This window comes from Anaerococcus sp. mt242 (assembly GCF_016798225.1).
Classification (GTDB): domain Bacteria; phylum Bacillota; class Clostridia; order Tissierellales; family Peptoniphilaceae; genus Anaerococcus.
This window is the reverse complement of the sequence record NZ_JAEUYX010000011.1, coordinates 1-46147: the sequence shown is the minus strand read 5'-3', so window position 1 is coordinate 46147 and position 46147 is coordinate 1. Positions and strand designations below refer to the sequence as shown.

The 46147-nt window shown below is 32.9% G+C and carries 43 protein-coding genes; 29 read left to right on the top strand and 14 right to left on the bottom strand.

Going from position 1 to position 46147, the window contains the following annotated elements; translation table 11 throughout:
• The first annotated feature begins 147 nt into the window (after positions 1-147).
• Positions 148-666: an NUDIX hydrolase gene (locus JNO63_RS05905; RefSeq protein ID WP_203127578.1), complete on the top strand. Its 519-nt coding sequence runs from the start codon at positions 148-150 to the stop codon at positions 664-666.
• A gap of 24 nt (positions 667-690) precedes the next feature.
• A complete protein-coding gene (locus JNO63_RS05900; RefSeq protein ID WP_203127577.1) occupies positions 691-1014 on the top strand; it encodes a hypothetical protein in 324 nt (107 codons plus the stop codon).
• Positions 1015-1045: 31 nt separating this feature from the next.
• Here JNO63_RS05900 and JNO63_RS05895 read toward each other — a convergent pair whose 3' ends face one another.
• Positions 1046-1261, bottom strand: coding sequence for a DUF1858 domain-containing protein (locus tag JNO63_RS05895; protein WP_203127576.1), 216 nt, complete (start codon positions 1259-1261; stop codon positions 1046-1048).
• Between the two features lie 125 nt (positions 1262-1386).
• On the opposite strand from JNO63_RS05895, the gene JNO63_RS05890 reads away from it, so the two are divergent.
• From JNO63_RS05890 to JNO63_RS05875, 4 genes are all read left to right on the top strand, one after another.
• Positions 1387-1734 (top strand): hypothetical protein, encoded by a 348-nt coding sequence (locus JNO63_RS05890; RefSeq protein ID WP_203127575.1) that lies wholly within the window; start codon positions 1387-1389, stop codon positions 1732-1734.
• Positions 1735-1788: 54 nt separating this feature from the next.
• A complete protein-coding gene (htpG, locus tag JNO63_RS05885; protein WP_203127574.1) occupies positions 1789-3630 on the top strand; it encodes a molecular chaperone HtpG in 1842 nt (613 codons plus the stop codon).
• Between the two features lie 8 nt (positions 3631-3638).
• Positions 3639-5021 carry an aminopeptidase gene (locus tag JNO63_RS05880; protein ID WP_203127573.1) on the top strand — a complete coding sequence of 461 codons (1383 nt, stop codon included), beginning with the start codon at positions 3639-3641 and terminating at the stop codon, positions 5019-5021.
• A 96-nt stretch (positions 5022-5117) separates the two neighbouring features.
• A complete protein-coding gene (locus JNO63_RS05875; protein ID WP_203127572.1) occupies positions 5118-5357 on the top strand; it encodes a Veg family protein in 240 nt (79 codons plus the stop codon).
• A 35-nt stretch (positions 5358-5392) separates the two neighbouring features.
• Here JNO63_RS05875 and JNO63_RS05870 read toward each other — a convergent pair whose 3' ends face one another.
• From JNO63_RS05870 to JNO63_RS05860, 3 genes are read right to left on the bottom strand one after another with little or no spacing between them, the layout of a single operon-like run.
• The gene (locus tag JNO63_RS05870) at positions 5393-5590 is read right to left on the bottom strand and encodes a hypothetical protein (protein WP_203127571.1); all 198 of its coding nucleotides are present in this window, start codon (positions 5588-5590) and stop codon (positions 5393-5395) included.
• Between the two features lie 9 nt (positions 5591-5599).
• Positions 5600-6940 (bottom strand): MATE family efflux transporter, encoded by a 1341-nt coding sequence (locus tag JNO63_RS05865; RefSeq protein ID WP_203127570.1) that lies wholly within the window; start codon positions 6938-6940, stop codon positions 5600-5602.
• Positions 6930-7709, bottom strand: coding sequence for a bifunctional hydroxymethylpyrimidine kinase/phosphomethylpyrimidine kinase (locus tag JNO63_RS05860; protein WP_203127569.1), 780 nt, complete (start codon positions 7707-7709; stop codon positions 6930-6932). The genes JNO63_RS05865 and JNO63_RS05860 overlap by 11 nt, the downstream gene beginning before the upstream one ends.
• Positions 7710-7790: 81 nt before the next feature.
• On the opposite strand from JNO63_RS05860, the gene JNO63_RS05855 reads away from it, so the two are divergent.
• From JNO63_RS05855 to JNO63_RS05810, 10 genes are all read left to right on the top strand, one after another.
• Positions 7791-9383, top strand: a complete 1593-nt coding sequence (locus JNO63_RS05855; protein ID WP_203127568.1) for a phospholipase D-like domain-containing protein — start codon at positions 7791-7793, stop codon at positions 9381-9383.
• 89 nt (positions 9384-9472) lie between these two features.
• Positions 9473-10978, top strand: coding sequence for a PTS transporter subunit EIIC (locus tag JNO63_RS05850; protein WP_203127567.1), 1506 nt, complete (start codon positions 9473-9475; stop codon positions 10976-10978).
• Between the two features lie 121 nt (positions 10979-11099).
• On the top strand, positions 11100-11471 hold the full coding sequence (locus tag JNO63_RS05845; RefSeq protein ID WP_203127566.1) for a GntR family transcriptional regulator: 372 nt from the start codon (positions 11100-11102) through the stop codon (positions 11469-11471).
• Positions 11461-12324, top strand: a complete 864-nt coding sequence (locus tag JNO63_RS05840) for an ATP-binding cassette domain-containing protein (RefSeq protein ID WP_203127565.1) — start codon at positions 11461-11463, stop codon at positions 12322-12324. Before JNO63_RS05845 ends, JNO63_RS05840 begins: the two co-directional genes overlap by 11 nt.
• Positions 12324-13559, top strand: a complete 1236-nt coding sequence (locus JNO63_RS05835; RefSeq protein WP_203127564.1) for a hypothetical protein — start codon at positions 12324-12326, stop codon at positions 13557-13559. Before JNO63_RS05840 ends, JNO63_RS05835 begins: the two co-directional genes overlap by 1 nt.
• Before the next feature lie 16 nt (positions 13560-13575).
• A complete protein-coding gene (locus tag JNO63_RS05830; RefSeq protein WP_203127563.1) occupies positions 13576-14013 on the top strand; it encodes a deoxycytidylate deaminase in 438 nt (145 codons plus the stop codon).
• 19 nt (positions 14014-14032) lie between these two features.
• Complete coding sequence (udp, locus tag JNO63_RS05825) at positions 14033-14806, top strand: uridine phosphorylase (RefSeq protein WP_203127562.1); 774 nt, start codon at positions 14033-14035, stop codon at positions 14804-14806.
• Between the two features lie 523 nt (positions 14807-15329).
• The gene (locus tag JNO63_RS05820; protein ID WP_203127561.1) at positions 15330-15713 is read left to right on the top strand and encodes a GntR family transcriptional regulator; all 384 of its coding nucleotides are present in this window, start codon (positions 15330-15332) and stop codon (positions 15711-15713) included.
• The gene (locus JNO63_RS05815; protein WP_203127560.1) at positions 15706-16542 is read left to right on the top strand and encodes an ABC transporter ATP-binding protein; all 837 of its coding nucleotides are present in this window, start codon (positions 15706-15708) and stop codon (positions 16540-16542) included. Before JNO63_RS05820 ends, JNO63_RS05815 begins: the two co-directional genes overlap by 8 nt.
• Positions 16542-17192 (top strand): ABC-2 transporter permease, encoded by a 651-nt coding sequence (locus tag JNO63_RS05810; protein ID WP_203127559.1) that lies wholly within the window; start codon positions 16542-16544, stop codon positions 17190-17192. The genes JNO63_RS05815 and JNO63_RS05810 overlap by 1 nt, the downstream gene beginning before the upstream one ends.
• Before the next feature lie 46 nt (positions 17193-17238).
• Here the strand turns inward: JNO63_RS05810 and JNO63_RS05805 are convergent, their stop codons facing one another.
• Genes JNO63_RS05805 through JNO63_RS05795 form a run of 3 tightly spaced genes read right to left on the bottom strand, consistent with a single transcriptional unit; the run spans position 17239 to position 20594 of the window.
• Positions 17239-18171 (bottom strand): 1-phosphofructokinase family hexose kinase, encoded by a 933-nt coding sequence (locus JNO63_RS05805; RefSeq protein WP_203127558.1) that lies wholly within the window; start codon positions 18169-18171, stop codon positions 17239-17241.
• Positions 18172-18180: 9 nt separating this feature from the next.
• Positions 18181-19560, bottom strand: a complete 1380-nt coding sequence (locus tag JNO63_RS05800; protein WP_203127557.1) for a UDP-N-acetylmuramoyl-tripeptide--D-alanyl-D-alanine ligase — start codon at positions 19558-19560, stop codon at positions 18181-18183.
• Complete coding sequence (locus JNO63_RS05795) at positions 19557-20594, bottom strand: D-alanine--D-alanine ligase family protein (RefSeq protein ID WP_203127556.1); 1038 nt, start codon at positions 20592-20594, stop codon at positions 19557-19559. Before JNO63_RS05795 ends, JNO63_RS05800 begins: the two co-directional genes overlap by 4 nt.
• 444 nt (positions 20595-21038) lie before the next feature.
• Between JNO63_RS05795 and JNO63_RS05790 the strand changes: the two genes are divergently transcribed.
• The 3 genes from JNO63_RS05790 (at position 21039) to JNO63_RS05780 (ending at position 23382) form a co-directional block, all read left to right on the top strand.
• Entirely contained in the window at positions 21039-21884 is an 846-nt protein-coding gene (locus JNO63_RS05790) for an SH3 domain-containing protein (RefSeq protein WP_203127555.1), read from the top strand.
• Between the two features lie 135 nt (positions 21885-22019).
• Complete coding sequence (locus JNO63_RS05785) at positions 22020-22799, top strand: hypothetical protein (RefSeq protein ID WP_203127554.1); 780 nt, start codon at positions 22020-22022, stop codon at positions 22797-22799.
• A 64-nt stretch (positions 22800-22863) separates the two neighbouring features.
• Complete coding sequence (locus JNO63_RS05780; protein ID WP_203127553.1) at positions 22864-23382, top strand: peptidylprolyl isomerase; 519 nt, start codon at positions 22864-22866, stop codon at positions 23380-23382.
• 36 nt (positions 23383-23418) lie between these two features.
• On the opposite strand, the gene JNO63_RS05775 is transcribed toward JNO63_RS05780, so the two are convergent.
• Genes JNO63_RS05775 through JNO63_RS05760 form a run of 4 tightly spaced genes read right to left on the bottom strand, consistent with a single transcriptional unit; the run spans position 23419 to position 26805 of the window.
• The gene (locus JNO63_RS05775) at positions 23419-23667 is read right to left on the bottom strand and encodes a hypothetical protein (protein WP_203127552.1); all 249 of its coding nucleotides are present in this window, start codon (positions 23665-23667) and stop codon (positions 23419-23421) included.
• A gap of 25 nt (positions 23668-23692) precedes the next feature.
• Complete coding sequence (locus JNO63_RS05770; RefSeq protein WP_203127551.1) at positions 23693-23947, bottom strand: hypothetical protein; 255 nt, start codon at positions 23945-23947, stop codon at positions 23693-23695.
• Positions 23948-23956: 9 nt separating this feature from the next.
• Positions 23957-25855, bottom strand: a complete 1899-nt coding sequence (locus JNO63_RS05765; RefSeq protein ID WP_203127550.1) for a fructose-1,6-bisphosphatase — start codon at positions 25853-25855, stop codon at positions 23957-23959.
• Positions 25856-25869: 14 nt separating this feature from the next.
• A complete protein-coding gene (locus JNO63_RS05760) occupies positions 25870-26805 on the bottom strand; it encodes a hypothetical protein (protein WP_203127549.1) in 936 nt (311 codons plus the stop codon).
• 109 nt (positions 26806-26914) lie between these two features.
• Between JNO63_RS05760 and JNO63_RS05755 the strand changes: the two genes are divergently transcribed.
• The 3 genes from JNO63_RS05755 (at position 26915) to rpoC (ending at position 34948) form a co-directional block, all read left to right on the top strand.
• Positions 26915-27421 (top strand): nitroreductase family protein, encoded by a 507-nt coding sequence (locus JNO63_RS05755; RefSeq protein ID WP_203127548.1) that lies wholly within the window; start codon positions 26915-26917, stop codon positions 27419-27421.
• A 163-nt stretch (positions 27422-27584) separates the two neighbouring features.
• Positions 27585-31376: a DNA-directed RNA polymerase subunit beta gene (rpoB, locus tag JNO63_RS05750; protein ID WP_203127547.1), complete on the top strand. Its 3792-nt coding sequence runs from the start codon at positions 27585-27587 to the stop codon at positions 31374-31376.
• 8 nt (positions 31377-31384) lie between these two features.
• The gene (rpoC, locus tag JNO63_RS05745) at positions 31385-34948 is read left to right on the top strand and encodes a DNA-directed RNA polymerase subunit beta' (protein ID WP_203127546.1); all 3564 of its coding nucleotides are present in this window, start codon (positions 31385-31387) and stop codon (positions 34946-34948) included.
• Positions 34949-35000: 52 nt separating this feature from the next.
• Here rpoC and JNO63_RS05740 read toward each other — a convergent pair whose 3' ends face one another.
• The 3 genes from JNO63_RS05740 to JNO63_RS05730 form a co-directional block, all read right to left on the bottom strand.
• Positions 35001-36002 (bottom strand): MsnO8 family LLM class oxidoreductase, encoded by a 1002-nt coding sequence (locus JNO63_RS05740; protein ID WP_203127545.1) that lies wholly within the window; start codon positions 36000-36002, stop codon positions 35001-35003.
• 119 nt (positions 36003-36121) lie between these two features.
• Positions 36122-36619, bottom strand: a complete 498-nt coding sequence (gene tpx, locus JNO63_RS05735; RefSeq protein ID WP_203127544.1) for a thiol peroxidase — start codon at positions 36617-36619, stop codon at positions 36122-36124.
• A 54-nt stretch (positions 36620-36673) separates the two neighbouring features.
• Complete coding sequence (locus tag JNO63_RS05730) at positions 36674-38125, bottom strand: FAD/NAD(P)-binding protein (RefSeq protein WP_203127543.1); 1452 nt, start codon at positions 38123-38125, stop codon at positions 36674-36676.
• 222 nt (positions 38126-38347) lie between these two features.
• Here JNO63_RS05730 and JNO63_RS05725 point away from each other — a divergent pair, with 222 nt between their 5' ends.
• The 7 genes from JNO63_RS05725 to fusA all read left to right on the top strand — a co-directional run bounded on the left by JNO63_RS05725 (position 38348) and on the right by fusA (position 46076).
• Positions 38348-39985 carry an alpha-glucoside-specific PTS transporter subunit IIBC gene (locus JNO63_RS05725; RefSeq protein WP_203127542.1) on the top strand — a complete coding sequence of 546 codons (1638 nt, stop codon included), beginning with the start codon at positions 38348-38350 and terminating at the stop codon, positions 39983-39985.
• A gap of 24 nt (positions 39986-40009) precedes the next feature.
• Entirely contained in the window at positions 40010-41338 is a 1329-nt protein-coding gene (locus JNO63_RS05720) for a 6-phospho-alpha-glucosidase (RefSeq protein WP_203127541.1), read from the top strand.
• Between the two features lie 68 nt (positions 41339-41406).
• The gene (locus JNO63_RS05715) at positions 41407-42096 is read left to right on the top strand and encodes a MurR/RpiR family transcriptional regulator (RefSeq protein WP_203127540.1); all 690 of its coding nucleotides are present in this window, start codon (positions 41407-41409) and stop codon (positions 42094-42096) included.
• Positions 42083-42838: a MurR/RpiR family transcriptional regulator gene (locus tag JNO63_RS05710; RefSeq protein WP_203127539.1), complete on the top strand. Its 756-nt coding sequence runs from the start codon at positions 42083-42085 to the stop codon at positions 42836-42838. Before JNO63_RS05715 ends, JNO63_RS05710 begins: the two co-directional genes overlap by 14 nt.
• A 124-nt stretch (positions 42839-42962) precedes the next feature.
• A complete protein-coding gene (gene rpsL / locus JNO63_RS05705) occupies positions 42963-43376 on the top strand; it encodes a 30S ribosomal protein S12 (protein WP_203127538.1) in 414 nt (137 codons plus the stop codon).
• 144 nt (positions 43377-43520) lie between these two features.
• Complete coding sequence (rpsG, locus tag JNO63_RS05700) at positions 43521-43991, top strand: 30S ribosomal protein S7 (RefSeq protein WP_203127537.1); 471 nt, start codon at positions 43521-43523, stop codon at positions 43989-43991.
• Between the two features lie 12 nt (positions 43992-44003).
• Complete coding sequence (fusA, locus tag JNO63_RS05695; protein ID WP_203127536.1) at positions 44004-46076, top strand: elongation factor G; 2073 nt, start codon at positions 44004-44006, stop codon at positions 46074-46076.
• Positions 46077-46147 lie beyond the last annotated feature (71 nt).

Here is a 46147-nt window from a genome sequence, read left to right as displayed (position 1 = left end):
TTATATTTGAATTCTGTTCTATATTTTGCCATAAAAAACTGACCTCCTTAAGTTGATTAGGTCCAACTTTAAGGGGTCAGTTCAATTAGCTAGGATTTTTTTCTTTAAATATAATTTGGGGTATGAATTTATAAGGAGTGTGAGCTTATGGATGAAATAATGGATTTATATGATGAAAATAGGCAAAAAACAACAAAAACTTATATAAGAGGATCAGCCCAACCCAAGGGTTTTTATAGGATGGTTGTCCATGTGTGTATTTTTAATAGCAATGGCGAACTTTTAATCCAACAACGTACCTTTAATAAAAAAATGCCTGGCCTTTGGGATGTAAGCTGTGGTGGAGCGGTGTCCACGACGGAATCATCAGCTATCGGAGCTCAAAGAGAATTATTTGAAGAACTTGGAATAAAGATTGATTTTACAAATATAAGACCAAGTCTAACTGCAAATTTCCCCCTAGGATTTGATGATTTTTATATCCTGCATGCCGATATAAATTTAGATGATCTGGTATTACAAAAAGAAGAAGTAGCAGATGCCAGATGGGAGAAACTTGAGGGAGTCCTCGCTTTAAGAAAAGCCAATAAATTTGTAGGCTATAAGGAATCTTTTATAAGATTTTTGTTTGAATTAAGCAATGATAATAGATATGTGGAGATATAATTAGAATAAATAAGAGATGATTATATGAAAAAAACTAGTTTTAATAAGGCTTATCGGTTGCTTAAAATAGCATTTTATTTATTAACAGTTATTGCAATAATAAATTTTAAAAATTTACCTGACCTCATACTAATCCATTGGAATGGCAGTGGAGCAGTCAATAATAGTGTAGAAAAGGGGCACTTTCTACTTAGTATCTGGATAATTTATTCAGCTACACTTTTAATAGATAAAATTGAATATAAAAGAGCAGATTATAAAGATAATAAAACCAGCAATATTATTATCATAGTTGTCTTAACTTTATTTCTTTTAATTTTTGCTTACTTATTACTAACAAATATATAAACAAAAAACTCGAAGCTTTTAGCCTCGAGTTTTATTTATTTAATTCCTCAAGTAGGTAATCTGGATCCATGCCGTGTACCATGCATGCTTCATCAAGTGTTTCATATAATGATGAAGGACATGATATACAACCCATACCTGCCATAAGGAGTGTATTTATAGTTTCTGGTTTTGCTTGAATAATCTCACCGATTAGCATATCGCGAGTGATTTCAACTTTGCCAGTTGTTTGTTTTGTATCTTCCATTTTTCTGCCCCCTTTTTATAATATAATGGTACCTTTAAAACTAGTATTAGCAAGTGATTTACTAGGGATTATGTTTCCTATCGATAATAAGTATAATAATAGAAAATCAAAGAAAGGTCAATATTATGGATCAAAAAAAGATATTAACAGATGAAATATTAAAATTAAGAGAAGAATTAAAAGAAAAAAATGAAATGATAAATAACCTAGGAAAAAATGTATCATTTTTCCAATTATTTGTCATACCATTAATAGCATCAGCTCTTGCTACTCTCATTGTCAAACAATTTTCTATAACTACTAATCAGAGTGTAGGATTTTTTATAGTTATATTTATTTTAAGTTTAATTTTTGTAACAATGATAAATAAAAACAAATTAGCTAGGAGAAAAGATGAGCTGATAAAAGAAAGACTTGCCATCCAAAAACAACTTGTGGCTAAGGGAAAAGAACTAAGTCAAATTGAAAAATAAAGTCTATTTAGTATAATATTAGCAGTTAGACACTTAGAGTGCTAAGGAGGGAATATGAAACAAGAATTTAAAGCTGAAGCTAAAAAAGTCATGGATTTAATGATTAATTCTATCTACACAAACAAGGAAATATTCCTAAGAGAATTAATCTCCAATGCATCCGATGCTTTGGACAAATTATATTATAAAGACTTAAAATCAGACAATGACACACAAAAAGATGATTATTATATAGAGATTATAGTGGATAAAGATGATCGTACTTTAACCATAAAAGATACCGGAATTGGTATGGATAAAGAGGATTTAATCGAAAATCTGGGAACAATTGCTAAATCTGGCACAGAATCATTTAAAAATACTGTCGAAAATTCTGATATCAAAGACCTAATCGGTCAATTTGGTGTAGGATTTTATTCTGCATTCATGGTGGCTGATAAGGTAGTTGTAAAAACTAAAAAATATGGTCAAGATACTGGATATCTCTGGGAAAGTGAAAATGCAGATGGTTTTGAAATATCAGAAACTCATAAAGATGACCAAGGCACAGAAATTACACTTTTCCTAAAAGAAAATACAGAAGATGAAAACTACGATGACTATTTAGATCAATTTAGAATCAGAAATTTAGTAAGCAAATATTCAAATTACATCCGTTATCCAATTAAAATGGAAGTTACAAAAACTAGACTTTCCGAAGATAGCACAGATGAGGATCCAAAGTATGAAGATTATAAAGAGCTTGAAGTTCTAAATTCTGAAACACCTATTTGGAAGAAAAATAAAAGTGAATTATCTGATGAAGACTACATTGGATTTTACCAAGACCAACACTTTGGATTTGATGAACCACTTTCATGGATTCACTTTGCTGCCGAAGGAACAGTTCAGTTTAAGGCCCTAATTTACATTCCGAAAAAAGCTCCATTTGATTATTACTCAAAAGATTATCAAAAAGGCCTTCAATTATACACTCACGGTGTAAAAATTATGGACCGCAGCGAAGATTTATTAGATGATTCCTATTCATTTGCAAAAGGTGTTGTAGAAAGTGATGATCTTACCCTAAATATTTCCAGAGAAACCTTACAACAAGACAGGCAATTAAGGGTGATTTCAAAACAAATTAACAAAAAAATCCGTAAGCACTTGCTTGATTTACAAAAAAATGAGCCAGAAAAATACGCTGACTTTTTCAAAGAATTTGGAAATAATATAAAAGTGGCAATTTATGAATCCTTTGGATCAAATAAGGAAGATTTACAAGACCTATTGCTATTTTATTCTAAAAATGAAGATAAATTAATCTCACTTAGAGAATATAAAGAAAAAGCAAAATCAACAGATGAAAATATTCTTTATGCAACAGGAGATTCTATAGAAAAAATCAAAAATTCACCAGCCCTAGCCCTAGTTAATGATGATCAGGATGTATTATTACTAGATGAGCCAATAGATGAATTTTTAGTAAAAATGCTAGAAGAATATGATGGACTTAAATTTAAATCTCTTGCTGAAGAAGATGAAGAGCAAACAAGTGATGAAGGTCAAAAAGAGTTAATCGAAAAACTTTTAGAAAATCTGCCTGAAGATGTTGTGGACATTAAATTTAGCGAAAAAATGGGAGACATTCCTGCGATGATAAAACAAAGGGGAGATATTTCGATAGAAATGGAAAAGGCCCTTAAAAATAATCCAACAGGTCCAGCTGTAAAGGCAGAAAAAGTGCTAGAAATAAATAAAAATTCTAAGGCTTATGAGCTTTTAGAAAATGCAAAAGATGATGAAAATAAGAATGAAATTGTAAATCTACTTCTAGATCAAGCAAAATTAATAGAAGGCCTAGAAATTGAAGATCCAGTAGCCTATACAAAAAATATTTGGAAATTTATTTAAGGAAAATTATGGAATATAAGAGAAAAAATGTTTGGTTAAACATTGATCAAAATCAAAAAAATGAACTCGAAGAAATCTCAAAAGACTATATAGATTTCTTAAATGTAGCAAAAACTGAAAGACTTGCTACAAATGAGATTATAAAACGTGCTGAGGCTAAAGATTTTGTAAGTCTTGATAAAAAAATCAGTGAAAATTCTTTAAAAGCAGGCGATAAAGTTTATGTTGTAAATAAAAACAAGGCAGTTGCTTTGTTTGTAATTGGCAATGAAGACTTGGAGAAAGGGATGAATATTGTTGGTGCACATACTGATTCACCAAGGCTAGATTTAAAACCTGTCCCTCTTTCAGAAGATAATAATATTGCATATTTTAAAACTCACTATTATGGAGGGGTTAAAAAATACCAATGGACAACTATTCCTTTAGCCCTACATGGAGTGATTTTTAACAAAAACGGCGAAAAAATTGAAGTCTCTATTGGAGAAAACGACGATGAACCAGTATTTACAATATCAGAGCTATTAATCCACCTTTCTAAAAAATTAATGCAAAAATCAGCTAGCGAAGTTATTGAAGGGGAACAATTAAAGGTAATAGTTGGCTCAATCCCACTTGCTGATGAAGATGATAATCCGGTTAAGAAAAATATTTTAAAAATCCTAAACGAAAAATATGGTATCGAAGAAGAAGACTTCATCACCGCAGAATTTGAAGTTGTTCCTGCAATAAAAGCACGTAATGCAGGTCTTGATAACTCTATGATAATAGGCCACGGCCAAGATGATAGAGTTTGTGCTTACTCAACATTAAACGCAATACTTGATATAAAAAATCCATCAAAAACTGCGGTAGCCTTATTTGTAGATAAGGAAGAAATTGGATCACGTGGTGCAACTGCTATGACTTCACAATTTTTTGAAAATGTAGTGCTAGAGCTATTAAATATCCAAGGCAAGGCAAATCTTATTAGTCTTAAAAAATCTCTTGCAAATTCAAAAGTTCTATCAGCAGATGTAACACTCGCTTACGATCCAAATTTCAAAGATGTATCAGAAATAGATAACTCAGCACAATTTGGATGCGGGGTGGCCCTTACCAAATACACCGGTAGCGGTGGAAAGGGTGGATCAAATGATGCAAATGCAGAGTATCTATCAGAAGTAAGAATGGCTTTTGAAAAAGAAAATGTAATCTACCAAACAGGCGAGCTTGGCGCGGTAGATGCAGGAGGTGGGGGCACAATTGCCTTTATTCTTGCAGAATACGGAATGGATGTAGTCGATTGTGGAACTCCAGTTATTTCTATGCACGCACCAACAGAACTTGTAAGCAAGGCTGATTTATATGAGACAGTACTAGCTTACAAAGCTTTTTATAAAAATATTTGACACACCATTAGACATTTAGTATAATATTACGCTTCCTTGACTTAAGTGCTTTATGGTCGTATAATCTATATTAGCATTTAATGAGAGGATGATTTAATGGAGCAAAGATCAGTAAATGACATCAGACAGGAAGTCAAGAGAAATATCGGCAAAGAGGTAATTCTTAAAGCTGATATGGGACGTAAACGTATAAAAACAAAAACGGGTGTCATTGTAAATGCATTTCCTAGCGTCTTTACTGTAAAAGTAAATAACGACTTTGATGTGGAACGTACAGTGTCATATTCATATTCGGATATATTAACATCAACTGTGGAGCTTATCTCTGCAGAGTAAATAAAAAACTGATTGGTAAACACCAATCAGTTTTTTTAATTATTTTCTTCAGTTTTTTCGCTAGTGTCTTCATCACTTTCTTCATCATCTTGATTTTCATTTTTATCTTTATCCACCTCTATAATAGTTGTGGTGGTTTCTGTGGGTTTTACTTCCTCAACCTTTTTTTCGCATCCTGTAAATATTGCAGATATTAGAACAATAGATGCTAAAAATTTATAAACTCTTCTCATAATTTCCCTCTAAATTTTTAAATCAACCCATTTTCCTTTTTTAAACCTATGTCTTAATCCAATAAATCTACTTGCTTGATCAGTTAGAATTGCTATCCAAATACCATCTAGTCCTAGTTTTAGCATATTTACCATAACTAGAGTTGCAACTGATCTTACGATTGTTACAGATATAATTGCCACAAATAGGGTATATTTAACATCTCCAGCAGATCTTAAAGATCCACCATAGATTACCTGAAGTATTTGAAAGATTACTATAAATCCAATATATCTTATTACTATATCACTTTTTTCGATTATACTTGGGTCATTGAAAAATAGGCTAAATATCGCTCTACCAAATATCATAAATACTATAGAAATGATAATTCCCATAATAAATCCTATTTGCTGGCAGGCCTTACCGTAAGCAATAGCTTCATTCTTGCGTCCAGCACCCAGATTATTTCCAGTTAGGGTAATAACTGCAACACTCATACCATCTCCTAAAGAAAAAGAAAGTGAAAGCAAGTTCATACCAACATTATGTACGGCAAAATAATCTGTACCAAGCCTTGCAGCTGTAAGGGCTGTTATGAAAAATCCTATCCTCATGGACATAATCTCAATAAAAATATTGACTCCAAGATTTGAAATTTCTTTTGCAATGGTTTTGCTAATCCTTATACCACCATAGGCCATTTCTTTTAGATTTAGGTAGGAATTTTTCTTTCTAAGTGAATAAAAGCACATAATTGTTGAAACTGCCGCACCTATTACTGTCGCAATAGCTGCACCCTTTGTTCCAAGAGCAGGAAAACCCAAATTGCCCTCAATTAGTAAGTAATTGAAAAATATATTTACAATTGATGAAACAAGATTGGTTATAAAGGCAATTCTGGTATTACCAGCACCTCTATGAGCCGCATTAATAGTCATTGACAAGGCATTAAAGACTATTCCAAGCATAATTACATTAAAATATTCTTTGGCCATAGTGTGAGTGCTTTCATCACTTCCAGCAAAAACTAAGATTGGATCTGCAAATCTTATCATAATAATTGTTGTAATAACAACAAAAATCATAGATATTAAAATTGAAGTTGCTAAGGTCTGGTTGGCCTTTGTTCTATTATCCTCACCCTGTCGTCTTGCAACTAGGGCTGATACTGCGCTTGATATTGCAAAAAAAGATGTAATAGCCAAAAACTTCGGCTGGGTAGTAAGTCCTATTGCAGCAATTGCCTCAGGTCCCAAAGAAGAAATCATAAATGTATCTATCATACCAGCAAGTGCTATAAAAAAGGACTCGAAGACCGCAGGCCAAGCTATTGAAAGTGCTCTTTTGTAATATTTACTATCTAGCAAAATTGCCTCCATTATCTAAAATATACAAGTATTCTTCAATATATATTTCAATGTCATCTGGATGATCGCTTTTTTGCTTAGACAATATTTCATAAATTTTATCTGATGCAAGCTTATTTGATAAATTAAAATCACTTGTTTTTAGATAATAATTTATAAAGAGTGCATCCAATAAGTCACCAGTTCCAGCAAAATTATGGTCAATTCTTTTGTAGTAAATTTTTTTAATATCATTGCCAATAGCTAGATTATAGTATCCATTTTCATCATTAAGACTAGTAATTATATAATTTTTGCTAATTGACTTTAATTCATTAAAATTATCTAACGCTAAAAAATTTGCCTCAGTAATATTTGGCATGGTGATATCAGCAATATCTAAAAATTCCTTATAGATATTTATTTTTTCCTCATCAACCCCCTTATAGAGACTGCCATTATCTCCCATTATAGGATCCAAAATTATTAAAGGTTTTTTTTCTAGAGATTCTAAGTATGAAAAAATAATATTTTTCTGCTTCATATCATTGATATAGCCTAAAAATATTAAATCAAAATCAAAGCCAAGTTCCTGCCAGACTTTTAAACTATTTTTTATATAATCAGTGGTGTCAAAAATAGTAACTTTCCCCTTGGAAAAATTATTTGAAATTAAAGCTGAAGGTAGAAAAAAAACATCATGGCCACTGTAAGAAAGCACAGGTTCCATCATATTTCCAGCGATTTTCCCTCGTGATACAAAATCGCTTATCAAAAGAATTTTACTCATTATTTACTCCTTATTAATATGATATTAATTATAGACCTTTTGTCAATTAACTAAAAGATTAAAATTTGCTATAATAATCTTATGAAAGAAGATCGATTTAATATTATAGAAAAAGTAAATAAAAATAAGTATGTCAAAAAAACAAAAAAGTCATTAGTATCTCTAATTTTTTCAAGAGCCGGTGTATTTTTTGTCCTGATTATGTTGCAATTTGGAGCAATGGTTTATCTTTATAAACATTTAAATATAGACCCTACCGTTTTAATTGGGGGAGATACTGTATTAAGTACTATAGTTATGCTTGTAATTTTAAATATGGATTCTATAAATGAATCTTACAAGTTATCATGGTTTATGCTAATAGCAATATTTCCTTCTTTTGCAACCATGGTATTTTTGCTGGCATACTTAAGTATTGGTTATAAAAAAGAGCAGAGAAAAATCATGGAGATTGAGAAGATTTCTAGGAAATATCATAATCGCGATATTGACATGATCGATAGCCTAAAAGAAACTGACCGTGAGCTATACAATATGCAAAATTATTTTTATGATCTAGGTGGATTTGTCCTTTACGAAAACACAGCTACCAAATATTATCCCGTAGGTGAGGATATTTTTGCTGATATCCTAAAAGCTATAAAAAATGCCAAGGAATTTATATTTATTGAAATTTTTATAATTGACTATGGCTACATGTGGGGAACTATTTTGGAAGAACTTGTAAAAAAAGTAGAAGAAGGTGTAGAAGTAAGGCTACTAATAGATGGGACAAATCTTTTAACTAGAGTAAAAAATGATTTTCCAAATGAAATGGAATCTATGGGGATTAATTGCCGAGTATTCTCTCCACTTATGCCAGTTATGTCAACTTATTATAATAACCGTGACCATAGGAAAATTTTTGTAATAGACAATGAATATGCCTTCACTGGCGGTATAAATTTAGCTGATGAATACATTAATGTTTTTGAAAGATTTGGCCATTGGAAAGATTGCGGGATTCGCTTAAAAGGCCAAGCTTGCGAATCATTTACAGTAATGTTTTTACAAATGTGGAATGCAGTTGGAGATGATATAGAAGATTTTAGTCCATATTTGCCAAGGAAAATGGCAATAGATAGTGAGGGGCTAGCAATGCCATTTTCAGATAGTCCCATGGACACCGAATTTTATGGAAAAAATTCTATAATTTCTTTTTTAAATAATGCAAAAGAGTATGTCTACATTATGACCCCATACTTTATTGTAGAAGATGAAATAGTAAATGCATTCTCAAATGCTGCAAAAAGGGGAGTAGATGTAAGATTATGTCTACCTCACATACCAGACAAAAAAGTCGCCTTTGCCTTAGCAAAAACCCATTACAAAACATTGATAGGCAATGGGGTAAAAATATTTGAATATACACCAGGTTTTTCCCATTCAAAAGTGTGGTTAGCAGATGATACTTATGGTTTTGTAGGAACAATAAACCTAGATTATAGGGCCCTTTATTTAAATTTTGAATGCGGAGTATGGATGAAAGACACGGCAGCCCTAGTGGATATAAAAAGCGATTTTGATATATTTTTTAACATAGCAACAAAAATTACAATGGAAGATGTAGTAAACATGCCAATTGCAACAAAAGCAGTAGGCAAAATAGCCAAACCCTTTGCTACATTGTTTTAGAAAAGAGCACATAGAGTGCTCTTTTTTCATTTTCAAGATAAGGTTTGCATGTTATAATATAAATTATTATTAATATGTAAGGAGAGAGTATGTTTAAGAAATTTTCAAGGCTAGGACAAGCTTTCATGCTGCCTATAGCAATACTTCCAGTTGCAGGTTTGCTTTTAGGGCTTGGTGCGGCTTTATCAAATGATGCATCTATTGCAGCCTTTCCATTTTTAGGAGCTAGCTGGCTACAAACAATTTTTTCAATAATGTCAGCAGCTGGAAATGCAGTTTTTGCTAATCTGCCTTTAATTTTTACAATAGGGGTTGCAGTTGGTCTTGCAAATGGAGATAAGGGTACTGCAGGTTTGTCTGCAGCAGTGGCGTATTTAGTATATGCGGGAACGATTGCAGTACTATTAGAAAACTTTTCTTCAAAGGATGCAAGTATTGACACTGGTGTTTTGGGAGCATTGGTTATTGGATTAATTGTTACAACTTTGCATAACAAATATCGTCAGATCCAACTTCCAGAATTCTTAGGCTTTTTTGGGGGAAATAGATTTGTGCCTATTATTTCTGCTCTATCAGCTATATTAATAGGAATTGCTTTTTACCTCATATGGCCACCAATTCAAAATGCACTAGAGCAAGTAGGAGAGTGGATAGCAAATCTTGGTACGATTGGATCGTTTTTTTATGGTTTCTTTTTAAGATTAACAGGTGCAGTTGGTCTTCATCATACAATTTATCCATTATTTTGGTATACTTCTTTAGGTGGTACAGAAACAGTAGCAGGAGATTTAATCTCTGGGGCCCAAAATATATTTTTCGCTCAATTAGCTGATCCAAATCATATTGGATTATACACAAGAGGAACTAGATTTTTTGCTGGAAGATTTGCAACTATGATTTTTGCTTTGCCGGCAGCTTGCCTTGGTATGTATCATTCAATACCTAAAGAAAATAGAGCTAAAAACAAAGGATTTTACTTAAGTTCAGCTTTAACATCATTTTTAACAGGAATCACAGAACCAATTGAATTTTCATTTTTATTTTCTGCTCCTTGGCTATATGTGATCCATGCATTTTTAGATGGGGTATCATTTTTTGTAGCTGACCTGCTAAGCGTAAGGGTAGGAAATACTTTTTCTGGTGGATTGATAGATTTTATTTTATTTGGTCCTTTACAAGGAAATGATAAAACTAATTGGATAAGAGTCATTCCAGTTGGTATTATTTGGGCATTAGTTTATTATTTTCTATTTAGAACTCTAGTAAGTAAATATAAAGTAGCTGTTCCTGGAATGAATGTAGAAATGAAGAATCAAAGAGAAAATGTAATAACTGAGAATAATTCTGATTTAGGAAACATTTCTGTGCAAATAATAGATGCGCTAGGTAGTCAAGAAAATATAGAACATGTTACAGCTTGTGCAACTAGATTAAGAGTTACTGTAAAAGATAAGACAAGAGTAGATCATGCAGCACTAAAAAATCTTGGAGCAACAGCGGTAGTTGATGTTCAAAATGGTGTACAAGCAGTATTTGGTAATAAGGCGAATATCTACTCATCTAAAATAAATGAAATTTTAGGAACAGATGATTAAATTTATAAAGACCATATTCTTTTAATAGAGTATGGTCTTTGTATTTGAAAAATATACAAATAATGCTATAATTATATCAGTGTATGGCGGAACACAAAACACTTATTAGGAGGCAAATGATTTGTTTGAACTTAATCCAAACTCTGAGACACCTCTTTATTTGCAAATTGTAGAACAAACGAAGTTGGCTATTGCCAAGGGATATTTTTCAAATGGGGATAAGTTTCCGTCTGTTAGGGAGCTTTCTCGTGAGCTTTTGATAAATCAAGCGACCGTTTCTAAAGCATTTAGAGAGTTGGATCGACAAGGCATTATTGAAACTAAAGCCGGAATAGGCACTTTTATTTGTTTTGATGATGAGAAGATAAATAATAGAGTAGATGAGATAAATAAAAAACTTCAAAATGACTTAATTGAGGCAAGATACTTAGGGATTACCCTAAATGAAGTTATAAGTATGTATGAAAAGGCGGGTGATTATAGTGATCGTTGAGGCAATAAATATAAATAAGTGCTTTGATAATAGAAAAGTTTTAGAAGATGTATCCCTAAATTTAAAAAAGGGTCAAATTACTGGTCTTGTTGGCAGAAATGGTTCTGGTAAAACTACTCTTCTTAAAATTTTAGCAGGGATTTATAGCGCTGATAGCGGCAAATTTAAAATAGATGGAAACTCTTTGGCTATTAATCCAAGAACTATTGAAAAAATCGCCTATTTACCTGATAGATTTGATTATTTTAACTACGATAAAATTAAAGAAATCCCGGGCTATTATAAGATTATTTATCCTAGATTTGATGAAAAGTTTTTTACAGAAGAAATAAGTAAATATGATTATAATCTAAATCAAAATGTAAGAAATTTATCAAAGGGTGAGAAAAATCTTTTGGGTTTAATTACAATAATTGCAACAAATGCTGAAGTACTGCTGGTAGATGAGATATTAGATGGGATGGATGTAATAAATAAACGTCACATCATCGAATATTTGCTTGATGCCAGGGATAAGGATTGTGCAGTTTTTGCTTCAAGCCATGAACTAGCTGGCTTAAGTGGGATTTGCGATGAAATACTTTACTTATCTAAAGAAGGTCATCTAACAACAACAAATGCGGATGAAAATAAAAATATAAACAAAATTCAAATTGTTGTAAAAAAAGATTTGCCAGGAGAAATTAGGTCTAGGTCAGTAATTATTTCACATATTGGTAGGGTCTATAATATCTTAATTGATATGGAGGAGAAAGATCTTTTAAAATTATTAGATTCTCCTGAGATTGTTCAATATGATAGGCTTGAGATGAAAGTAGAAGATTATTTCTATTTGGAAGAAGGAGCTAAATAATGAGTGATTTAAAAAAATTATTTAAACTAGTTTGGAAGAGGTTTTCTGTATGGATTATCCTTCTGACAATCCTCACTCTGATGCTAAATGGACTTAGTGCCCGAGAGCAACTTGACCGATACCAAGTCATGGTAGAAAGGACTGTTGATGGTATGGCAAATGATTTGGGTGAAGATATTCCAAAAAGGGATGGAAAATTTGATAAAAAATATATCCAAGCATCAGATGAAATTTTTGAAAAATTTAAGAAAAAGTATGACTTAAGTTTTTCTGGTCCTGATGAATATGGTTATTATCCAGCAGATTATGAGGGTGATGATAGAGACTATGAGCTGATGAATCAAGCATCGGTTTATATGCAGGCTAAATATTTTATATCTGAAAAAGGCATAAGCCGAGAATATTATAAAACTAATTTATTTGCTCCTATTATGTTTTTTGTAAGTGTGATAGGATTTCTAATCACGTCAATGGAACAATCCTTCCCTTATTATGAATTTACAACTATGTTACCATGGAAAAAACGTGATGAAGTATGGATGAAAGCTTTAATTGTCTTTGCTTTAGGATTAGGATTATTTATAATAAATTTACTTACCAGCTCACTTATATTAAGTGCATCTAATTTATCAAATATTGTAGGCAATCCAAGTATCGGAGAATTTGCAAGCAAATTTATTCTAACCATGTTAGCAACTAGTATATTAGTTGTATCAACGGGAATGATTGCTGGAAACTTCCTAGGCCATATTGGTATGATGATAGTTGCCCTGGGAGGATTAGAGCTTATTTGGCAAAACATTAGGGTTATAATATCAATATTTAATCAAAACTTTAATGAAAATCCAACTTTTAATATAGACCAAAAATATGAAAGCTTCATGGAAAAAGTACCTGCAATTGCTAAGCCCTTCATTTCTATAACCTATACTAAGGATGAATATGCATATTTGTTTGGATTTTTATTAGTATCAATTCTTTGGGCAGTTTTGGCATATTTTGTTAGCCAAAAATTAAGCGGTGAAAAATCCGGATATATGATTATTTCAAATCCTATAGAAAAAATTGTTAAAGTATTAGGCATATTGAGTTTTACAAGTTTATTCTACATTATAATATCAGAGACAATTCTTGTATCAAGTTCAATTATGCTAGCTTTAGCCATTTATGTACTTGGTCTCTTGATTAGCATAAAACTATTTGATATTCTATTTAAGATAAGACTTAAATTTTAAATTTCAAGGAGTATATATGGCAAAAGATAGATTGACTTGGGATGAATATTTTATGAACCTTGCTATCACAGTTTCCCAAAGAGGGACCTGTGATAGGGCTTATGTGGGTTGTGTAATAGTAAACAATGATCACAGAATAGTCACAACTGGGTATAATGGTTCTATAAAAGGCAATCCACATTGTGATGAAATAGGGCATACCATGCGTGATGGTCACTGTATAGCAACCATCCATGCAGAAATGAATGCACTTTTATATTGTGCCAAAGAGGGGATATCTGTAAAAGATTGCATTTGCTATGTAACTCATTTTCCATGCCTTAACTGTACAAAAAGTTTGATACAAGCAGGTATAAGTAAGATTTATTACAGTGAAGCTTACAGGATGGATGAATATGCAGTAGAGCTTTTAAATCGCAATAACATTGAATTTATCAAGATTGAATTGCCATAAATATTAAATAGGAGCAATTATGAACTATAGTGAAGATAATAAGCAATACCACATAGGGGTAGATGCTAGCGATATAGGAAAATATGTAATCCTTCCAGGCGATCCAAAAAGATGTGAGAAAATTGCAGCTCACTTTGATGATGCAAAATTAGTAGGAGACCGCCGTGAATATGTCACTTATACAGGATACTTAAATGGTGAAAAAGTTTCTGTTACATCTACAGGCATCGGAGGTCCATCAGCGGCTATTGCCATGGAAGAGCTTACAAAAATCGGAGCTCACACTTTTATCCGTGTAGGTACTTGCGGTGGTATGCAGAAAAATATAAAAAGTGGAGATATAGTTATTGCAAATGCTGCCATTAGAGCAGAGGGTACTAGCAAGGAATACGCTCCCATAGAGTTTCCTGCAGTAAGCACATTTGAAATCACATCTGCTCTTAAAAATGCAAGTAATAAGTTGGATTTAACTAGCCATGTAGGAGTTGTTCAGTGCAAGGATAGTTTTTACGGCCAACATGAGCCAGATAAAATGCCAATTTCCTATGAACTTGAAAATAAATGGAATGCTTGGCTTAAAATGGGAACTCTAGCAAGTGAAATGGAATCAGCAGCACTTTTTACAGTTGCAAACTACTTAAATGTTAGATGCGGCTCATGCTTTTTAGTAGTAGCTAATCAGGAAAGAGAAAAAGCTGGACTAGAAAATCCAGTAGTACACGATACAGAAATGGCTATAAAAGTAGCAGTTGAAGCTTTAAGAGAATTGATAAAATCAGATAAGAATAAGTAAAAAAAGATAGGCACTTATTGCCTATCTTTTATTATTTAATTAATTACGCTCCCCGCTTAGGGGTGAAGTTTGCGGGGTGGTTTGGAGGGGATATCGGAACTTACTTAAAGTGGCCCTCCAATTTTTGATGTATTATTTAAAATAAATATTGCTTGAGAATTTTAAATGATAATATTTAAGAGAGTTTTTATTCAATTTCTTCAATCTCTACATAATCTAGCATATCGATAATCAAATCACGATCTGGTAAGTCTAGGACCCTAGCATTGCTAATTTATTTGATATATTTAATAAGAAAATATAAGGAAAACTAAAATAGTGACTGGTTAATATTTTTAAGTTAATCAGTCACTATTTTTATATAAAACTATAATTTAGGCGGATAGCTAAAGTTTGCAAACTTGGTAGAGAAACTCCATAGATCTGATTGAATAGAAAAAATTATTATATATTTGAGTAAAATCACTATATAATTGACAGGTGTTATAAGCTGTTATATACTGTTATAAAGGAGAAGATAAAATTGAAAATTATTATAAAAAATGGTTCTCCAATACCTATTTATGAACAAGTAAAAAATGCTATTAAAGATGAGATTCTACAAGGAAATGTCTCTCCAGGAGAGAGGCTTCCATCTGTAAGATCTCTTGCTCGAGAACTTTCTATATCTATTTTGACTGTAAAAAAATCCTATGATGAGCTGGAACTTGAAGGTTTTATAGAGTCAAGGCAGGGTCTTGGAACTTTTGTAGGAAATTATGATCCTAAGCTTAAGTTTGAAGAAAAGCAAAAAAAATTAGAGGAATCTCTATTAAGTGCCATTAGTATGGCTAAAGATATTGGAATGACAAAAAGTGATTTAATTAAAGTGTTGGAATACTTATATGAAGGAGATTTTAATGACTGATAAGATTGTTGCTAAAAATCTGTCTAAAACTTATCCAAAGTTTATTCTTGGACCAAATGATTTTGCTATTAAAAAAGGATTTGTCACTGGATTCATTGGTAAAAATGGTATGGGAAAGACAACTACGATCAAAGCCCTATTATCATTGATAAATTATGATGGAGAAATATTAATTGATGGACAAAGTATAAATGATCTATCTTACCTTCAAGATGTAGGTCTAGTTATGGATGATTCTTTTCTAGGCAAAGATTGGACATTGAAACTAGTTAACAAAGCCATGTATGTGGGATACAAAAATTGGGATTCTGATAGTTATTTTTCTTATCTTGAAAAATTTGGACTTGAAAAAGAAAAAAAAGTATCAGAACTTTCAAGAGGGATGAAAATAAAACTTATGCTATCTATTGCCTTCTCTCATCAGGCAAAAATTCTTATCCTAGATGAACCTACCAGTGGTTTAGATCCTGCCATGAGAGATGAGCTTGTGAATATAATTTTAGAATTTATGGAAGATGATCAGAACACTGTCTTATTTTCAACCCATATAACCCAAGACCTTCATAGGATTGCAGACTATATTATTTTTATAGACGATGGAAAAATTGTATTTGAAGGTACTAAAGATGAATTTTATGAAAAATTCTTACTTATCAAGGGTGGAATTAACGATTTTGATAAAATACGAAATTATAAAATTTTTGGAGTGAAGACTACTAAAGTTAACTTTGAAGCTCTGGCTCTAAAGGAGGATTATGAGTCTAATCTTGACTTATTGGTAGAAGAGCCGAGCATTGATGAAATAATGATTTATTATGGGAGGAAATAATGGATATTAAAAAATTAATAAAACTAGATATAATTTCAATAAAACCATATTTTACCTTAAAGAACTTCATTATAATGACTGTCTTAGCACTTTTTTATATGGAACTTATGGATAGTCCTAATGTAATGATGTCAATTACTATGATATTTGCTATGATTTTTTCATCATATCCGTTCTTAGTTGGCGAAAACTCAGGTATTGATGGTCTATACAGGATTTTTTCCATAGACTGTAAGGATGTAGTAGTTGGCAGATATATTTTAGCAGGTCTTCTTTATATAATGACAAGTTTAATAGGTTTAATTTTTTATTTAATAATTACTTTAATAAAAAATATTCCAATGAATATTGATATATTAATTACTCTTGCTATCAATTTTGTTGTATATGCGGTAGTTACAGCTCTTCAGTATCCTATATTTTTCAAATACGGCTATACTAAAGCAAAAACTTATGCTCTAATGCCTATATTCATTATAGGAATTATAGCTATGTCTTTAGGATTCTTTATAAAAGACTTTAAGCAAATCCTCAACTTTTTAGAACAAAATAAATCCATAATCTTAATAAGTATTATCATCTTAGTTATAGTTATTATTTTTATATCAATTAAGCTGGCAATTAAATCTTATATGAAAAGAGACTTTTAAAATAATAATCGTCCCTAGCCAATTAAAGGCTATAGGGACGATTATTTCATTCCAATTCTTCAATTTCTACATAATCAAGCATCTCTATTATTAAATCACGATCTGGCAAGTCTAATACCCTAGCTGTTGCTGATGCTGCTGCTACAGCCATTCTGTAAGCTTCTATTGGATTGTTATCTTTTGCCATATTTGCTAAAAATCCTGCAATCATTGCATCACGACAAGCCACTGTACTTATTATTTCTCTGCCATCATCAATTTGATTTGATTCGTAGACCTTATCTCCTGAAAATAACATAGAGCCATTTGCTCCATAAGAAATTATTACGTTTTTAGCTCCCATTTCTAATAATTTCTTGCCGTATGGGATATAGTCTAATTTGTTTTTAATTTCTACACCAAATATTTTTGATATATCATAGCCATTTGGCTTAATTAGAAGTGGTTTTTTTTCTACCATATTTATAAGATATTGGCTAGGTACATCTGCAACAAAATCCGCTCCATTTGCATTTGCAACTGATAAGAGTCTATCATAGATATCTTCATCCATATTTTCTTGCATAGGAGGCACTGATCCACCAAATATAATAGTATCTCCTTCACGAACCCTAGCTAAATAATATAAAAGCTCATCGACTTCTTCTGAAGTGATATTTGGTCCTGGGAAATGAATAGCAGTTTCTCTTTCATCTTCATAAATTACTACATTTGTACGGTTTACACCTTTCATTTCTACAAAATCGGTAGTAATATTTTCTTTTTGTAACCAATCTTTGATAAATTGACCTTGAAATCCCCCTACAAATCCTGTTGCAATTGTAGGTATTCTTAAGGAAGAAAGGACTCTTGATACATTTAACGCCTTTCCTCCAGGTAGGGTGCGTTCGCTTTTTACATAATTTTTCTCTCCAAGTTCTATTTGGTCAAGACCGACATATAAGTCTATGGAGGGATTTAGGGTTATAGTATAAATCATTATTACTCCTTAAATTTTAAGCGTTCTTATACATTCAATTATTTCTTCCATGTGCATGCCGTGGCTACCTTTTACAAAAACTAGGCATGATTTTGTAATCAGTTGTTTTAGCTTATCGCACACATCTGCTTTGTTTTCAAAATAAAATAAGCGACTTTTTGGGAAATTTTCCATAGCTCCCTTATACATTTCATATGAAAGTGGTCCATAAAATAGGCAGTAATGAATTTCGTTAGGGTCGATATTTGTACCTGATTTATAGTGGAGCTTCTTCTCATCATCACCAAGCTCTAGCATATCTCCCAAAACTACAATTTTATTTTTATAACCCTTTAGGGTGTATGTTGTATTTAGCCCTGTTAAAAGCGCTTGGGGATTTGATTTGTAAGAGTCATCTAGGATATCAAAACCATCAAGCTCCAAAATAGCTGATCTATTGTGGCTGCCTTTTACCTTTTTAAGGCCATCTTGGATTTGCTTTTCATCAAGTCCTAAAAGCTTAGCAATCATTACTGTAATTCCACCATTATAAATTTGGTGATCACCTAAAAGTGGGACATTGTAATTAATTTCCTCATGTTTAAATTCTACCCCAGAATTGTTGTTTTCTACTGGGGTGATGACAAAATCTGATTTTTCATCTGTCCCAAAAGTCATAACTTTTTGTTTTAAATCATAACTTGGAACTACTTTTGCTAGTATTGGGTCATCCAGATTGTAGACAAATATCCCATTATCGGATAATCCCTCGGTAATTTCCATTTTTGCTTTTGCAATGCCTTCACGTGTCTTTAGATTATGAAGGTGGCTATCGCCGATATTTAAAATCATAGCAATATCTGGTTTTGCAATACGAGTTGTAAGAGCAATGTCGCCAAAATTGTCTGTACCAAGCTCAATAATACCTATTTCAGTTTCTTCATCTAAGGAAAGAATTGTCTTTGGCACACCAATCTCATTATTTAAATTACCCATTGTTTTTTGAACTACATATTTTTCTTTTAAAGTAGATTCAAGTAAATCTTTTGTAGTAGTTTTGCCATTTGATCCAGTGATTCCTATTATTTTGATGTCTAATTCATTTCTGTAGGCTGTGGCAAGGTCTCTTAGGGCCTTTGCAGTGTCAGCTACTTTTATAAATGGTATTGTAATATTTTTATTAATCTCAAAATCATTATCAATAATAAATGCAGCAGCTCCTTTATTTTCACATTCTTTTATAAAGATTCTGCCATCAAAAACATCACCAATAAGGGGGATATATAAATTTGCAGGGCTTATAGTTCTAGAATCTGTAGAAATTCCTTCTATAAATAATTCTTTTTTAGATGGGTCTGAAATCTCTCCATCAATCATATCTGCTATATGACCTAAAGTTCTTTTAATCATTGAAATCTCCTAAATCCATCTTCAATTAGTTTATCAAGGACAAAATCAAATGACTCATCATACATATCCATGGCAAGTCTTGCAAAAAATGAAGTAGGGGTAAAACCTGGGAAAGTATTTATTTCATTTATATAAAACTTGTGGTTTTTTGTATAGAAAATGTCAACCCTTGCAAATCCTTCACAGCCTACCGCCTTGTAGCATTCTTTGGCAAAGTCTATGGCTTCGTTTTTATAATTTTCTTCCATTTCATAAGGGATTTGTGCGACAGTCTTTGTATCAAAATATTTTGCATCATAGTCAAGGAATTTATGATCTGTGATATATGCAGCAGGCACTGATGCATCAAGCTTATCACCTTGTCCAATAATGGCAATTTCTATTTCTTGACCATCGATTAGTTCTTCTACCAAGGCTTTTTGATCGTATTTTAATGCTTCTATAATAGCATCTTTTAATTCTTCTTTACTTTCTACCTTACTAACACCAACAGAAGATCCATTTGCTGATGGTTTTACTATTAATGGCAATCCTATTTCAGATACACATCTATTTATAAAATCATCATCAAAACCTTCTTTATAAGTGTAAAGATATTTTGCTTGAGAAAGGGCATTTTTTTCAAATATATCATTGCTAGTAACCTTATCCATACAAATAGCAGAAGAGAGCAATCCATTACCTATATAAGGAAAATTTATACAGTCTAAAAATCCTTGGATAGTGCCATCTTCTCCATATGTTCCGTGGATGGCTGGGATAATTATTGTATCAGCTGGATCAAAGTCTTTTAAAAAACTTAAAAAATCTGCAATAGATCCAGCAACATTTGTATCAGTTTGTTGAACTAAGTCAAATTCGTCCTTTGTATCTATAGTATTAAAAGCTTTTGAGAAAGCTCCATTTTTATCAATATATACTATTTTTGTATTATATTTATTTTTATCTAAGCTATTGCTAATGTTAAGAGCACTTCTAAGAGAAATATCATGTTCACTAGAAGGGCCTCCACAAAATAGAATTACGTTAATCATCTAACACTCACTTTCATCTGTAATTAATAAAATTTTACTACATATAAAAAAACTGGGCAAATATAGGGGACTTAAAGTACAAGTATTTATCAAATTGTAACAATTTGTTACCTATTATTTATATAAAAATCAATTTATTTCGGAGAAAAATTAAATTATTAAGAAAAAACTATAGAGAATTTGCTAAATAATACAATTTGTATAAATAATCTAAGGATGAGATTAAGGGGAAAGTCTCATAAATATTGAAATATACGCATTTAGGTATACAAACTTTAAAAAATAAAAAAATATTAAATCTACATAATTTACACACAATTAGCCTGTATAATAACACTTGTACAAACGAAGTTGTTAACATTTTGTAACCTTTGTTACAAACAGCTTGTAAACTTAAACTTAAAAGAAAACTTAGCCATAAAGGCGATTGAAAGGATATTATACATGTTTAACTTAAAAAAATACGCTATTGCAGCAGCATTAGTAATTCCAACAGCAATTGGATTTGGAGCAAAAGATTCTCACGCGAGTAAACTTGCAATTAATAAAAACCTTGCACAGGGTGTAAACGTAAGAACAGAAGCCAAAGAAGGCGACAATGTTATTGGCCTTATCGATGATAAAGAAAAATCTTACGAAGTTCTTGGCAAAGAAGGAGATTGGACAAAAATCGAATTTAACGGCAAAGAAGCATTCGTAGTTTCAAAATGGTTTGTAGAACTTGAGAACACAAAACTAGTAGCAGATGCTAACTTTAGAGATGCAGCTAAACTAGACTCAAATGTAATTGATGTTTTAAAAGCTAACACAGAAGTTGAAGTACTTGGTCTTGCTGATAATGGTTATGTAAAAGTAAGAGTAAATGATAAAGAAGGATATGTTTACCACGATCTTTTACAATCATTTAGACAAGTAAGAATTGAAAACCAAAAAGCTCAACAAGCTAAGGCTCAATCAACAAACAATAATAACCAAGCTCAAGCACAAGCACAAAGCCAAACTCAAACTCAAACAACAACACAAACATACCAACAAGCTCCACAACAACAATCTTACCAAGGTTCATCAAGCTGGGCTAAAGAATGGATTGCTCAAAGAGAAAGTGGCGGTTCATACTCAGCTTACAATCCAAATGGTGGATACTACGGAAGATACCAATTAAATCCATCACTAGTACCATATGGTGCAAGCCCTGCTCAACAAGAAGCAGCAGCAGATAACTATGTAGCTCAAAGATATGGTTCATGGGAAGCTGCACAACAATTCTGGGCATCTAATGGTTGGTATTAATCAATAAGAAAACATTAAAGATTACCATTTTTTGGTAGTCTTTTTTTATCTAAAAAATTTTTTACACAAACTTTACAAATAAATGATATAATTATTATATATAGACCAGTATGTTAATAAATGCTAGGGGGAAGAATGGATAAAGCTAATAGTGTAAAGAATAAATTAATTAAACTTTGCAATGAAGATAAGATACAAACACTTTTTTTCGATGAGGAAAGTGATACACTTATTATTTTAGATTTAGAAACAATTGAATATAAGGGTGTTTATATTAAATACCGAGATAATGAAAGTATCATCGAGATTAATACAGCAACAAACTCATTAAAAGTAAATAATAATGGAAAGATTTCAAGAGGAAAGATTGACCCAATTATTAGCAAAAATCTTGATAGGGTAGCGGTTGAGAAATTTAATGTCAAAAAACTAGATGAAGATTATTTTACTGACTTAAAAGAAACTATTGATGATGAGATTAGTGAAATTCATGATGATAAATCTAGGGAAGTTTACCAAACTGTAAGAGAAACTTTAAAAGAAGTCCATGACAAAAACTATGATAAAGATTTTATAATTGGGCAAATGAAAAAGTTTAATATCATTGAAAAAAAAGACCACTTCAATCTTGAAAGATATGTAGGGGCAACAAAAGTAAAATATAATTCAGCAAAAAATAAAATAACAGTAAGAAATGACTACAACTTTAAAGAAAAATTTGAATTTAAGGATGTAGTTTCTGATTTTAATACAGGTGCATTTTTGGAAATAGTTAAAAATTATTATCACAAAAGGGCATACGATAAGAGAAGATTAAGTCTAGATGATGCCTTTATAGACCCATACCCAGTGTTTACTCACACAGCTGCTCTGGGAGATAAGGATAAAGGCGTAAAGGAAGAAGAAAATAATTAATGTTATCTTTACCTTGCTTTTGGATATAAATTATATATCACAAAAGAATTAGAAAAGAGGTAATATGACTAATCCAATAGTTACATTTGAAATGGAAAATGGAGATATAATCAAAGCTGAATTATATCCTGAAATAGCACCAAACACAGTAAATAACTTTATTTCACTCATAAATCAAGGTTTTTATGATGGACTTATTTTTCATAGAGTTATAAAAGGATTTATGATCCAAGGGGGTGACCCTGAAGGAACTGGCATGGGTGGTCCAGGTTATGGAATTAAAGGTGAATTTTCTTCAAATGGTTTTAAAAATGACTTAGCCCATGAAGCAGGAGTTTTATCGATGGCAAGATCTATGATGCCAAATTCTGCAGGTAGCCAATTTTTTATAATGCACAAGGACAGCCCTCATTTAGATGGTGACTATGCTGCTTTTGGTAAAGTTACAGAAGGTATGAATGTGGTAGATAAAATTGCTGAGAGCAAAACTGACAGATCTGATAGACCAGTTGATGAAGTTAAAATTCAAAAGGTTACTGTTGATACCTTTGGTGAAGAATACGAAGACCCAGAAAAAATGTAAAAAAAGATGCGAGTAGAAAATTCTACCGCATCTTTTTTATTGGTCTAATGGCTTGCCGCAATTTTTGCAAGTTTTTCTAAAGTAATCCTCTCTTTTTATATGATGATCACAGTGGGGACATTTAAAGTATTTTTTCTCGATTATAATTGAGACTGTAAATATAATTAGAAAAATTATTATTGAATGCCATGATAGTCTTCCCTTGTTTATAAAATCAAATATTAAAATAGCAAGGCCAATAAAGCCTAAAATTAGATTTAATTGGCTAGCTTTTTTTAAATCCATTTATAGCTCCTCTATCGAAAATCAATCAAAATTTAGAAATGTCTTTACCACAGTGTGGGCAATATTTTGCTGGTTTTAGTAAATAATCATTAATTAGACCATTGCAATATGGACACATATTAGCAGCAAAATACAATATGAAACCAACTACAGTAAGTATAATCGCAAGAACTATATTCCAAGTGATATTCGTAGCAAAGGGATTATTAAAGGCGAAAATTAAAACCAAAGCTACAATCCACAGGTCTATAGATACTAGGTTATAGTGTTTTCTTTTCATAATTAGCTCCTACAAATTGTCATATTTTTCAAGCAATTCTTCTAATACATCTATTCTTTGCCTAATATTTTTCCCTTCGTCGGTGTCTTTCATAAGCATCCTAGGGTGGAGGACTTCTACTTCTTTTATGTTTGGTCGGTAAGAGCTTACTCCATCGGTGATGGACTTGTAATTATTATGTTCAGCAAGAGAAACGGCATGAGAATTAAAGACTAGGGTGTAGCCAGCAATCCCAGTTTTTGCTTGATATGGTTTTGATATGCCCCCATCTATTACATATAGTTTTCCCTTTGCTTTTATCGGCAATTCTCCTTTTTTAGTTTTTACAGGTACATGGCCATTTACAATTCTTCTGCGTGGACCGGTTACTTCGAATTCATCTAGAATCATGTCTACTATTTCTTCGTTTTCAGATAGTTTGTAGTATAGGTTATAGATCTCTTTTCTTAGTTCTTCTTCTGCAATGAAGATATTTTCAAAGTATGAGAACTGAGATTTGCCAAATAATGGTGACTGCTTGCCGTAAAATAAATACCAAACTACATCTAAAGACTTTTCATCTTTCTTGTAAAACGCAGACCTTGCTATCTCATCAAATTTATCAAATAGTGCTTTACCAGCATAATTTTGACCCCGGATTTCAACATCTGTAAATGTTCCATCTTCATTTAGAGGGATACATCCGTGAAATAGCAATGATCCATTTTCTATTTTATAAATGGCCCCGTTTTCATATAAAAACTCAATATGGCGGTTAAGTTTTGTTCCACGGCTAAAATCTAAGGCAAGTGCCTCTATTACGGCTTCTTCCGTTTCTGTTAATTTTAATGGGTCTTTTGGGTCGACTGTTGGGAAATTGCTATCTTTTAGTGGGGCACCCTTATATGTACTATTTTCAAAATCAATTATCTTTAAGAAATTTCTATCATCCATATTAAAATCTGGATTTCTTTCTATTAGTTTGCCATCAAGCTTGTAACGGATAATAGAAATTGCCTTAAACATTTTTGCGGCTATTTCAGAACTAATGTTGTCATATAGATTAGTATCAAAAATCCTTGGCATAAATAATTCGCATGGGTCATCTTTGTAGGTTATAATTGCAAATTCGTAAAGGGGTCTAAGATTTATACCATAACCATCTTCTAACATATCAAAATTGTTATATGAAATTGCATTTGCTATACAGGCTGCCACAAGGGCCTTGTTGCCAGCAACTGCTCCCATCCACTCAACATCATGATTTCCCCACTGGATATCTACATTTGGAAAGGTTAATAGTTCATCCATAATTATTTGTGGGGAAGGGCCACGGTCATAGATATCACCAACTACATGAAGTTTATCAACACTTATCCTTTGGATCATGGTTGTGATTTTTATGATGAATTCTTCTGCAGCATCGTATTTTACTATGTTTTCTATTAATTGATCATAGTATTCTTTCTTATTAAACTCAGAATCGTTGGTGTATAAGAGCTCATCTACTATATCAGTAAATAAATGGCCAAATTTTTTCTTTACATAATTTTTTGCATATTTGGTAGAAACAAATCTAAATAAACTAATTAGCCTATGAATAGTTATTGTCAAATAATCGTCCGTAAGCTCTCCTTTTAAGTCCATCTGATGTAGGACTGCTTTTGGATTATAAATCAATTCTGCAAGCTTATCCTGCTCTTCTTTTAAAAGTGTATCTCCAAAATGAATAGAAGTTTTTTCCCTAATATTTCCAGAAGCTGATTTTAAAAGTTGCAAGAATGCTTGTGCCTCGCCATGGACATCAGAAAAAAAGTATTCTGTGCCTTTTGGCAAATAAAGCTTAGCATTTAGAGAAATTAATTCGTTTCTAATGTCAGATTTGCTCGGATAATATTCTTTTAAGAGTTTAAAATAATTTTCGACCATGACCCACCTCGATTTTATTTATTTTCTTTTTTTATATCATCAACCTTTATCTCGGTAAATTGATTTTTATCAAATACTTTTGAATCCTTTTCTTTTTTTATTTTATTTGCTTCATCTTCGCCGTAGATTTCACCATTTTTATCAATGTTTTCGTATGAAATCTTGTTAGTAGCTTGTTTTTTATCTGCAAGTGGTTTTGAGTTTTTGATGGTATTTTCATTATTATCATCACTTTCAAAAACCATTTTTGTATCACTTTCTGGTGCTTTTTCTTCCTTATTTTTGTTTATAGATTGTGTTTTTGTTTTGTTTTTATTGTTTGATTTTGTTTTTGTGGATGCTTGACTTTGTTCTTCTTTATTTGCTTGATCAGTCTTTATTACTTTGATTTCTCCAGTATTTCCAACTACATCATTTAGTCCGATAGCCTTGCTATCTGTACTTATTTTTTCTACTTTTTCATCTTCAAACTCTATATAATTATTTGGGTTTGTAATATTATTACTATTAGTATTTTCTGCTTGGTATAGACCGCGTGTTTTTGCAATCAATCCTAATAATGAATTTAAAACCAAGAGTCCATTTAGAGCAAAAAATACAAATATAAGATTTGTTGTTAAACTTCTAAAAGTTATGTAAACAAATGCAGTTATTGCTAAAAATAATAAGGCAAATACAAAATTTGATAAGTGGTATTCACCAGTATCTCCAGCCTTATAAATGTGTCTAGTAATTATGAAATTAACTACAAAAAGTAAGGCGAGGATAATAATAAATACTGGTTTTACAATGCCTGCAGATAGTCCTTGAAAACCCACTAAGTCTAGTATTGACATTAGTAAATTTGTATCTACCAAGATAGTAAATCCTATTCCTAATAAAAATATTATAGTAACAAGTGTTCTAAAAAATCCTGTTATTAAACTAAATAATTTAACTGTATCTCTCATACTTCCTCCATTGGTCTAATTATAACATAAATAAGGACGTATTTATAAGGAAAATTAACTCGCAAAAGATAGAAATAATACGTATAGTAATAGTAAAGTGAGGTAATTTATGGATTTTTATGAAGTTTTAGGAAAAAGAGTTTCTACAAGAAAGTTCTTAGATGAAAAAATATCTGACAAAGACATTGAAAAACTATTAGATGCAGCCAATAAAGCTCCAATAGGTATGGGGACTTATGATGAGTGTAGACTAACAGTCGTTAAAGATAAGTCTTTTATAGAAGAAATAAGTAAAGAGTATATGGAAAAGAAAGACAAAAAATCTGATCCACTCTTTAATGCACCTTTGTTAATTATTTTTTCATCAAGCAAAGAAAATGATTTAAGATTTCAGGATGCAGGCTGTGTTTTAGAAAACATATCACTTGCTGCGACAAGTTTAAACCTTGGTTCTTGCTATATAAGAGGTACATTCCACAATCTAGGCAAGGATGGTGCTTATATTGAGAAATTAAATCTGGATGATGGTTTTTCTCCGGTGGCAGGCATAGTTATAGGCCATACAGAAAGTGAACTAGCTGGAAAAGAGCATCACATTCCTACAAATTTCATTTAATTAAAAATAAGTAAAATGAGATTTGACAAACCATAGCTTTGTATAGTATAATTAAGCATTGCTAGAAATCTATTAAAGAAAGATTTTTATTCGTTCATGAGGCTAAGATATTTGTGTATTTTTAGCCTTTTGTGTTTTTATAAAGATAAGGAGTTTTTAATTAATGGCCCAATATCACAACGAGATGTTTGGAAGAACTGAAAGAGTGAGTTTTTCTAAATTCCCTCAAGTCTTAGATCTACCTAATTTGCTAAAAGTTCAAAAAGATTCATATGAGTGGTTCCTTAAAGAAGGTCTTGGAGAAATTTTAGAAGATATTTCCCCAATTGAAGATTACAATGGAAATTTAATCCTTGAATTTGTTGGATACGAATTTGATGATGAAACAAAATATACTATCCAAGAATCAAAATATAAGGATACAACCTATTCAAGAGACCTTAAAGTTAAGGCTAGACTTATTAATAAGGAAACAGAAGAAGTAAAAGAGCAAGAAGTTTTCATGGGAGATTTTCCTATGATGACAGATTCTGCAACTTTTGTAATCAATGGTGCAGAAAGGGTAATAGTTAGCCAACTTGTTCGTTCTCCAGGAGTTTACTATGCTGAAGAAACTGACAAAGCAGGAGATAAATTATATTCTTCAACTGTAATCCCAAATAGAGGAGCTTGGATTGAGTTTGATACAGATGCAAGTCATACAGTAAACGTGCGTCTTGATAGAACTCGTAAACTTCCAGCTACTACTCTAGTACGTGCACTTTTATTTGAAACTGATGATGAAATTATAAATGCACTTGGAGATACAAAACACCTTAGAACTACTCTTGAAAAAGAAAATTCTGAGACTAGTGAAGAAGCTTTAATTGAAATTTATAGAAAATTAAAACCAGGAGATCCTGCAAGTTTAGAATCTTCTCAAAATCTTATCAACAATCTTTTATTTGATGATAGAAGATATGATTTGGCAAAAGTTGGTAGATACAAATACAATTTAAAACTAGCTTTATGGCCAAGAATTGAAGGAAGAATTGCAGCAACTGATGTTATCGATGGCGAAACAGGAGAGCTTTTCATAAAAGAAGGCGAAAGAATCGATCGTGAGACATCTATTGCAATTGAAAATGCAGGTATTAATTCTGTTGATATCAAAAAAATAAACAATGATGGTGAAGACCAAGTACTTAGAATAGTTGGTAACCACTTTGTAGATATCACTTCATTTGAAGAACTAGATGATGTAGATTATGACATTGATGAATTCTCAGAAAAAGTTTATTATCCAGTGATGAGAGAAATTCTTGACCAATACGACAGTGCAGAAGAAATATTAATTGCAATGAATGCTCGTAAAAAAGAATTATCTCCAAAAAATGTTACAAAAGCAGACCTACTTGCAATTGTAAACTATCAATTTAACTTATTTGAAGGCATTGGTGAAGTTGATGATATCGACCACCTAGGTAACCGCCGCGTAAGAGGTGTTGGAGAATTATTACAAAACCAATTTAGAGTTGGTTTAGCTCGTATGGAAAGAGTTGTACGTGAAAGGATGACAACTCAAGACCCAGACCTTGCAACTCCTCAAGGACTTATCAACATCAAACCAGTAACTGCAGTTATAAAAGAATTCTTTGGTAGTTCACAGCTTTCACAATTCATGGACCAAACAAATCCTATGAGTGAGCTTACACACAAAAGAAGATTATCAGCTCTAGGACCAGGTGGTCTATCAAGAGATAGGGCAGGGGTAGAAGTTCGTGACGTTCATGATTCTCACTACGGTAGAATCTGTCCGATAGAAACACCAGAAGGACCAAACATAGGACTTATTACTTCCCTTACAACTTATGCAAGAATTAACAAATATGGATTTATCGAAACTCCATATAGGGTGGTAAAAGAAGGCGGAGTCGTAACTGATGAGATTGACTATCTAACAGCAGATACAGAAGATAATTACATCATTGCCCAAGCCAATGAACCACTTGATGATGAACATAGATTTATCAACGAAAGAGTATCAGGTCGTGGTTTTAGGGGTGAAAATGATATTTACCCAAGAGAAAAAATCCAATACATGGACGTTTCTCCTCAACAGATCGTATCTGTAGGTGCATCACTAATCCCGTTCTTAGAAAATGACGATAGTACTCGTGCACTAATGGGTGCCAACATGCAACGTCAGGCAGTTCCACTACTTAAAGCCGAAGCTCCAATTATCGCAACAGGTATTGAACACAGAGCAGCAAAAGACTCTGGAGTTTGTGTAGTATCAAGAAATGCTGGAGAAGTAGTTTATGTTGGTGATAACCAAATCAAAGTAAAAAGAGATTCTGATGGCGAAATTGATGCTTACGAATTATTAAAATTTGAAAGAGCCAACCAAGGTACAACTATCAACCAAAGACCACTTGTTAGAAAAGGCGATAAAGTAGAAGCAAATGAAATCCTAGCAGATGGACCTTCTACACAAAATGGAGAACTTGCCCTTGGTAAAAATATCCTAATAGCCTTTACCACATGGGAAGGTTACAACTTCGAGGATGCCATGCTTCTTAACGAAGAATTAGTAATCGATGATGTACTAACATCAGTTCATATAGAAGAGCACGAATGTGAAGCTCGTGAAACAAAACTTGGTGCTGAAGAAATTACAAAAGATATTCCAAATGTCGGCGAAGACATGAAGAAAAACCTTGATGAAAACGGGGTTATCAGAATTGGTGCTGAAGTAAAATCAGGCGACATCCTAGTAGGTAAAGTATCTCCAAAAGGAGAAACAGAACTATCACCGGAAGAAAGATTATTACGTGCAATCTTTGGTGAAAAAGCTCGTGAAGTACGTGATACCAGCTTAAAAGTGCCACACGGTGAGCAAGGAATCGTCGTAGATGTTAAAGAATACAACAAAAAAGATGGAGACGAATTATCTCCAGGTGTAAATAAAGTTATAAGAGTATATGTAGCTACAAAAAGAAAAATCATGGTTGGGGACAAAATGTGCGGTCGTCACGGTAACAAAGGGGTTGTTTCTCGTATACTTCCAAGAGAAGACATGCCATTCTTACCAGACGGAACACCAGTACAAATTTGTCTAAACCCACTTGGTATCCCAAGCCGTATGAACCTTGGACAAGTACTTGAAGTACACATGGGACTTGCAGCAAGGACAATGGGCTGGAAAGTTGCTACACCAGTATTTGATGGGGCAATGGATACAGAAATCGAAGATGCACTTGAAGAAGCAGCATTAAAAGCTCCATATATCAACAAAACAGGAAAAATTGAACTACGCGATGGTAGAACAGGCGAAAGCTTTGAAAACCCAGTAACTGTTGGGGTAATGTATATGCTAAAACTTCACCACATGGTAGAAGAAAAAATTCACGCTAGATCAATTGGACCATACTCACTTGTAACCCAACAACCTCTTGGTGGTAAGGCACAATTTGGTGGACAAAGATTTGGGGAAATGGAAGTTTGGGCTCTGGAAGCATATGGTGCAAGCCACACACTTCAAGAAATCCTAACTGTAAAATCAGATGATGTTACAGGCCGTGTAAAAACTTACGAAGCTATCGTAAAAGGTGAAAACATCCCAGAACCAGGTACACCAGAATCATTTAAAGTACTTGTAAAAGAATTGCAATCACTTGCCCTTGATGTAGAACTTCTAGACCAAGAAGGAAGTGTGATTGAGCTAAAAGAAAATGTCGATGAACAAGACAGATTTAGCCAAGTAGATAAAATAGACGCATCAAAAATTAAATCCCAAACCAGATCACTAACACAAAATTCAACTACTGATACTTCAAATGTAGACTCTGAGCAAGTAAGTGTCCCAGATGAAGAAAATGTAGAAACAAGCGATGATATCCTTGTAGAAAATGAATTTGAAAGTTTATATGAAGAATCTGACAGCCAAGGATTTAGTATCGAAGAATTAGAATAGGGAGATTTATGAGCGAATTAACACAATTTGACGGGATGAGGATGAAAATCGCATCCCCTGAAAAAATCAGATCCTGGTCTCATGGTGAAGTTAAAAAACCTGAGACAATAAATTATAGAACCCTTAAACCAGAAAAAGATGGTCTATTTTGTGAAAAAATCTTTGGACCAACCAAAGACTACGAATGTTCTTGTGGAAAATACAAAAGAATTAGATATAAAGGCGTAGTTTGTGAAAAATGTGGTGTTGAAGTTACAAAAGCAAAAGTACGTCGTGAAAGAATGGGCCACATTGAACTTGCAGCTCCAGTATCACACATTTGGTACTTTAAAGGTATCCCATCAAAAATGGGTCTGCTTTTAGATATGAGTCCTAGAATTCTTGAAAAAATTCTTTACTTTGCATCATATGTAGTTATAAATCCTGGAGAATCTGGATTTGCCTTTAAAGAAGAAATCTCAGAAACTCAATACCAAGAAGCTCTAGAACTACATCCAGATGACCTAGAATTTAACGCAGCAATGGGAGCAGAAGCTGTAAGAGAACTTCTTGCTAGCATTGATCTAGAAAAAGAATACGAATTACTTTTAAAAGAATTAGAAGAATCAACAGGTCAAAAGAAAGTAAGAATTTCAAGACGTCTTGAAGTTGTAGATGCCTTTATGACATCAGGAAATCGTCCAGAATGGATGATCTTAGATGTACTTCCAGTTATGCCACCAGAACTAAGACCAATGGTACAACTTGAAGGTGGTAGATTTGCTACATCCGACTTAAACGATCTTTATAGACGTGTAATCAATAGAAACAACAGACTAAAAAGACTTTTAGACATCGGAGCACCAGAAATCATCGTTCGTAACGAAAAAAGAATGCTCCAAGAAGCTGTCGATGCCCTAATTGATAACGGTCGTCGTGGACGTGCTGTAACTGGTGCATCAAATAGAAATATGAAATCACTTTCTGATTTGCTAAAAGGTAAGTCAGGTAGATTTAGACAAAACTTACTTGGTAAACGTGTAGACTACTCAGGACGTTCAGTAATCGTAGTTGGTCCAGACCTTAAATTTAACCAATGTGGTCTGCCACAAGAAATGGCTCTAGAATTATTTAAGCCATTTATAATGAATAAGGTAGTAGACCGTGGCATGGCTCATAACTTAAAATCTGCTAAAAAAATGGTAGAAAAAAAGGATCCAAGAGTTTATGATGTCCTTGAAGAAGTTATAAAAGACCATCCAGTTTTACTAAACCGTGCTCCGACACTACACAGACTTGGTATCCAATCATTTGAACCAGTACTTGTAGAAGGTAAAGCTATCAAACTTCACCCACTTGCATGTAACGCATTTAACGCGGACTTTGACGGGGACCAAATGGCTATCCACTTGCCACTATCAAATGAAGCACAAATCGAAGCAAGATTATTAATGATGTCTACAAACAACATCCTTGGTCTTAAAGATGGTAAACCAATTACATCTCCTTCCCAAGATATGGTGTTAGGTGCATACTATCTAACAACCATAAAAGAAGGTGCAAAAGGCGAGGGAATGGTTTTTGAATCTACAAATGAGATGAAAAAAGCCTTACTTGTAGGAGATGTAGAATACCAATCAAGAGTAAGCGTTAGAATCAAACACTCACCAGAAGATCCAGGACAAATTGTAGAATCTTCTGTAGGTAGATTTATCTATAACGAAGGTATCCCTCAAGATTTAGGATATGTAAATAGAAAAGAAGATCCATATTCACTAGAAATCAATCAAGTAGCAGACTCTGGCGTATTAAAAGATATAGTAGATAGATGCTTTAGAAGACATGGAAATATCAAAACAGCAGAAGTACTTGACTATATCAAACAAACAGGGTATAGATACTCAACACTTTCAGGTCTAACTGTATCTATGGCTGATGTTACAATTCCAAAAGAAAAATGGGATATCATTGCAGAAGCTGATGCTGAAGTAGATAATTACGAAAAACTATATAGACGCGGACTAATCACAGATGAAGAAAGATATGAAAAAGTTATCGATATTTGGAGAGAAACTACAGATAAGGTAACTGAAGCTCTACTAACTGACCTTCGTGATGATAACAATATCAAAATATTTGCTGACTCTGGTGCCCGTGGTTCAACAAACCAAATCAGACAGCTAGGCGGTATGCGTGGTCTGATGAGTCAGGCCGATGGTAAAACTATCGAGATTCCAGTTAAAGCAAATTTCCGTGAAGGACTTTCTGTACAAGAATACTTTATTTCATCCCACGGTTCTCGTAAGGGTCTTACAGATACAGCGCTTAGAACTGCCGACTCAGGATATCTAACACGTCGTATGGTAGACATCTCTCAAGATGTAATAGTTACAGAAGATGATTGTCATACAAATGGATATGTTGAAGCTTACGAATTTAAAGATGGAAACGAATTAATCGAAAATCTTTACACACGTATTGTAGGACGTACATCATTTGAAGATGTTAAAGATGAAAATGGCGAAATCCTAGCTGCTAAAGACCAATTAATAGATGAAGATACTGCAGAAAAAATTGTTGCAGCTGGAGTTAAAAAGGTAAAATTACGTTCTGTACTTGAATGTAGGGCAAAACAAGGTGTTTGTGCTGCATGCTATGGACGTAACCTTGCAACTGGAAAACCTGTAAATATCGGTGAAGCGGTAGGTATTATTGCTGCTCAATCAATCGGTGAACCAGGTACACAGCTTACAATGAGAACCTTCCACTCAGGTGGTATCGCAGGTGTAGGAATTACATCAGGTCTTCCAAGGGTAGAAGAGTTATTTGAAGCACGTAAACCAAAAGGTCTTGCGTTTATTGCAGAAAATAGCGGTACAGTAACACTTATCCAAAATGAAAAGAAAACAGACGTAGAAATCGAATCAGAAGATGGATACGTACAAAAATATAATATTCCATTTGGTTCTAGAATCCTAGTACGTGATGGTGATGTAGTAGAAAAAGGTGACCAATTAACAGAAGGTTCACTAGATCCACATGATGTATTAAATGTACTTGGCAAAATCGGAGTACAAAACTACATCACAAAAGAAGTACAAAAAGTATATAGGATCCAAGGGGTAGAAATCGATGATAGACACATCGAAGTAATTGCCCGCCAAATGCTTAAAAAAGTTAAAATTGATGAATCAGGCGACACAGAATTCTTACCAGGATCATTACAAGAAAGACGCGATGTTGACCTTGTAAATGAACAAATGATTGAAGAAGGAAAAGCTCCTGCAGAATACACTCAAGAATTACTAGGTATCACAAAAGCATCTCTAGCAACAGATTCTTGGTTATCAGCAGCATCCTTCCAAGAGACAACAAGAGTTCTTACAGATGCATCTATAAAAGGTAAAGTCGATGACCTAATGGGTCTAAAAGAAAATATCATTATCGGTAAACTTATACCAGCAGGTACAGGTATGAAACGCTACAATGATGTAGAAATTGACTATGAAACAAAAGAATTAGAAGATGCCCAAATCGCACTAAACTTAGAAGAAGCCGAAAGTTTAGAAGCTGACGAACAATTACAAAACTAGATAAAAATAAACCCCACAATCTAAATTGATTGAGGGGTTTTTTAGTATTATTTTATTCAAAAATTTCTTTTAATGCCTTGTAGGTATTAATTCTATTTTCCACCCCGTAGATAGGAGTAAAGGCTAAGATTTCATCTAAGTCAAACCTACTTATTTCATCATAAAGTATATCAGCTATTTCTTTTTTTGTTCCCTTTAGGATAAATCTAGACTCATAGGATTTTTTGAGTAAGGCTTTTTCATTTAAATCAAATTCGTAGTCTTTTACATCCTCAGGACTCACTAAACCTTTTTGGCGACCACGGGCTTGTTGGAGGTGGAAGTAGTCAAAAGCCTTGCCTAAATATTCTAATTCATCTTTGTCATCTGCAATTAGCATTTTGTAGGACATAGAGATATATGGCTTATCAGCAAAATTCGATGGTTTAAAATTTTCCTTGTAGTCCTTAAAAACATAGTCAGGAGTTTCTACTGCAAAAAATTTGGCATGAGAATATGGCATGCCCCATTCTGCCGCAACTGGTGCTGCTTGGCCAGTAGACCCAAGCATCCATGGCATTACTAATTTTTCGTTATTCATTGGTACTGCCTTTACTCTGGAAAAAATTGGATCATTTGGTTCTTTATCTTCCAAATAATCTAAAATTATTTTAATTTTATCATATAATTGACTGGATTTATTAGGATAGCCTTGATTTAAAGCGCGTATTTCCAAAGGGCCAGATCCAGGAGCACGGCCAATGCCCAAATCTACTCTTCCTGGAGCAAGTTCTGCCATGGTTTTAAAAGTTTCTGCTACCTTTAGAGGAGAATAATGCATAATCATTGTCCCGCCAGTTCCTATTACAATATTTTCAGTATTTGATAAAAAATATGTTGCAAGTATTTCTGGGGCAACTGAAAGTAGATTTTCAAAGCCATGGTGCTCTGCAAACCAATATCTATCATAGCCAAGCTTGTCTAACTCTGTTACCATTTTTTTGGTATCATTAAAGACATCTTGGTTAGTTTTTCCTTGTTCTCTTATTAATAAATCATGAACTCCAAGTTTCATAATAACCTCCTTAAAGTTTAAATCATTATTAACATTATTATACTCCAAGTTAAAGCATAATTTTTAAAAAAAGACACAAAAAAACCTCAACAGAAATTTGTTAAGGTTTGTATTATAAATTAAACTAATTTTTTAACTTCTTCTAAAGCTTTGTCAAAGTCAACTTCATCAGTTACTTCAGGTACGTATTCTACGTAAGCAACTTTTCCATCTTTATCTACAACTACAACTCCACGAGCTAGCAATTTGTTTTCTTCCATTAGGAAACCGTATTTTTCACCAAATTCACGGTCTTTGTAGTCAGAAATCATTAAATTGTTTTCGATTCCTTCATTTGAGCAAAATCTTGCTTGGGCAAATGGTAGGTCTTCTGTAATTGTTACTACGTTTACTCCTTCAAGTTCGCTTGCTTCTTTGTTAAATTTTTTAGCTTGTAGGGCGCAAACTTCAGTATCTAGTGATGGAGCTACAGAGTAGATAACTACTTTGTTATCACAATTATCGCTTGACCATTCGCTAAGATCATTCATTGTTGCTTTAAAAGATGGAGCTGTATCTCCAACTTTGATTTCATTTCCTACTAGATTTACTTTATTTCCTGCAAATGTTATATCCATTTTTATATCCTCCTAAAGTGTAATTCTTTTTCCAGATACATTTATACCCACAAATTAATTTTCTAAATTATTTATAAAATCATTTGCCATATCTTTACTAGAGATTAAAACTGATCTTAAATCATTGTTTGAAATATCAACACTTGCTGTCCACATGCCATTTATATGCAAGTTTTTTATTTGCCCGTACTTTGTTGTAATCGGGTTATAGGAAGGATAAGTCACATTTATATTGTCATTAAGATCAGCGTCGATTAGTCTATTTTTATATAGATTTTCTAAAAGATTATCTTTTTTTATAGCTTTACTTAAGTCTTTTTCAAAACCTTGAGCGTTAAAAATTTTATCTGTTGAGAATGACTCTTTATTTTTAGTAGTAATTTCAAATTTGCCATTGATATAACTTATATCTTCAGTATCTTTTACGATTTTGATTTTGCCTTTGTCTAGGTCAGAAAAAATATTTTCCATGGTAATGAATGGAGTTTTTGTCATAAGATATTCTATCTTATTTTGATAAGATTTTTTAAATTCTATTTGTTCAAGACCATTTAATGAATTAAAAAGTCTAGTACTTACATACCACAATTCAAGTGCATAGCTTTGGCAAAATTCTAAATTGAAATCCTTGCTTTTTAAAGCTTTCTTAGATACTTCTATGTCATTATTTTTATAATATTCATAAGTAGCATAAAAGTCTACGCAAGCTTTCTTAAAGTCATTGTCAAAAGTTTCTTTAAAATCATCTAGTTTAATAAAGCCGTCTTCATCTTGATGATTAGATATCCATGCATCGTCAAATGCGCAGATGTTTTTTGGGCAGTATTCTTTGATTTCTGGCAGAGCAAAAAAACTGCTATTAGTAAAAAAATAAAGTGGCTTTTTATAATCAAAATATTTACTTAGATACCTATAAATATCAATGGAAGATGGTCCGGTTCCTATGATACCTAAAGTATCATTTTTATTTATATTTGTAATTTTTTTTCTAAGGGGATAGGGATTTGATATGTAGTTTTCATACTCATTCAAATTGTAATCATCCTTATAATATGATTGGCCGATGCTTAAGAAAATTTCTTTATATGGACCGTAGCTTTCATTTTTACTTTTTAAAATGAATTTATCATTTTCTTTTATGACATCAACTATTTCATTTTGGTGAATGCTTACATTTTTATGAGCAAAATATTTTTTATATTTTTCCTTAATATATAGCCCTACAATAGGTCTAGGGATTTTCCCTTCGACTGTTGGAAGTTTTCCATATTTTTCTATGAGCCAATTTTTAAATTCATCCCTATTTTCTAAATTCAGATTCATATGTTCTACTGGGGTATTTAAAACCTTATGCATATCATCATCTTCATAGGCAGGTCCTACGCCTAGTTCATTTCTTTTTTCAAATATATCTATATGTATATTTTCACTAAAATTTTTGTGATCAATTATAGTTTTAAGAGTGTTAGCTCCACTTATGCCGCAACCGACGATGGCTATTTTCATAAAATCTCCTTTACTAACTTGTGTACTATTTATTTTAATACCCTCCTTAGAATGATGCTTATGCTTAATATTCATAGCTAAATAAAAATCTCCTCTTATAGTAGTGAAAATATTTTTATAATATATACACAAATACCTAATTATCAATGTTTATTGACATAGGAATTTTGAAGATATATTATATAGATAAAGATAAATACGTTTTCAAAGGAGGAAACCATTATGATGGAAAAAATCCAAAAATTTGGTGGAGCTATGTTCACACCGGTCATGCTTTTTGCGGTATCTGCTCTACTAATAGGATTTGGAACCCTGTTTACAACAGATGTAATCATGGGTCCTATAGCATCGGAGGGTACAGTTTGGTTTGGATTTTGGGACATGATCCTTTCAGGAGCATGGGTCGTTTTTAACCAATTACCATTATTATTTGCTATTGCCTTACCGATAGGTCTAGCTCGTAAGCAAAATGCTCGTGCTAGTATGGAAGCTTTTGTAATTTATTTAGTATTTTTAAATTATGTTTCTTCTATACTAAAACACTGGGGGCCAACATTTGGTGTGGATTTTAGCCAAGAGGTTGGTGGAGCTAGTGGTCTTGCATTAATTGCAAATATTAAAACATTAGACATGGGAATGATGGGAGCTTTACTAATATCTGGTATAGCTATTTGGCTACATAACAGATATTTTGATAAGAGACTTCCAGAAGCGCTTGGAGTTTTTAAAGGCTCAGCTTTTGTTCTGGGTATAGGATTTATAGTCATGATTCCTGTGGCTTTCCTAGCTGTTCTTATTTGGCCTAAGATTCAGGCTGGTATGAATAGTTTTAGAGATCTTATCCTAAACTCAGGAACCCTAGGTGTAGGAATATTTGTATTATTAGAAAAACTTTTAATACCATTTGGCCTTCACCACTTATTATATGCCCCAATGTATTATGATAGCTTGGTTGTACCAGGCGGGATATATGCATATTGGGCACAAAATCTACCACAAATAGCGGCTGCAACGGGTTCACTTAAGGAAATTGCACCTTATGCTCAGCTTACAGCAACAGGCTGGTCAAAGATTTTTGGGTGTGTCGGGATTGCATTAGCGTTTTATAAGACTGCTCTTCCTGAAAATAAAAAGAAGATTGCAGGTCTTATGTTACCAGTAGCTCTTACAGCTGTTCTAAGCGGAGTTACAGAACCAATTGAGTTCACCTTCTTATTTATAGCTCCACAGTTATTTGCAGTACATTCTCTCTTAGCTGGATTACTAGCTATGGCTATGAATGCTTTTGGTGTAGTTGGTATATACTCAGGTGGTGTAATCGAGATGGCATCATTAAACTGGATTCCTCTTGGTGCAAATCACTGGAAGACATATTTAATAATGTTAGTTATAGGGCTTATCGCCGTAGCTGTTTGGTATTTTGTGTTCTGTTTCCTGATTAAAAAGTTTGACTTTAAGACACCAGGTAGAACAACTGATAAGGACAGTGCTAAATTATATAGCAAACAAGACTATAGAGATAAAAACAAAACTACAGATAAAACTACTATTGAATCTGATGGAAAAGAGGTGGTTTCTGATAAGAAAAAAGATGTAAAATCTGGAGATAAGTTTGAGACTATGGCTGATGAAATCTTGATAGGTCTAGGTGGTTCGGACAATATTAAAGATTTTACTAACTGTGTAACAAGACTTAGAGTAAATGTAAAAGATCCTAGTATAGTCGAAAGTGACGAGTATTTCAAAAATATAGGAACTTATGGTACTGCTAAAAGCGGTAATTCTGTCCATGTAATTGTAGGAATGGATATCCAATATGTTGCAGATGCATTTGGAGAAATTTTAAAGGAAAACGAATAAGCAAAATAAAAAAAGGAGATAATTATGGCAAATCAATATTCAATCGTAATCGCAGGTGGTGGATCAACATTTACACCAGGTATCATCGGAATGTTACTAGATAACTTAGATAAATTCCCAATCAAAACAATCAAGTTATATGATAATGACGAACAACGCCAAGCTAAAATTGGTGGAGCAATGGAAATTATCCTAAAAGAAAGACATCCAGAAATTAATTTCGTATACACAACAGATCCAAAAGAAGGGTTTACAGATATAGACTTTGTACTAGCGCAACTAAGAGTTGGAAAATATGATATGCGTGACAAAGATGAGAAAATTCCTCTAAAACATGGAGTATTTGGTCAAGAAACTTGTGGACCAGGTGGAATTGCTTATGGTATGAGATCAATCGGTGGAGTACTAGAAATCATCGACTACATGGAAGAATACTCACCAGATGCATGGATGCTAAACTATTCAAACCCAGCAGCAATCGTAGCAGAAGCAACAAGAAGACTTCGTCCAGATTCAAAGGTAATCAATATCTGCGATATGCCAATCGACCTAATGTATAAGATGGCAGACATGGTTGGACTTAAAGAATGGCAAGAACTTGACTTCTCTTACTATGGACTTAACCACTTTGGTTGGTTTACAGAAATAAAAGACCATAAAGGTAATGACCTAATGCCACAAATTAAAGAACACGTTTCAAAAACTGGATTTGCTGATGGTGTAGGAAGTGGTCAACATATAGAAGAATCTTGGATGGAAACATTCACAAAAGCAAAAGATGTATATGCCTTAGATCCTGACACAATTCCAAACACATACCTAAAATACTATTTCTACCCTGATTTTGTATTAGAACATACAGATCCTAATCACACAAGGGTAGATGAAGTACGCGAACATCGCGAAAAAGACGTATTTAATATGTGTCAAGAGATTATAGACAGAGGAACAGCAGAAGGAATTGAAATTGAACTAGATGCACACGCAACATATATAGTAGATTTAGCTCGTGCGCTTGCTGAAAATACAAAAGAAAGATTCCTACTAATCGTACCAAACGAAGGAGCAGTTCCAAACTTTGATCCAACAGCAATGGTAGAAATTCCTTGTATAGTAGGTAGCAATGGCTTTGAAAAAATCAACCAAGGATACATCCCACAATTCCAAAAAGGACTAATGGAGCAACAAGTATCAGTAGAAAAATTAGTAGTAGAAGCTTGGATAGAAAATTCATACCTAAAACTATGGCAAGCACTTACACTTTCAAGCACAGTACCATCTGCAAAAGTAGCTAAAGCTATCTTAGATGATCTAATCGAAGCAAACAAAGAATATTGGCCAGAACTAAACTAGTTAATAAATAGCAATAGACACCGTTTAATGTATAGTTTCTATATATTAAGCGGTGTTTTTTAGTTGAGGTGATAGATATAGATATTTCAAATTTAATAAAAGAAAATGAAGCTAGTCTTAGCAATACTGATATCAATATTGGCAAAGAGATAATGAAAAATGGAATTGATTATGACATTTCAATCAATGACTTTGCATCAAAATGCTTTACATCAAGGACGAGTGTACTAAGATTTGCTAAAAAACTAGGGTTTAGTGGATATAGTGAGCTTAAGTATTATGTAAATGAGGATAGTAATAGTAATTCTAATAAATCTTATGGTAAAAATGAAGATTTAATAGAATTATATAATAGACTAAAAACTTGTAAAAAGGTTTTTATATATGGTAATGGAGGATATGAGAAGGTTATAAAGTCAGCTATAAAGATGTATTTAATGGAAATAGGAATTTTAGCTGAGGTATATAGTGGCGGGGAAGAGATGAGTGCCTTTACTGAAACTATGCTAAAAGATAGTGGAGTATTTATAGTGGACTTTTCAGATGACATGCTAAGTAAGCAACTTATGTTTCAATTAGGAAGTATAGATTGCCTAAAGGTTGTGATAGGTGAAGTATATACCAAAGCTACAAATGTCGATTATAATATCTATTTTCCAGATGAACATGATGGGATAAGGCTACTTAGTCCATATATAATTGAGTTTGAAGAAATACTAAAAATATATAAAAAGGCGAGAGAAGATGATATTAACTGATTTAATAAGTGAGAATTATAATAAATTAAATAAAAATGATTTAAAGATTTATTCTTATATACTCCTAGATAAAAAGAGATTCCTAGGTCTTAATATCAGCGAACTTGCTGAAGCTTTGGATTTGGTTCCATCATCCATAGTGAGTTTTTCAAAAAAGCTCGGACTAGATGGTTATAGTGAGCTAAGATATATCGTCAAATGGAGTGGAAAAGAGAGTAGTGGATTTGATGATAACGAAATCGAGTATAGCAAAAATGACCTTTTACTTACTATGACAATGATGATTTCATTAAACTTAGATGAATTATTTAAGAAATTAGATAAGGCGAACCGTATTTATGCTATGGCTAGTGGCTATACTCAAAAAAATGCAGCAGATGAGCTAAAAAGAAACTTTCTAATCGTTGATAAAATAGTTTATGTAATAGATAAGAATATACCTGCTACTATATTAAATAATATAAAAGAAGATGATGTGTTGTTTGTCTTATCACTTGGTGGAGAAAACAAAGAGGTGCTAAGATTTCTAAATAAACTCCCAAGTAGACCTACTGTAGCTTCAATCACAAGATTATCTAACAATACCTTATCAAAAAGATCTGATGTTAATATACCTTTTGTAACGCACCGCGTATTTGAATATGATAGTAGAACAGAAATTTCACCAATATCACAGTTTTATGTTGTAATAGATTTTATCATTTTAAAATATTTATCATATAAAGAAAGAATACTACCATAGACAATAATATATAGAAGCTTTAAACTCTAAGTTTTATTTGACTTTTAAAATATTACATAGTAGAATATTTAAGTATTGGCAAGGACTTGCCAAATATTAATATTAAAAGAAAAGGAGGTGCATTATGCCTACAATTAACCAACTTGTTAGAAAAAGTAGAAAAAGTGAAAAATCTAAATCAAACACACCAGCTTTAGGTTACAACTACAATACTTTAAAAAGCAGAGTTACTCCTAACCAATCACCACAAAAACGTGGCGTTTGTACATCAGTTAGAACAGTAACACCTAAAAAACCTAACTCAGCTTTACGTAAAGTTGCCAGAGTTAGACTTACAAATGGTGCTGAAGTACTTTCATACATTCCAGGAATTGGTCACAACCTACAAGAACACAGTGTTGTACTAATTAGAGGTGGAAGAGTAAAAGACCTTCCAGGTGTGCGTTACCACATCATAAGAGGTACTCTAGATACTGCAGGAGTAAATGGACGTAAACAAGGTAGATCTAAATACGGTGCTAAAAAAGACCAAAACTAGATCATAAAATTTAAAATAAGTGCATAATGTGCCTATAATTAAGAAATAAATTATTGAAATTAAGGTATATGCATGCACACTTACGACAAAAAATTAGTCGAGTACTAATGATATTACACATAATTGGTAAAGGAGGGAAGCAAAGTGTCAAGAAAGGGACATATACCAAAAAGAGAAGTAATGCCTGATGCAAAGTATAATGACCGTGTTGTAACAAAATTAATCAACAACGTTATGCTTGATGGTAAAAAAGGTCTTGCAACAAGAATTGTATACGATGCATTTGACATTGTAGCAGAAACTACAGGAAACGACGCACTAGAAGTATTCTACCAAGCGCTTGAAAATATTATGCCAACACTAGAAGTTAAAGCTAGAAGAATCGGTGGTGCTAACTACCAAGTACCTATGGAAGTTAGACCAGAAAGAAGACAAACTTTAGCTTTAAGATGGTTAGTTAATTTCTCAAGAGCTCGTGGCGAAAAAACTATGGTTGATAGACTTGCAAAAGAAATTCTAGATGCATCTAACAACTCTGGTGCAGCTGTAAAAAGAAAAGAAGAAATGCACAGAGCGGCAGAAGCTAACAAAGCATTTGCACACTATAGATATTAATAGGGGGAAAATTTGGCTAGAGAAGTTTCACTTAAAGATACCAGAAATATCGGGATTATGGCACATATCGATGCCGGTAAAACTACTACAACAGAAAGAATCCTATACTACACTGGTAAAATTTACAAAATAGGTGATACTCACGATGGTACAGCAGTAATGGACTCCATGGACCAAGAAAAGGAACGTGGTATTACAATCGGTTCAGCTGCAACCACAGCATTTTGGAAAGATCACAGAATTAACATTATCGATACTCCAGGACACGTGGACTTCACTGTAGAAGTAGAAAGATCACTAAGAGTACTTGATAGTGCTGTAGCTTTATTTGATGCAAAAAGTGGGGTAGAACCACAATCAGAAACTGTTTGGAGACAAGCTGACAAATACCACATTCCAAGAATTTGTTTTATCAATAAAATGGATGCTACTGGTGCAGATTTCTTCATGGCAGTTGATACTATCAAAGATAGATTAAAAGCAAACGCAGTTCCAATAGAAATTCCAATTGGTTCTGAACAAGATTTCCAAGGTGCAGTAGACCTAATAACAATGGAAGCTGTAACATATAACACAGAAGACTTAGGTGCTCACCCAGTATATGGCGAAATTCCAGCAGATCTAAAAGACAAAGCTGAAGAATACAGAAACAACATGCTTGAAGAATTATCAGAAGTAGATGATACTATCATGATGAAATATCTTGAAGGTGAAGAAGTTACTGTAGAAGAAATTAAAGCTGCAATCAGAAAAGGAACAATCGAACAAAAGATTTTCCCATGCCTTTGCGGTTCAGCATACAAAAACAAAGGTGTACAACCACTTTTAGACTCAATCATTGAATTTATGCCAAGCCCACTAGATGTACCAAACATCAAAGGTATCGATCCAAAAGACGAATCAGTTGAAATGGAAAGAAAACCAAGTGATGATGAGCCAACAAGTGCACTAGCATTTAAAGTTGTAACTGACCCATATGTAGGTAAACTTATCTACACAAGAATTTACTCAGGTACAATCGAATCAGGTTCATATATCTATAACGCAACAAAAGGTAAAAGAGAACGTGTTGGACGTATCATGCAAATGCACTCTGATAAGCAAGAGGAAATTCCAGTAGGTTATGCTGGAGATATCGTTGCTTTATTAGGACTTAAGGATACAACAACAGGGGATTCACTATGTGATCAAGATAATCAAATTATCCTTGAAAAAATGGAATTCCCAGATCCAGTAATCTCAGTTGCTATCGAACCAAAAACAAGAGCTTCACAAGATAAAATGATTATCGGTCTTCAAAAACTAGCAGAAGAAGATCCAACATTCGTTACAAAATCAGATGAAGAAACAGGTCAAACAATTATCTCAGGAATGGGAGAACTTCACCTAGAAATCATCGTAGATAGACTTTTAAGAGAATTCAAAGTAGAAGCTAATATCGGTAACCCACAAGTAGCTTACAGAGAAGGTATCACTCAAGAAGCAGAAGCACAAGGTAAGTTTGTAAGACAATCAGGTGGTTCTGGACAATACGGTGATGTTCACTTAAGAGTTTCACCAGGCGAAGAAGGTTCAGGAATTACATTTGAATCACAAATTGTCGGTGGTTCAGTACCAAGAGAATACATCAGACCAGTTGAAGAAGGTGTACGCGAAGCAGCAGCTAATGGTATCCTAGGTGGATATCCAATGGTAGACATGCACGTAGTACTTTATGATGGTTCATACCACGAAGTAGACTCATCAGAAGTAGCCTTCCACGTAGCAGGTTCAATGGGTCTTAAAAATGCAGTTGAAAGAGCAAAACCAGTTTTACTAGAACCAATCGAAAAAGTAGAAATTACAACTCCAGACGAATACTTAGGAGATGTAATGGGTGACGTATCAAGCCGTCGTGGTAAAATCGATGGAATGAATCCAAAAGATGGTATCCACGTACTAGATGCATTTATCCCACTATCAGAAATGTTTGGTTATGCAACAGACCTAAGAAGTAAAACACAAGGTAGAGCAACATACTCAATGCAATTTGACCACTACGCTCAAGTACCAGAATCAGTAAAAGAACAAATATTAGATAAGTAATTTAATAGGAGATTAAAATGAGTAAACAACAATTCGAAAGAAGCAAACCACATATTAATATCGGAACAATC

What these genes read in the sequence shown, in the direction of transcription:
- JNO63_RS05905 (WP_203127578.1), top strand. Translation starts at nt 148, where the DNA reads ATGGATGAAATAATGGATTTATATGATGAAAATAGGCAAAAAACAACA.
- JNO63_RS05900 (WP_203127577.1), top strand. Translation starts at nt 691, where the DNA reads ATGAAAAAAACTAGTTTTAATAAGGCTTATCGGTTGCTTAAAATAGCA.
- JNO63_RS05895 (WP_203127576.1), bottom strand. Translation starts at nt 1,261, where the DNA reads ATGGAAGATACAAAACAAACAACTGGCAAAGTTGAAATCACTCGCGAT.
- JNO63_RS05890 (WP_203127575.1), top strand. Translation starts at nt 1,387, where the DNA reads ATGGATCAAAAAAAGATATTAACAGATGAAATATTAAAATTAAGAGAA.
- htpG (WP_203127574.1), top strand. Translation starts at nt 1,789, where the DNA reads ATGAAACAAGAATTTAAAGCTGAAGCTAAAAAAGTCATGGATTTAATG.
- JNO63_RS05880 (WP_203127573.1), top strand. Translation starts at nt 3,639, where the DNA reads ATGGAATATAAGAGAAAAAATGTTTGGTTAAACATTGATCAAAATCAA.
- JNO63_RS05875 (WP_203127572.1), top strand. Translation starts at nt 5,118, where the DNA reads ATGGAGCAAAGATCAGTAAATGACATCAGACAGGAAGTCAAGAGAAAT.
- JNO63_RS05870 (WP_203127571.1), bottom strand. Translation starts at nt 5,590, where the DNA reads ATGAGAAGAGTTTATAAATTTTTAGCATCTATTGTTCTAATATCTGCA.
- JNO63_RS05860 (WP_203127569.1), bottom strand. Translation starts at nt 7,709, where the DNA reads ATGAGTAAAATTCTTTTGATAAGCGATTTTGTATCACGAGGGAAAATC.
- JNO63_RS05855 (WP_203127568.1), top strand. Translation starts at nt 7,791, where the DNA reads ATGAAAGAAGATCGATTTAATATTATAGAAAAAGTAAATAAAAATAAG.
- JNO63_RS05850 (WP_203127567.1), top strand. Translation starts at nt 9,473, where the DNA reads ATGTTTAAGAAATTTTCAAGGCTAGGACAAGCTTTCATGCTGCCTATA.
- JNO63_RS05835 (WP_203127564.1), top strand. Translation starts at nt 12,324, where the DNA reads ATGAGTGATTTAAAAAAATTATTTAAACTAGTTTGGAAGAGGTTTTCT.
- JNO63_RS05830 (WP_203127563.1), top strand. Translation starts at nt 13,576, where the DNA reads ATGGCAAAAGATAGATTGACTTGGGATGAATATTTTATGAACCTTGCT.
- udp (WP_203127562.1), top strand. Translation starts at nt 14,033, where the DNA reads ATGAACTATAGTGAAGATAATAAGCAATACCACATAGGGGTAGATGCT.
- JNO63_RS05815 (WP_203127560.1), top strand. Translation starts at nt 15,706, where the DNA reads ATGACTGATAAGATTGTTGCTAAAAATCTGTCTAAAACTTATCCAAAG.
- JNO63_RS05810 (WP_203127559.1), top strand. Translation starts at nt 16,542, where the DNA reads ATGGATATTAAAAAATTAATAAAACTAGATATAATTTCAATAAAACCA.
- JNO63_RS05805 (WP_203127558.1), bottom strand. Translation starts at nt 18,171, where the DNA reads ATGATTTATACTATAACCCTAAATCCCTCCATAGACTTATATGTCGGT.
- JNO63_RS05800 (WP_203127557.1), bottom strand. Translation starts at nt 19,560, where the DNA reads ATGATTAAAAGAACTTTAGGTCATATAGCAGATATGATTGATGGAGAG.
- JNO63_RS05795 (WP_203127556.1), bottom strand. Translation starts at nt 20,594, where the DNA reads ATGATTAACGTAATTCTATTTTGTGGAGGCCCTTCTAGTGAACATGAT.
- JNO63_RS05790 (WP_203127555.1), top strand. Translation starts at nt 21,039, where the DNA reads ATGTTTAACTTAAAAAAATACGCTATTGCAGCAGCATTAGTAATTCCA.
- JNO63_RS05785 (WP_203127554.1), top strand. Translation starts at nt 22,020, where the DNA reads ATGGATAAAGCTAATAGTGTAAAGAATAAATTAATTAAACTTTGCAAT.
- JNO63_RS05780 (WP_203127553.1), top strand. Translation starts at nt 22,864, where the DNA reads ATGACTAATCCAATAGTTACATTTGAAATGGAAAATGGAGATATAATC.
- JNO63_RS05775 (WP_203127552.1), bottom strand. Translation starts at nt 23,667, where the DNA reads ATGGATTTAAAAAAAGCTAGCCAATTAAATCTAATTTTAGGCTTTATT.
- JNO63_RS05770 (WP_203127551.1), bottom strand. Translation starts at nt 23,947, where the DNA reads ATGAAAAGAAAACACTATAACCTAGTATCTATAGACCTGTGGATTGTA.
- JNO63_RS05765 (WP_203127550.1), bottom strand. Translation starts at nt 25,855, where the DNA reads ATGGTCGAAAATTATTTTAAACTCTTAAAAGAATATTATCCGAGCAAA.
- JNO63_RS05760 (WP_203127549.1), bottom strand. Translation starts at nt 26,805, where the DNA reads ATGAGAGATACAGTTAAATTATTTAGTTTAATAACAGGATTTTTTAGA.
- JNO63_RS05755 (WP_203127548.1), top strand. Translation starts at nt 26,915, where the DNA reads ATGGATTTTTATGAAGTTTTAGGAAAAAGAGTTTCTACAAGAAAGTTC.
- rpoB (WP_203127547.1), top strand. Translation starts at nt 27,585, where the DNA reads ATGGCCCAATATCACAACGAGATGTTTGGAAGAACTGAAAGAGTGAGT.
- rpoC (WP_203127546.1), top strand. Translation starts at nt 31,385, where the DNA reads ATGAGCGAATTAACACAATTTGACGGGATGAGGATGAAAATCGCATCC.
- JNO63_RS05740 (WP_203127545.1), bottom strand. Translation starts at nt 36,002, where the DNA reads ATGAAACTTGGAGTTCATGATTTATTAATAAGAGAACAAGGAAAAACT.
- tpx (WP_203127544.1), bottom strand. Translation starts at nt 36,619, where the DNA reads ATGGATATAACATTTGCAGGAAATAAAGTAAATCTAGTAGGAAATGAA.
- JNO63_RS05730 (WP_203127543.1), bottom strand. Translation starts at nt 38,125, where the DNA reads ATGAAAATAGCCATCGTCGGTTGCGGCATAAGTGGAGCTAACACTCTT.
- JNO63_RS05725 (WP_203127542.1), top strand. Translation starts at nt 38,348, where the DNA reads ATGATGGAAAAAATCCAAAAATTTGGTGGAGCTATGTTCACACCGGTC.
- JNO63_RS05720 (WP_203127541.1), top strand. Translation starts at nt 40,010, where the DNA reads ATGGCAAATCAATATTCAATCGTAATCGCAGGTGGTGGATCAACATTT.
- JNO63_RS05710 (WP_203127539.1), top strand. Translation starts at nt 42,083, where the DNA reads ATGATATTAACTGATTTAATAAGTGAGAATTATAATAAATTAAATAAA.
- rpsL (WP_203127538.1), top strand. Translation starts at nt 42,963, where the DNA reads ATGCCTACAATTAACCAACTTGTTAGAAAAAGTAGAAAAAGTGAAAAA.